The organism is Streptomyces sp. NPDC004788, from assembly GCF_053601115.1.
Genome location: NZ_JBSGBF010000013.1, coordinates 1 through 56,818, shown reverse-complemented (window position 1 = coordinate 56,818; position 56,818 = coordinate 1). Strand labels below are relative to the sequence as shown.

The following is a 56,818-nucleotide window of genomic DNA, read 5'->3' as shown; positions in this document are numbered from 1 at the left end:
TCCTCCCCGCAGACGGCTCCGCACAGGCTGTCTCGCAGATCGAGACGATCGCGTCCGAGGAGGGTCTGAACGTCCTCGGCTGGCGCGAGGTCCCCGTCGCCCCCGAGCTGCTCGGCGCTTCCGCCCGCGCCACCATGCCGGTCTTCCGCCAGCTCTTCGTCGCTGGGGGTACCTCCCAGGCCGAAGGCTCTGGGGGAGGCACGAGCAGCGGCATCGCGCTCGACCGCAAGGCGTTCGTCCTGCGCAAGCGCGCCGAGCGGGAGGCCGGGACGTACTTCCCGTCGCTCTCCGCCCGCACCATCGTCTACAAGGGCATGCTGACCACCGGCCAGCTGGAGCCCTTCTTCCCGGACCTGTCGGACCGCCGCTGCGCCACCGCCGTGGCCCTGGTCCACTCCCGGTTCTCCACGAACACCTTCCCGAGCTGGCCGCTCGCCCACCCGTACCGCTTCGTCGCCCACAACGGCGAGATCAACACGGTCAAGGGCAACCGCAACTGGATGACGGCCCGCGAGGCCCAGCTCGCCGGCGACGTCTTCGGCACCGCCGCCGACGGCCGGGGCATCGAGCGGATCTTCCCGGTCTGCACCCCCGACGCATCCGACTCCGCCTCCTTCGACGAGGTCCTGGAGCTGCTCCACCTCGGCGGCCGCTCGCTGCCGCACAGCGTGCTGATGATGATCCCCGAGGCGTGGGAGAACCACACCTCCATGGACCCGGCCCGCAAGGCCTTCTACCAGTACCACTCCACCCTGATGGAGCCCTGGGACGGCCCGGCCTGCGTCACCTTCACCGACGGCGTCCAGGTCGGCGCGGTCCTCGACCGCAACGGTCTGCGCCCCGGCCGCTACTGGGTCACCGACGAGGGCCTCGTCGTGCTCTCCTCCGAGGTCGGCGTCCTCGACATCGACCCCGCCAAGGTCGTCCGCAAGGGCCGGCTGCAGCCGGGCAAGATGTTCCTCGTCGACACCGCCGAGCACCGCATCGTCGAGGACGACGAGATCAAGGCCGCCCTCGCCGCCGAGCACCCGTACGCGGAGTGGCTGGAGACCGGCGAGATCGAGCTCTCCGACCTCCCCGAGCGCGAGCACATCGTGCACACCCACGCCTCGGTCACCCGCCGCCAGCAGACCTTCGGCTACACCGAGGAAGAGCTCCGCGTCATCCTCGCCCCGATGGCCCGCACCGGCGCCGAGCCGATCGGCTCCATGGGCACGGACTCGCCGATCGCCGCCCTGTCCGCGCGGCCCCGGCTGCTCTTCGACTACTTCACCCAGCTGTTCGCGCAGGTCACCAACCCGCCGCTGGACGCCATCCGCGAGGAGCTCGTCACCTCGCTGCTGTCCTCGCTCGGCCCCGGCAGCAACCTGCTCGACCCGACCGCGGCCTCCTGTCGCAGCGTCACGCTGCCCTTCCCGGTGATCGACAACGACGAGCTGGCCAAGCTCATCCACATCAACGCCGACGGCGACATGCCCGGCATGAAGGCCGTGACCCTCTCCGGCCTCTACCGGGTCTCCGGCGGCGGCGACGCGCTCGCCGCCCGCATCGAGGAGATCTGCGCCGAGGCCGACGCGGCGATCGAGGGCGGCGCCCGCCTGATCGTCCTGTCCGACCGGCACTCCGACGCCGAGCACGCGCCGATCCCGTCGCTGCTGCTCACCGCGGCCGTCCACCACCACCTCATCCGCACCAAGCAGCGCACCATGGTGGGGCTCCTTGTCGAGGCCGGTGACGTGCGCGAGGTCCACCACGTGGCCCTGCTCATCGGCTACGGCGCCGCCGCCGTCAACCCGTACCTGGCCATGGAGTCCGTCGAGGACCTGCTCCGCGCCGGCACCTTCCTGTCGGACATCGAGCCCGAGCAGGCCATCCGGAACCTGATCTACGCCCTCGGCAAGGGCGTCCTCAAGGTCATGTCCAAGATGGGCATCTCCACCGTCGCCTCCTACCGCGGCGCCCAGGTCTTCGAGGCCGTCGGCCTCGACACCGCCTTCGTCGAGAAGTACTTCAACGGCACCGCCACCAAGATTGGCGGCGCCGGCCTCGACGTCATCGCCAAGGAGGTCGCCGCCCGGCACGCCAAGGCGTACCCGGCCACCGGCATCGCCTCGGCGCACCGCGCCCTGGACATCGGCGGCGAGTACCAGTGGCGCCGCGAGGGCGAGCCGCACCTCTTCGACCCGGAGACGGTCTTCCGCCTGCAGCACGCCACGCGCTCCAAGCGGTACGACATCTTCAAGAAGTACACGGAGCGGGTGAACGAGCAGTCCGAGCGCCTGATGACGCTCCGCGGTCTGTTCGGTTTCGCCGCCGAGGGCCGTACGCCCATCTCGATCGACGAGGTCGAGCCGGTCTCCGAGATCGTCAAGCGCTTCTCCACCGGCGCCATGTCGTACGGCTCCATCTCCCGCGAGGCCCACGAGACCCTCGCCATCGCCATGAACCAGCTGGGCGGCAAGTCCAACACCGGTGAGGGCGGCGAGGACCCGGACCGCCTCTACGACCCGGCGCGCCGCTCCGCGATCAAGCAGGTCGCCTCCGGCCGCTTCGGCGTCACCTCCGAGTACCTGGTCAACGCGGACGACATCCAGATCAAGATGGCCCAGGGCGCCAAGCCCGGCGAGGGCGGCCAGCTGCCCGGCCACAAGGTCTACCCGTGGGTCGCCAAGACCCGGCACTCGACGCCCGGCGTCGGCCTGATCTCCCCGCCGCCGCACCACGACATCTACTCCATCGAGGATCTGGCCCAGCTGATCCACGACCTCAAGAACGCCAACCCGGCCGCCCGCATCCACGTGAAGCTGGTGTCGGAGGTCGGTGTCGGCACGGTCGCCGCGGGTGTCTCCAAGGCCCACGCCGACGTCGTGCTCATCTCCGGCCACGACGGCGGTACGGGCGCCTCGCCGCTCACCTCGCTGAAGCACGCGGGCGGCCCCTGGGAGCTCGGCCTCGCCGAGACCCAGCAGACGCTGCTGCTCAACGGCCTGCGCGACCGGATCGTCGTGCAGACCGACGGCCAGCTCAAGACCGGCCGTGACGTCGTCATCGCCGCGCTGCTCGGCGCCGAGGAGTTCGGCTTCGCCACCGCGCCGCTCGTCGTCTCCGGCTGCGTCATGATGCGCGTCTGCCACCTGGACACCTGCCCGGTCGGCATCGCCACCCAGAACCCGGTCCTGCGCGACCGCTTCTCCGGCAAGGCCGAGTACGTCGTCAACTTCTTCGAGTTCATCGCTCAGGAGGTGCGCGAGCTCCTCGCCGAGCTGGGCTTCCGCTCCATCGAGGAGGCCGTCGGCCACGCCGAGCTGCTCGACACCAGCCGCGCCGTCTCCCACTGGAAGGCGCAGGGCCTGGACCTGGAGCCGCTGTTCCACGTGCCCGAGCTGCCCGCCGGCGCGGTCCGCCACGCCCTGGTCGAGCAGGACCACGGCCTGGAGAAGGCCCTCGACAACGAGCTGATCGAGCTCGCCGCCGAGGCGCTGAACGCCGAGTCCGCGGAGGCCGCCCAGCCGGTCCGCGCCCAGGTCGCGATCCGGAACATCAACCGGACCGTCGGCACCATGCTCGGCCACCACGTGACGAAGAAGTTCGGTGGCGCGGGCCTGCCGGCCGACACCATCGACATCACCTTCACGGGCTCCGCCGGCCAGTCCTTCGGCGCCTTCCTGCCGGCCGGTGTCACCCTGCGCCTGGAGGGCGACGCCAACGACTACGTCGGCAAGGGCCTCTCCGGCGGCCGCGTGATCGTCCGCCCGGACCGGGGCGCCGACCACCTGGCCGAGTACTCCACCATCGCGGGCAACACCATCGGCTACGGAGCCACCGGCGGCGAGCTGTTCCTGCGCGGCCGCACCGGCGAGCGCTTCTGCGTCCGCAACTCCGGCGCCCTGGTCGTCTCCGAGGGCGTGGGCGACCACGGCTGCGAGTACATGACCGGCGGCACGGCGGTCGTCCTCGGCGAGACCGGCCGCAACTTCGCGGCCGGCATGTCCGGCGGCGTCGCCTACGTGATCGACCTGGACCGGAACAACGTCAACTCCGGCAACCTGGGTGCGATCGAGGCCCTCTCGGACTCCGACAAGACGTGGCTGCACGACGTCGTGCGCCGCCACCACGAGGAGACCGGCTCCACGGTCGCCGAGAAGCTGCTCGGCGACTGGGACGCGGCCGCGGCCCGCTTCAGCAAGATCATCCCCACCACGTACAAGGCAGTGCTCGCCGCCAAGGACGCCGCTGAGCTCGCCGGTCTCTCCGAGGCCGAGACCACCGAGAAGATGATGGAGGCGGCGACCCATGGCTGACCCCAAGGGCTTCCTGACCACCGGGCGCGAGGTCGCCAAGACCCGGCCGGTGAGCGAGCGCGTCAAGGACTGGAACGAGGTCTACGTCCCCGGCTCCCTGCTGCCGATCATCAGCAAGCAGGCCGGCCGCTGCATGGACTGCGGCATCCCGTTCTGCCACAACGGCTGTCCGCTGGGGAACCTCATCCCCGAGTGGAACGACTACGCCTACCGCGAGGACTGGTCGGCGGCGTCGGAGCGGCTGCACGCGACCAACAACTTCCCGGAGTTCACCGGCCGCCTGTGCCCGGCTCCGTGCGAGGCGGCCTGTGTGCTCGGCATCAACCAGCCGGCCGTCACCATCAAGAACGTCGAGGTCTCGATCATCGACAAGGCGTGGGACGGCGGTGACGTCCGGCCGCAGGTGCCCGAGCGCCTCTCCGGCAAGACCGTCGCCGTCATCGGCTCGGGCCCGGCGGGTCTCGCCGCCGCCCAGCAGCTGACCCGGGCCGGCCACACCGTGGTCGTGTACGAGCGGGCCGACCGCATCGGCGGTCTGCTGCGCTACGGCATCCCCGAGTTCAAGATGGAGAAGCGGCACATCAACCGGCGCATCGAGCAGATGCGCGCGGAGGGTACGAAGTTCCGCACCGGCGTCGAGGTCGGCCGCGACATCACCGCCACCGACCTGCGCAAGCGGTTCGACGCGGTCGTCGTCGCCGCCGGCGCCACCACGGCCCGCGACCTGCCCGTGCCGGGCCGCGAGCTGAAGGGCATCCACCAGGCGATGGAGTACCTGCCGCTCGCCAACAAGGTGCAGGAGGGCGACTTCGTCACCCCGCCGATCACCGCCGAGGGCAAGCACGTCGTCGTCATCGGCGGCGGCGACACCGGCGCGGACTGCGTCGGCACGGCGCACCGGCAGGGCGCGGCCTCGGTCACCCAGCTGGAGATCATGCCGAAGCCGGGCGAGGAGCGGAACGCGGGCCAGCCCTGGCCGACCTTCCCCATGCTCTACAAGGTCACCTCGGCCCACGAGGAGGGCGGCGAGCGGGTCTACTCCGTCTCCACCACCCACTTCGAGGGCGACGAGGACGGCAACGTGCAGTTCCTGCACCTCGTCGAGGTCGAGTTCGTCGACGGCAAGCTGACCCAGAAGCCGGGCACCGAGCGCAAGATCCCCGCCCAGCTGGTCACGCTCGCGATGGGCTTCACCGGCACGGACGTGGAGAACGGGCTGGTCGCGCAATTTGGTCTAGACCTCGATGAGCGGGGTAACATCGCGCGTGACGCGGACTTCGCCACCAACGTCGATGGCGTCTTCGTCGCCGGTGACGCCGGCCGTGGCCAGTCGCTGATCGTCTGGGCCATCGCCGAGGGCCGCTCGGCCGCCCGCGGCGTCGACCGCCACCTCACGGGCGCCAGCTCCCTGCCGGCCCCGATCCGCCCGACGGACCGTTCCCTGACGGTCTGACCCTCGGGCCCCTTCAAGGACGTCCCGTACAACGACGTACGGAACTGAGCGCGGCGCTTGCCCCACTGTCCCCGACCTGGACGACTGGGCGAGCGCCGCGGCGCGTTGTGAGCGCCCGCGAAGGTCTGCTGCGGCTGATGCGGTGCCCGAGCGCCCCGCGTACGGTTGCGCTCGGCGATCCGGTGCGGACCGGTGGGGGCCGACGATTCTCGGTGGTTCGGCTACTCGGCTACGTCCCTCAGCCAGGCGGCCGCCGCGGCCAGGGCCCCGTCCGCCTCCGGAAGCAGGCCGAGGCCGCCCAGGAAGCCGTGGAACACGCCCGTGTGGAGCTGGACGTGGACCGGGACGCCGGACGCCGAGAGGCGGCGGGCGTAGGCGAGGCCCTCGTCGCGCAGGGGGTCGCAGTCGGCGAGGACGATCAGCGTCGGCGGCAGGTCGGAGACGTCGTCCGCCAGGCCGGGGGAGGCCGCGACCGGGTCGGTGTCCGGGTCCAGGTACTGCTGCCAGTACCAGCGCATGTGGGCCGTGGTGTGGAAGAAGCCCTCCGCGTACGTGTCGGCCGACTCGCCGGCCAGGCGGTGGTCCAGGACCGGGTAGATCAGGAGCTGGCCCGCGAGCGCCGGGCCGCGGTGGTCGCGGGCGCGCAGGGCGCAGGCCGCGGCGAGGTTGCCGCCGCTGGAGTCGCCGGCCAGGACGAGCGGCCGGCCGGGGTGGCGGGCCGCCGCCCACTCCAGGGCCGCGTACACGTCGTCCTCGGCGGCCGGGAAGCGGTGCTCGGGGGCCCGGCGGTAGTCGACCGAGACGACCGTCGCGCCGGTACGGGCGGCCAGCGCCCGGCACAGCCGGTCGTGGGTGTCGAGGTCGCACAGGACCCAGCCGCCGCCGTGCGCGAAGACGACGACCGGGCCGGCCCCGCCCTCGTACACCCGGACGGGCACATCCCTCGCGTACGTGTCGGTGGCGCCCGGCGGGATCTCCGCCAGGTGCGCCCGCGCCGCCGCCCGCAGCGCCGCCGCGCCCGCCCCGGGGCGCGGGAAGCCCGCCGACATCGCGTCGCACAGGGCACGGGCCGCGGGAGTGAGCGGATCCGTGGTCATGCGGTGAGCCCTCCGTCCACCGTGAACTCCGCGCCCGTCACGTACGAGGCCGCGTCCGACAGCAGGAAGGCGACGAGCTCGCCGACCTCCCGCGGCCGGCCCATCCGGCCCAGCGGCACGTGCGACCAGTCCTTCTCCGCGACCGCCGCCGTCATGGGCGTGTCGACGGCGCCCGGATGGACCGTGTTGACGCGGATGCCGTACGGCGCGAGGTCGCGGGCCGCCGAGCGGCTCAGCCCGCGCAGCCCGAACTTGCCCGCCCCGTACGCCGCGTGGCCCGGCACGCCGACCAGGCCGGCCGTCGACGAGACGTTCACGACCGAGCCCCCGCCCGCCTCGCGCAGCGCCGGCAGCACCGCCTGCATGCCGAGGAACGGCCCCAACAGGTTGACTCGCAAGAGGAGTTCGAAGTTCTCGTAGGTCTCCGACTCCACGGGCGCGGTCCGCCACAGAGCCGCGTTGTTGACCAGGCCGTCGAGGCGTCCGTACGAGGCGATGGCCGTGTCCACGACCGTCGCCCAGCCGTCCGGCGACGTCACGTCGTGCCGTACGAACACGGCCTGGTCCGCGCCGAGTTCGGCCGCGACCGCCCGGCCCTCCTCCTCCCGTACGTCGGTGAGGACGACCCGCGCCCCGGCCGCCGCCAGGAGCCGCGCCTCCGCGGCACCCTGCCCCCGGGCCGCGCCGGTGACGGCGACGACCCTGCCGTCGAGCGCACGCAGCCCGGCGCTCACGCGGCGGCCTCAAGGGCGCGGAAGTGCGGGATGACCTTCTCGCCCCACTGCCGGACGGTCTCCAGGCACACCTCCTGCGGCACCGTGCCCATCTGGATCAGGCACATCACCTCGTCGACGCCGATCTGCCGCAGCCGCTCCACGTACGCGACGGCCGTGTCGGCGTCCCCGTAGGCGTGGTCGGCGTTGTACGTGCCGGTGTCGACCGGGCGGGCCGGGATGTTCGCCTCGTGCAGCCGGGCCACCAGCTCCTCCCGCTCCCGGGCGAGCGCGGCGACGTGGTCCTCGTCCTCGGCGTAGCCGGTGGGCGCGGGCGCGTTGCCGTACCAGTGGGCGATGGACTCGGCGAAGAAGCGCTGGCCGCGGGTGCCGAGCCGGAGCGCGCGGGCCGCGTCGTCCAGGACGATCGTCGGGCAGAGCGCCGAGAAGTGGTCGTTGACCTCGGTGGAGACGAGCCGGGAGCCGTCGCGTACGGCGATGGCCTCGTCGTACACCTTGCGCATCGCGCGCACGTCGTCGGCGCCGGCGAAGCCCATCACGAGCGCGCCGATGCCGAGTTCGGCGGCCAGCTTGAGCGTGTCGTGCTTGGAGCAGGCCATGAAGAGCGGCGGGTGCGGGTCCTGCACGGGCCGGGGCAGGATCGCGCCGGGGCCGATGTCGAGCGAGCCGTGCCACTCGAACTCCTCCTCGCGCCAGGCCGAGGCGAAGATCCGCAGTGCCTCCTCCATCTGTGGATACGTGTCGTCGGGGCGCACCCCGAACATGCGCATCTCCTGCTTGGTCGCCCCGCGTCCGGCGCCGATGTCGACGCGGCCGCCGGAGAGCACGTCGAGCATGGCGGCCCGCTCGGCGACCCGGACCGGGTGCTGGTAGCCGAAGGGCATGGTGACCACGCCGTGGCCGATGCGGATGTTCTTCGTGCGGGCGGCGACCCAGGTCAGGAAGATCTCGGACGCGCTCATGTGGGCGTACTGGGTGAGGGAGTGGTGCTCGACCGCCCAGATCCGGTCGAAGCCCATCTCCTCGGCGAGGACGGCCTGTTCGACGCAGTCGTGGAGGACCTGGCGTTCGCGGGCGGGGGTGGGGTCGACGAGTTGGGCCTCGAAGATCATCGAGAACTTCACGCTGAGCTCTCCTTCGCTCCGGGTTCCTCGAACCACGGGAAGCTATTTCGAATAGGAATACTTCTAGCAGGCATACGTGGACCCCGGAAGGTGGTCGTAGACTTCGGTCCGTGGCGGACGACAAGGACGACAAGGCGCAGGAACCGGCGGAGCTGCCCGGGCTGCCCGCGACCAGCTGGGCGGTGCTCGGGCTGCTCTCCTTCGGGCGGGAGCTGTCCGGCTACGACCTGAAGAAGTGGTCGGACTGGTCGCTGCGCTTCTTCTACTGGAGCCCGTCGTTCAGCCAGATCTACAGCGAGCTCAAGCGGCTGGAGAAGGCCGGCTTCGCCACCTCACGGCTCGTCGCCCCCGAGGTCGGCACGCGGGACAAGCGGGTCTACCGCATCACCGACGAGGGCCTGGCCGCCGTGCGCACCTGGGCCCGCACCGCGCCGTTCGACCCGCCGGTGCTCAAGCACGGGCCGATGCTGCGGCTCTGGCTCGGCCACCTCCTCGAACCCGAGCAGATGCGCGAGATCCTGGCCGGGCACCGGGAGTTCGCCGAGACGATGCGGCAGCGCGCCGAGGCGGACGTCGAGGGTGCCAAGGCGGACGAGGCGTGGGCGTACCCGACGCTGACCCTGAAGTGGGCCGAGCGGTACTACGCCTCCGAGCGCGACCTCGCCGACGCCATGCTCGCCGACATCGAGGAGCTGGAGTCGGAGCGGGAGCGGCGGCGCGGCAAGCGCCCGTAACCGCGCCGGAAGCAGAGCAGGGGGCCGGCGCCGGAGCGGTGCGCGGTCAGGGCCGTGACCCGGCCGAGGGCGATGGCGTGGTCGCCGCCGTCCAGGACGCTCTCGGCGCCGTCACCGCGGGCGCCGTCCTCGTCCCCGTCAACACCCGCAAGAAGCCCGCCGAGGCCGCCGACATCCTGCGCCGCAGCGGCGCCACGGTCCTCTTCACCAACACGACTTCCTCGGCACCGATTACGCCGCCCGCCTGCACGCCTCCGGCGAGGACCTCGGCGACCTGCGCCCCCGCGACCGCTACCTCCTCGTCAACCCCTTCTTCCACACCTTCGGCTACAAGGCCGGTGTCCTCGCCTGCCTCCTGAACGGCGTGACGATGCTCCCCGAGGCCGTCTACGACGCCGACCGCGTCCTCGCCCGCATGGCGGCCGAGCGCGTCAGCTGCCTCATGGGCCCGCCCACCGTCTTCCACGGCCTGCTCCACCACCCGGGCCGCGCCGCCCACGACCACCTCAAACGCGCCCACGCCGCCGCCCGTCTGCTCGGCGCCCCCGCCGTACACCGCGGCCGGATCGCCGCCGGAATCGGCCTCGCCCAAACGGTTGGTCAGGGGCGCCGGAGGTGAGCGAACATGACCGCATGACCTCTCTCGTGCGACACGTCACCATCGACTGCTCCGACGCCTACGCCCTGGCCTCCTTCTGGGCCCAGGTGCTCGACGGCCGCCTCGCCGACGACGACAACCCCGGCGACCCCGAGGCGACCGTCGAGTCGGCCGGCGCGAGCCTGCTCTTCGTCCGGGTCCCGGAGAAGAAGTCGGTCAAGAACCGCGTCCATCTCGACCTCCAGCCGCAGGACCGCACGCGCGACGAGGAGGTCGAGCGCGTGATCGGGCTCGGCGCGACCCTCGTCGACGACCGGCGCAGGCCGGACGGCACCGGGTGGGCCACCATGGCCGACCCCGAGGGGAACGAGTTCTGCGTCGAGCGCAGCAAGGCCGAGCGCGCGGCGACCGAGCGCGCCCAGGCGTAGTCCGGAGCAATCCAGACAGAAGGTGTCGGGTTTCCGGTGTTCCCTGGAGACATGGGAGACAACGGAAACACCCCGACCGCCACGTGGGCGGCCTTCGAGGCCGCCGAACCCGGCCTCGCGGCCACCGTCCGCGAGCGCTTCGGCCAGTACACCCACCACGCCCTCGCCACCCTCCGCAGGGACGGCTCGCCGCGGCTGAGCGGGATCGAGGCGGAGTTCCGGGAGGGCGAGCTGTGGCTCGGGATGATGCCGAACTCGCTCAAGGCCCGGGACGTCCGCCGCGACCCGCGCTTCTCGCTGCTCGCCAACCCGGGCGAGGGCACGGGCATGGGCGGCGGCGACGTCCGGGTCTCCGGGCGCGCGGTCGAGGTCACGGACCCGGCGACCCTGGACTGGTACGCGAAGGTGGCGGGCGCGCCGCAGCCCTTCCACCTCTTCCGGGTCGAGCTGACGGAGGTCGTGCGGACCGCGGTCGAGGGCGAGGAGCTCGTCTTCCGGACGTGGGCGCCGGGGCGGGCGGTGCGCACGATCCGGCGTGGGAACGACGACTCCCCGCCCCGCGAGGACACCCCCTAGCGCTCCGCGAGCACCCGGGCCCGGCACCAGGACGGGCCGCCCCAGGCGTCCCGCAGCGGCCGGGCCCTGCGCAGCCACAGGGAGAGGTCGAGCTCCTCGGTGTAGCCGATGGCGCCGTGGACCTGGAGAGCGGTGGCGGCGGCCGCGTGGGCGGCCTCACCGGCCGTCACCTTCGCCGCCGCGAGATCACCGCGCTCGAAGGTGAGCGCCGCTCCGAAGAGCAGCGGCCGGGCGAACTCCAGGCCGATCAGGGTGTCCGCGAGCCGGTGCTTGACCGCCTGGAACGAGCCGATCGGCACCCCGAACTGGGTGCGCTGCCTCGCGTACGCCACCGTCCGGTCGAGCAGCGCGAGCCCGAGCCCGAGCGCCTGCGCCGCCGTCGCGAGCAGCGCCCAGTCCCGGGCCCGCCCGGCCGCCGCCACGACCTCCGGCCCGACCGCGAGCAGCTCCCCGCCGGGCGCGGGCCGGGCGAGCCGCCGTACCGGATCGGCCGAGACCCGGACCTCCTCGTGCCCGGGCGCGATCCGCAGTTCCTCGCCCCGGACGACGAGGACGAGATCCGCGGCGTCCGCGTCCAGGGCGTACGGCGACACGTCGTCCAGGGCCAGCGTCGCCACCGTCCCGCCCGTCACGAGCCCCGGCAGCAGCCGCTTCGCCGGTCCCGGCTCGCCTCGCTCGGCGAGCTCCGCGAGCAGCGCCGTCGCCGCGACCGTCTCCACGGCCGGCCCCGGGACGGCATGGCGGCCCAACTCGACGAACGCGTGGGCGAGTTCGACGGGCAGCGGTCCCATCCCCTCGTACGCCTCGGGCGCGGCGAGCGCGAACACGCCCGCCGCGCAGAGCCGGGCCCACAGCGCTCGCCCGGGCCCGGGATCGCCCGCGGCCCAGGCGCGTATCGCCGTCGGGGTGTCGGCGGCGGTCAGCATCGCGTCGAGCGAGCGCGCGAAGTCGCGCTGTTCGTCGGTCGGCAGGAAACGCATCAGCGGCGGCCCTTCGGGAGGCCGAGCAGGCGCTCGGCGATGATGTCGCGCTGGATCTCGTTGGTGCCCGCGTAGATCGGTCCCGCGAGCGAGAAGACATGGCCCTCGGCCCATTCGGTGTCCGACAGCTCGCCCTCCGCGCCCAGGAGATCGAGCGCCGTCTCGTGCAGGGCGATGTCGTACGTCGACCAGAAGACCTTGTTGAGGCTCGACTCGGCGCCGACGGTCGCCCCCGCCGTGAAGCGCGAGGCGCCGGCCGCGGTGAACAGCTGATAGGCCCGCGCGCCGATCACCGCGTCCGCGACCCGGTCGCGCAGCGCGGTGTCGCCGGGGTCCGCCCGGTCCTGCCAGAGCCGTACGAGACGGTCGGCGGCGGCCAGGAAGCGGCCGGGGGAGCGGAGGGTGAGGCCGCGCTCGTTGCCGGTGGTGGACATGGCGATCCGCCAGCCCTGGCCGGGCTCGCCGATGACGTCCTCGTCCGGCACGAACACCTCGTCCAGGAACAGCTCGGCGAAGGCCGGCTTGCCGTCGAGTCGCCCGATCGGCCGCACGGTCACGCCCGGGGCCCGCAGGTCGAACATCAGATACGTCAGGCCCCGGTGCGGCCGGCCCTCCGCCGCCGGGCCCGGGTCGGTGCGGAAGATCCCGAACGCCCGGTCCGCGAACGCCGCCCGCGACGACCAGGTCTTCTGCCCGGACAGCAGCCAGCCGCCCGCCGTCCGCACCGCCCGCGAGGTGAGCGAGGCCAGGTCGGACCCGGCCTCCGGCTCCGACCACGCCTGCGCCCAGATCGTCTCGCCGGTCGCCATGGACGGCAGGATCCGGGCCCGCTGCTCCTCGGTGGCGTGGTCGAAGAGGGTGGGGGCGAGGAGGCTGATGCCGTTCTGCGAGACCCGGCCGGGCGCCCCGGCCGCGTAGTACTCCTCCTCGAAGGCCAGCCAGCGGAAGATGTCGGCGCCCCGGCCGCCGTACCGCTCGGGCCAGGAGACCACCGACCAGCGGCCGGCGGCGAGTTCGGCCTCCCAGGCGCGGTGGGCGGCGAAGCCCTCCGCCGTCTCCAGGGACGGCAGCGGCTCGGCGGGCACATGCGCGCGCAGCCAGGCCCGGGCCTCGGCCCGGAACTCCTCTTCCTCGGCGGTGTACGAGAGGTCCATCAGCGCGCCGCCTCCTTCGCCGCTTCCTTCATCCCCGCGACGTCCATCCCGCCGAGCGGGTCCGCCGCCGTCTCCGCGTTGTGCGCGTGGGCCAGGTGGTGCAGGCCGAAGACCGAGTCGAGGCCGGAGTGCAGGCCCTGGAGGTCCTCGGCCTGGTTCACCGCGCGCTTGGTCAGCGCGAGCCCGAACTGCGGCATCTCCGCGACGCGCAGTGCCAGCCGTTCGGTGGTGGCGTCCAGTTCGTGGCGCGGCACGACCCGGTTGACCATGCCGAGCTCGTACGCCCGCCCGGCCGGCATCCGGTCGCCCGTGTAGAGGAACTCCTTGGCGATCCGCGGCGGCATCACCCACGGGTGCGCGAAGTACTCGACGCCCGGGATCCCCATCCGCACCACCGGGTCCGCGAAGAAGGCGTCCTCGCTCGCCACGATCAGGTCGCAGACCCAGGCGAGCATCAGGCCGCCCGCCACACAGGCCCCCTGGACCGAGGCGATCACCGGCTTCGGCAGCTCGCGCCAGCGCCGGCACATGCCCAGGTACACCTCCGACTCGCGGGCGAAGCGCGACTCGCCGCCCCGCCGCTCCGAGTGGTCCCACCACAGCCCGGCGCGCCGCTCGAAGGGCAGGTGCGCGTCGCGCTCGGGGGTGCCGATGTCATGCCCGGCGGAGAAGTGGTCGCCCGCCCCGGCGAGCACGACGACCTTCACCTCGGGGTCCTCGGCGGCCCGGTAGAAGGCGGCGTCGAGGGCGTAGGTCATGGCCGAGTTCTGGGCGTTGCGGTAGCGGGGGCGGTTCATCGTCACGTACGCGACCGGGCCGCGCCGCTCGTACAGGACAGGGGTGCCAGACAATGTCTCATCCTTCCCTAACAAGTGTTTGGTAGGTTACCGTGCAGCCATGAGTAGCGCCACGAGTAGCGCCACGAGTAGCGCCGTGAACAGCGCCGGGAGCAGCGCCGCGAGCGGCGTCGAGGAGTTTCGCACCGAGATCCGCGACTGGCTCAGCGACCGGCTGGGCGGAGAGTTCGCCGCGCTGAAGGGCCTCGGCGGCCCTGGCCGGGAGCACGAGGCCTTCGCCGAACGGCTCGCCTGGGAACGGCACATGGCCGCCCACGGCTGGACCTGCGTCGGCTGGCCGAAGGAGTACGGCGGGCGCGGCGCGAGCATCGAGGAGCAGATCGCCTTCCACGAGGAGTACGCCCTCGCCGACGCCCCCGCCCGCGTCAACCACATCGGCGAACAGCTCCTCGGCCCCACCCTCATCGACCACGGCACCGAGGAGCAGAAAGCCCGCTTCCTGCCCGCCATCCGGTCCGTCGAGGAGCTGTGGTGCCAGGGCTACAGCGAACCCGACGCCGGCTCCGACCTCGCCGCCGTCCGCACCCGGGCCGTCCGCGAGGGCGACGAGTGGGTCGTGCACGGCCAGAAGACCTGGACCTCGCTCGCCCACGAGTCCCAGTGGTGCTTCGTCCTCGCCCGGACCGAGCCGCGCGCCCCCGGCGCACGACCGCACGCCGGCCTCTCCTACCTCCTCGTCCCGCTCGACCAGCCCGGAGTCGAGATCCGGCCCATCGTGCAGCTCACCGGCACCAGCGAGTTCAACGAGGTCTTCTTCGACGGCGCCCGCACCCCCGCCGGGCACGTGGTCGGCGCCCCCGGCGACGGCTGGCGGATCGCCATGGCCACCCTCGGCTACGAGCGCGGCGTCTCCACCCTCGGCCAGCAGGTCGGCTTCCGCCGCGAGTTCGAGGCGCTCGTCGACCTCGCCCGCACCAACGGCGCCGCCACCGACCCGCTCATCCGCGACCGGCTCGTCCGCGCTTGGATCGGCCTGCGCACCATGCGCGCCAACGCCCTGTACGGCGCCGACCCCTCCATGGCCAAGCTCTACTGGTCCCACTGGCACCGCGACCTCGGCGAACTCGCCATGGACGTCCGCGGCGCCGCCGGCACCCTCGCCGCCGGAGCACCGTACGAACTCGACGACTGGCAGCGCCTGTTCCTCTTCTCCCGCGCCGACACCATCTACGCCGGGTCGAGCGAGATCCAGCGGAACATCATCGCCGAGCGGGTGCTCGGCCTCCCGAAGGAGCCCCGCGCATGAGCCCCCGTACCCCGCCGCCGCCCTACGTCGCGGGCCACGGTCTGCTCGCCGGGCGCACCGCCCTCGTCACCGCCGCCGCCGGCGCCGGCATCGGCGGGGCCACCGCCCGCCGCCTCCTGGAGGAGGGCGCCCGCGTGCTGATCAGCGACGCCCACGCCCGCCGCCTCAAGGAGACCGAGACCGCGCTCGCCGCCGAGTTCGGCGCCGACCAGGTCGCCGCCCTGCCGTGCGACGTCACCGACGAGAGCCAGGTCCAGGCCCTGTACGACACGGCCGTACGGCTCCACGGCGGCCTCGACGTCCTCGTCCACAACGCCGGCCTCGGCGGCACCGCCGAGCTCGCCGACATGACCGACGACCAGTGGCACCGGGTCGTCGACGTCACCCTGAACGGCACCTTCCGCTGCACCCGGGCCGCCCTGCGCCACTTCCGCGACACCGGGCGCCAGGGCGTCATCGTCAACAACGCGTCCGTCATCGGCTGGCGCGCCCAGGCCGGCCAGGCCCACTACGCCGCCGCCAAGGCCGGCGTCATGGCCCTCACCCGCTGCGCCGCTGTCGAGGCCGCCGCCCTCGGCGTCCGCGTCAACGCCGTCGCGCCCTCCCTCGCCATGCACCCGCACCTGGTCAAGGTCACCTCCGCCGAGCTGCTCGACGAGCTGACCGCGCGCGAGGCGTTCGGGCGGTACGCCGAGCCGTGGGAGGTCGCCAACGTCATCGTCTTCCTGGCCAGCGACTACTCCTCCTACATGACCGGCGAGACGGTCTCCGTCAGCAGCCGGCACCCGTAGGACAACAATGGACGCGTGCCAACGACCAAGCCTCCCGCCAAGAACCCGACGAACCCAACGAACCCGAAGAGCCCGAAGCGCCCCAAGAACCCGTCGGGCCAGAAGAAGAAGCCCCAGGTGACCGCCTCGCCCGAGCGCCGCCGCGAGCTGCTCGACATCGCCGCCGAGGTGTTCGCCGCCCAGGGGTACAACGCCACCACCGTCCGCAAGATCGCCGACGAGGCGGGCATGCTCGCCGGCAGCCTCTACTACCACTTCGATTCCAAGGAATCGATGCTCGACGAGATCCTCTCCACCTTCCTGAACGAGCTCTGGGACGGGTACGACACCGTGCTCGCCGCCGGACTCGGCCCCCGGGAGACCATCGAGGCCCTCGTCACCGAGTCCTTCCGGGAGATCGACCGGCACCGCGCCGCCGTCGCCATCTACCAGAAGGAGTCCCGCCACCTCGCCGACCAGCCGCGCTTCCACTACCTCGCCGACTCGCAGGTGAAGTTCGAGAAGGCGTGGCTCGGCACCCTGGAGCGCGGGGTCGGGACCGGCGCCTTCCGCGCCGACCTCGACATCCGCCTCACCTACCGCTTCGTGCGCGACACCGTCTGGGTCGCCGCGAGCTGGTACCGGCCGGGCGGCCGGCACAGCCCGGAGGAGATCGCCCGCCAGTACCTCTCGATGGTGCTCGACGGGATCGCCGTACGAACAGACTGACCACCACCCAGGAGGAAACGTCATGGCCGAGGCATACATCGTCGACGCGGTCCGCACCCCGGTGGGCCGCCGCAAGGGCGGGCTCGGCGCCGTCCATCCGGCGGACCTCGGCGCCCACGTCCTGAAGGCCCTCGTCGCGCGCACCGGCATCGACCCCGCGGCCGTCGAGGACGTGGTCTTCGGCTGCCTCGACACCGTCGGGCCGCAGGCCGGCGACATCGCCCGCACCTGCTGGCTCGCCGCCGGGCTGCCCGAGGAGGTCCCCGGCGTCACCGTCGACCGCCAGTGCGGCTCCTCCCAGCAGGCCGTCCACTTCGCCGCCCAGGGCGTCCTCTCCGGCACCCAGGACCTGGTGGTCGCGGGCGGCACCCAGAACATGACGATGATCCCGATCGCCTTCGCCTCCCGGCAGGCCGCCGAGCCGCTCGGCCTCACCCAGGGCCCGTACGCCGGTTCCGAGGGCTGGCGCGCCCGCTATGGCGACGCGCCGGTCAACCAGTTCCACGGCGCCGAGCTGATCGCCGCCAAGTGGGGCATCACCCGGCGCGACCAGGAGGAGTTCGCCCTGCGCTCGCACCAGCGGGCGCTGCGCGCCATCGACGAGGGCCGCTTCGCCCGCGAGACCGTGGCCTACGGGGACGTGACGGTCGACGAGGGCCCGCGCCGCGACACCAGCCTGGAGAAGATGGCCGGCCTCCGGCCGGTCGTCGAGGGCGGCACCATCACCGCCGCCTGCTCCTCCCAGGTCTCGGACGGCGCGGCCGCGATGCTGATCGCGAGCGAGCGCGCGGTGCGCGAGCACGGGCTCACGCCCCGGGCGCGTGTCCACCACCTGTCGGTACGCGGCGAGGACCCGATCCGGATGCTGTCCGCGCCGATACCGGCGACCGCGCACGCCCTGAAGAAGACCGGCCTGACCATCGACGACATCGACCTCGTCGAGATCAACGAGGCCTTCGCCCCGGTCGTCCTCGCCTGGCTCAAGGAGACCGGCGCCGACCCGGAACGCGTCAACGTCAACGGCGGGGCCATCGCCCTCGGCCACCCGCTGGGCGCGACCGGCGTGAAGCTGATGACGACGCTGCTGCACGAACTGGAGCGCACGGGCGGCCGGTACGGGCTGCAGACGATGTGCGAGGGCGGGGGCCAGGCGAACGTGACGATCATCGAGCGGCTCTGACCGAAGGCGGTGGCCCGCACCCCGGGTGGGGGTGCGGGCCATTCGCGTGCACGAGCACCGTCAGGCCACCAGCCGGTCCCGCAGCCCCGCCAGCGTCCGCAGGTCCAGGCCGAGGCCCTCCGTCACGTACCGGAACAGGCCGCCGTAGCCGGCGCGGACCTCGTCGAGGGCCGCGTCCAGGTACTCCTGGCGGACCTCCTGGAGCGGGACGATCAGGTCCGGGTTCTGCATCATGCCGCTCTGCCTGAGGCCCTCGCGCACCCGGGCGTCGTAGGCGGCGCGGAAGGTGTTGGAGGCCAGGTAGTCGTCCGTGGCGGCGCTCTCGGGCACGCCGAGCAGCTGGAGCAGCAGCCAGCTCTCCCAGCCGGTGCGGTCCTTGCCCGAGGTGCAGTGGTAGAGGACCGGGGCGGCGCCGGGCGCGGCCAGTTCGCGCAGGGTCGTGCCGAGGCGCTCGCGGTTGGCGGCGCTGGTGACGAACGTGCGGTAGACCTCGGTCATGAAGGCCGCGGCCCGGCCGCCGCCGAGCATCTCCTCCTGCCGCACCGGGTCGCGCGAACCGATGGCGGCGAGCAGCTGCCCGTACAGACCGTTGTCCGTGACGGACCGGGAGACCCCGCTGACCCCGGCCGGCAGCCGGTCGGCCCCGTCGTACTGCACTTCCAGCGGGATCCGGAAGTCGATCACCCGGCCGAGACCGAGGCCGGCGACGGTGCTCACGTCGGCGTCGGTCAGCTTGCCGAGGTGGTCGCCGCGGTAGACGAGCCCGTACCGGACCCGCTTGCCGTCGTACGTGCCGTATCCGCCCAGGTCACGGACGTTGACCGCGCCCTGGAGCGGGACCTGGCGGACCCCGGTCGTGGTCACGCGGACCCGTGGCCGGGCCAGGACGGGCGGGGCGGCGACCGCGAGGAGTGCGGTGGCGCCGGCGGTGCTCAGCAGTGCGCGTCTCGACAGTGCATGGCTCGACGGTGCGCGTCTCGCTCGTGCGTGTCTGGCCAGGGGCATGGCTGACTCCCTTACGAGGATGGAAGGGTACGGAGCACGTGCGTGGCCTCGGACATGACGCGGCTGACGAGTTCCGCGCAGCTGGGCAGGTCCTCGATCACCCCCGCGACCTGTCCGGAGGCCATCACGCCGAGGTCGGTGCGGCCCTCGACCATGGAGGCCTTCAGGAGCATGGGCGTGTTCGCGGCGAGCAGGACCTGGCTCCAGGACAGGTCCTTGCCGTGGCGCATCGCGAGGCCGTCGCGGACCATCGCCGTCCAGGACATCCCGCTGAGCTTGCGGAAGCCCGCCGCCCGGCGCACGGCCTGCGCCAGGGCCCTGACCCGGCCCGCCCGCTCCAGTGCGGCGACCATCTCGGTGCGCAGCATCCGGTGCGGCAGGCCGTCGACGGCGGTGGTGACGGTGATGTCCTTGACGCTCGCCGCCAGGTACTTCGCCTTGACCGCGTCGGGCACGGTCGAGTCGGAGGTGAGGAGGAAGCGGGTGCCCATCGCGACGCCGGCCGCGCCGTAGGCGAGCGCGGCGACCAGGCCGCGCCCGTCGTGGAAGCCGCCGGCCGCGATCACCGGGATGTCGACGGCGTCCACGACCTGCGGCAGGAGCACGGTCGTCGCCACCTCGCCGGTGTGCCCGCCGCCCTCGCCGCCCTGCACGACCACCGCGTCCGCGCCCCACCCGGCGACCTTCTCGGCGTGCCGGCGCGCCCCGATGGACGGGATGACGACGACACCGGCGTCCTTGAGCTCGGCGATCAGCTCGCGGGAGGGCGCGAGGGCGAAGGAGGCGACCCGGACGCCCTCGTCGACGATGATCCGGACCCGTTCGCGCGCGTCGCCCGCGTCGGCGCGCAGATTGACGCCGAAGGGCCGGTCGGTGCGGGACTTCACCTCCCGTACCGCCGACCGCAGTTCGTCCACGGTCATGGTCGCGGAGGCGAGGATGCCGAGCGCGCCGGCGTTCGCGGTGGCGGAGACGAGCCGCGGCCCGGCGACCCAGCCCATGCCGGTCTGGACGAGGGGGTGGCGGACGCCGACGAGCTTGGTGAGCGCGGTCTCCATGACGGGGGTCTCCATGAGGGGGGTCTCCGCGCCGCCTGTGTCCGTGCCGCCTGCGTCTGCGCCGCCTGTGTCCGCGCCGCGGATTTCCGTGCCGGGGGCGTCCGTGCCGGGGGTTTCCATCAGGGCCTGACCTCGCGGTTCCGGAGCCCGGCCGGGTCGATGACCTCGCGGACGAGCCGGAGCTCCTCGGCGCTCGGCTCGCGCGTGGTCGGCACATCGGTACCGATGACGAGCTCGAAGCCGGTGGCCGCCCTTACGTCGGCCACGCTCACGCCCGGGTGCACGGACGCGAGCCGCATCCGGTGGTCGGGCGTCGCGAAGTCGAGCACGGCGAGGTCGGTGACGACGCGGGGGAGGCGGTGGTACGGGCCGGTGGCGTGGTCGTAGCCGACGCCGCTGATCATGTCGACGCGTTCGACGAAGACCCGGGGCGAGTGCCTCGGGATCCAGTAACTCACCGGATTGTTGAGGGTGTTGACGGGCGCGCCGCGCACGCCGAGGAGCTGGCGGGTGGGCCGCTCCCAGTCGCCGATGCAGGAGATGTTCTGGTTGCCGTAGCGGTCGATCTGGCTGGCGCCCATCATCACGTGGCGCTTTCCGCCGGTGACCATGGTCAGGTGCCGGCGGTACGGCAGCCAGCCCTCGGGCCGCCCGTCGAGGCCGACCAGCATCGCCTCGCCGTCGGTGAGGAGCAGGTCGGGGGAGAAGGTCCGCTTGGCGAGGCGGGCGCCGAGGGCGGGGATCAGGCCCATGGGGCTGGCGAGGACCTCGCCGTTGTCGCGCCAGGCCTCGGCGCAGGCGATCACGCAGTACTCGGCGCGGGTGACGGCCGTCATCGTGAGTCGTCCTTTCGCTCGTCGTGCCAGGCGCGCACGGCGGCCTGGTAGTCGTCCTCGCTCTTGCCGGACAGGAAGCGCGCGGCGAACTCGGGCCAGGGGGTGGTCGCGTAGAGCTTCTGGAAGGGCTCGTCGCGGTCGTGGTCGGGGACGCAGGAGGTGAAGTGGGCGCCGTTCGGGGTCTCGACGACGCCGGTGACGCTGTGCCGGGAGACGAGCAGGCTCTGCGGCACGGTGTCCGGGCCGAAGCCGGTCTCGTCGTCGACGAGGCGTTCGCAGGAGACGTACGCGGTGTCGGCGGCCTCGCAGAAGAGGTCGTCGAAGTACGGGTCCGGGCCGAGGTACTGGGCGTTGCCGAGGCGGTCGGCGCGGTTGAGGTGGACGAGGGCGGCGTCCATGCGGAGCGCGGGCACGGCGACGAACTCCTCGCCGTCCTCGTACGGGGAGGTGACCGTCCGCAGGCCCGGGTTGACCCGCATGACGTCGGAGCCGAGGCCGGCCCGTACGGGCAGGAAGGGCAGCCGGTTGGCGGCCGCGTGCAGGCCCCACATGAACATGGCCTCGTCGAGTTCGGTGAGCTCGAACGCGGCGCGTTCGCGGGCGGCCCGGAAGTGCGGTTCGAGGGGGATGGAGTCGAGGGTCGCGAAGGGCGCGACGAGGTGGCGGACGCGGCCGGCGGCGGCGAGCAGGCCCACGTCGGGGCCGCCGTACGAGATCACGGTGAGATCGGTGATCTCGGACCGGAGCACCGCTCTGACCAGGGCCATCGGCTTGCGCCGGGAGCCCCAGCCGCCGATGCCGATCGTCATCCCGGAGCGCAGCCGCGCCACCACGTGCTCGGGCGTCATGGTCTTGTCGGTCACCGGTCCTGGCCGTCCTTTCCGAAGGAGTCGCGGACCCGGTCGGCGATGCCGCTGAGGCTGGCCTCGAAGGTGAAGCCCTGCTCGTAGCGGTAGCTGCGGCGCACGTCGACGGGGTCGATGCCGTTGATGGCCGCCTTGGCGAGCCGGATGAGGGTGCCGTCCTTCGCCGCGATCTCGGCCGCCAGCTCCAGGGCGGCGGCGCGGAGTTCCTCGCGCGGGACCACCTGCCACACCGAGCCGTGGGCGTGCAGCTCCCGCGCGGTGGCGGTGCGCGAGGTGTAGTACAGGGCGCGCATCAGATGCTGCGGCACGAGCCGGGCGAGATGGGTGGCGGCGCCGAGCGCGCCCCGGTCGAGCTCGGGCAGGCCGAAGACGGCGTCGTCGGAAGCGACGATCGCGTCCGCGTTGCCGACGAGCCCGATGCCCCCGCCCAGGCAGAAGCCGCCGACCTCGGCGACGACCGGCACCGCGCAGTCGTAGACCGCCGCGAACGCCTCCGCGCAGCCGTGGTTGACGGCGACGAGCGAGCCGTGGCCGGGGTCGCGCTGGAGCTCCTTGATGTCGACGCCCGCGTTGAAGCCGCGCCCCTCGGCGGCGAGCACGACGCAGCGGGTCTCCGGATCGCGCCCGGCGGCGCGGACGGCGTCGGCGAGCTCGTACCAGCCGCGCACGGGCAGGGCGTTGACGGGCGGGAAGTCGACGGTGACGAGTGCGATGCCCTTGTCCGGGCGTGAGGTGGAGACACCCATGAGCGGATCAGCTACCTTTCCACCAAACGTTTGTTAGGTGCAGTGGGAGGAAGGTAGCAGCCGATGGAGCTGGACGGGAGGGTCGCCGTCGTCACCGGCGGAACCCGCGGGGTCGGCGCGGGCATCGCCCGGGCCTTTCTGCGGGCCGGGGCCGAGGTCGTCGTCTGCGCCCGCAGACCCCCTGGCGAGCCGGTCGCGGACGGCGGCCGCGAGGCCGCGTTCCACGCCCTCGACCTGCGACGACCCGAGGAGGTGGCGGCGTTCTTCGCCCGCGTCGCCGAGCGGTACGGGCGGCTCGACACCCTCGTCAACAACGCGGGCGGCACCCCCTACCGGCTCCTGGGCGAAGGCCACGGCGAACAGCACGCGCGGGTCGTCGAGCTGAACCTCACCGCCCCGCTGGCCGTCTCGCTCGCCGCCTACGAGCTGCTGCGCGCGACCCGCGGTTCGGTCGTCATGATCGGCAGCGTCAGCGGCACCCGCCCCTCGCCCGGCACCGCCGCCTACGGCGCCGCCAAGGCCGGCCTGGAGAACCTGGCCCGCTCCATGGCCGTCGAATGGGCCCCCGAGGTCCGGGTCAACACCCTGGTCCTCGGCATGGTCAGCACGGAACTGTCCCACCTGCACTACGGCGACGCGGACGGCGTCGCCGCCGTCGGCCGCACCGTGCCGCTCGGCCGGCTCGCCGAACCGTCCGACGTCGGCGAGGCCGCGGTCTTCCTCGCCTCCGACCGCGCCGCCTATGTCTCCGGCGCCTCGCTGCTCGTGCACGGCGGCGGGGAGCGCCCCGCCTTTCTGGATGCCGCAACCGTCAACAAGTCGACTGCCGAGAAGGAGAGCTGACATGGGTCTGTGCGACGAACGAGTGGTGATCGTGACCGGTGCCGGCCGGGGTCTGGGGCGCGCCCACGCCCTGGCCTTCGCCGCCGAGGGCGCGAGGGTCGTCGTCAACGACCTCGGCGTCGGACTCGACGGCAGTCCCGGGGCCGGTGCGGCGGCGGACAGCCCGGCCGCCCGGGTCGTCGAGGAGATCCGGGCGGCCGGGGGAGAGGCCGTCGCGCACGGCGGCGACATCGCCACCGCGGAGGGCGCCGCCTCCCTCGTGCGGACCGCCCTGGAGGCGTACGGGCGGCTCGACACCCTCGTCAACAACGCCGGCTTCCTGCGCGACCGGATGCTCGTCAACCTCGGCGAGGACGACTTCGACGCCGTGATGCGGGTCCATGTGAAGGGTCACTTCCTGCCCTTGAAGCACGCCGCCGCCTACTGGCGCACCGAGGCGAAGGCGGGCCACCCGGTCGCCGCCCGGGTCGTCAACACCACCTCCGGCGCCGGACTGCTCGGCAGCGTCGGGCAGGGCAACTACGCCGCCGCCAAGGCCGGGATCGTGGGGCTCACGCTGGTCGCGGCGGCCGAGATGGGACGGTACGGCGTCCAGGTCAACGCCATCGCGCCCGCCGCCCGGACCCGGATGACCGAGCAGACCTTCGCCGGGCTCGCCGCGCCGCCCGAGGACGTCTCACCGCTGGTCGTCTGGCTCGGCTCGGCCGCCTCGGCCGGGGTGACCGGCCGGGTCTTCGAGGCGGAGGGCGGCCGGCTCACCGTCATGGAGGGCTGGCGCCCCGGCCCCACCGCCGACAAGGGCGCCCGCTGGACCCCGGCGGAGGCGGGCGAGGCCGCCCTCAAGCTGCTCGCGGAGGCGGAGCCGCCGCAACCCGTCTACGGCGCCGGCGACTGAGACGGCGGCCTCCGCCCCGGGAGTCCTCCTATCGCTTGTCGCCGCCGCAGCCCCTGCCGCCGCCGCAGCCCTTCCCGCCGCCGCAACCGCAGCCCCCGCCGCCGCCCCCGCCCTCGTGCGGGCGCGGACGCGGGTGGTCCTGCTCGTCGTCCGGGCGGTGCGGGTCGTGCGGGTGGTCGTCGCAGGGGTGGTGGGGCGGGCGGGCGAGACAGCGGCACAGGGTGCGCAGCAGCCCGCGCAGACAGTCGCAGGCGTCGCCGCCTCCCGGGGCCAGCGGGGTGCCCGGGATCAGGACCGGCGGGCGGTCGGGCTGGGAGACGATGACCCCGGGCGCGCCCGGGGTGCCGGCGACCCAGGTGACGGGGACGGTGTAGCTCCCGTCGCCGTTGTCCCGCACCGGCCCGGTGATCGTGGTGCCGGGGGCGGGGCTGACTGGGAGGGCGTCGGAGCGGCCGGGGCCGAGCTGGTTGCCGTACCGGTCGCGGGGCACCAGGGTGAGCGTCCCGCCGTCGGGGCCGCCGGTGACCGTGACGCCGGTCCGGCCCGGGTCCACGGAGACGTCGACGTGGACCGTCCACTGCGCCTCGCGGCTGGAGGCGCAGCCCTCCCCGTACACCGCCCGCGCGTGGAACGTGTAGTCGCCCTCCACGGTGAGCAGTTCCGACAGCGGGTTGCCGAACAGGCCGGCCGCCTCGAAGGCGCCGTCCGTGTGCGCCGCGTCGTCGAAGAGCGGGAAGGTGTCGGTCGCGTACGAGAACAGCGGCTTCCCGGCCGCCTTCTCCAGCGCGCGCAGCGTCGCCTGGCGCGGCGGGATCGTGTCGCCGCCCACGCTCGCCGGCGCGCCGAGGCCGGCCTGGGCGAGCAGGTTGCCCGCGCCGGTCGTGGGCCGGCTGACCGTGACGTCGACGCGTCCGCCGGGCGGGCTGCCGCCCTCCCCGTAGTGCAGGAACACCTTCGGGTTGACGACGTCGCCGGTGTAGAGGCGCACCGGCCCCCGCACCGGGTCGAGCCGTGGCCCGCCCGAGGCCACCACCTGCACGAAGTACCGCAGGTCCACGCCCGGCGGCGGGATCTCGCCGCCGCCCGGCCGGTACACCTGCACCGTCCACTGGCCGTCGCGCTGCTCCCCGTACGGCAGCGGTACCCGCACGAAGCACCAGGTGAGGCCGGAGGTGGCCGAGGCGGAGACGTAGTCCCCGGCCGGGGTGCGCAGGGAGATCAGGAGGTCGCCCTCCGGGTTGTCCCAGCCGACGATCACGGTCAGCGCCTCCTCCCCGCACACATGGAACGGGATCGGGTCGCTGCGCCGGATCGCGGCCGGCATGTCGGCCTCGGGGTCCATCAGCGCGCCCGCCTCGAAGATGTTGCCGAAGGCGAGTCCGAAGAACTTCTTCAGCGCGAGCCCGTTCCCCGCCCGCGTGTAGAGCCCGTCGTGGTCCTGCGTGAGCCGGGTGAGCAGCGCGCCGTCGAGACTGGTCTCGGTGCCGAAGCCGACCGCGTTGACGTCGATGCCGGCCAGGGAGCCCTCCACGTCCGCGATCATCGGCGGGGTGTTCTGCAGGCCGTCGGTGAGCAGCAGGACCGAGCGCGGATTGGTCCCGGGCGCCGGGAACTGGCCCTGCGCGGCGCCGAGTCCGCCGCCGATCGTGGTCGCCCCGCCCGGCGTGAGCCCGCCGACCACCCCGCTCGTGAAGGGCGCCGGGCCGGTGAGCGTGTTCTTGGTGGTGTCGGTGACCGGGGCGAGGGCGAAGTCCACGGGCGAGCTCGCGGTCGTGGAGAACGACACCAGGCCGAGCCGGTTCCCGGTCCCCGCGCGCACCAGCCGCACGAAGAGCGAGGCCGCGTCCCTGGCCTCCTCGATCTTGGTGCGGTCGCGGCCGGTACCGGACTTCTCCTGCATGCTGCCGGAGCGGTCGACGACCACCATCACGTCGCGGTTCACCCGTGGCCCCGGCGGGTTGGCGAGCTGACCCAGCATGCTGGACGTCGGGTAGTAGTGCAGCAGACAGGCTCCGCCGTTGGAGAGGATGCCGACGATCCGCCCGGAGGAGTCGAAGAGCCCGGAGCCCGAACTGCCGCCCGACACGTCGAAGTCGACGTCGAGGGCACGCGTCGAACTCGCCAGGACCCCGCCGAACGAGGCGTGCGGCGGCGACAGCTTCTTCACCGCCCCGTTGGGGTGGTGCACGCCGAAGACGGCCTCGCCGACCCCCGGCCGGTCCGGGCGGATCTGGACCGGCGTGATGCCGAGGCCCGCCGCAGGCACCTTCAGCTGCAGCAGGCAGTAGTCCACCCCGGTGCCCGGGTCGAAGGTGTGGGCGAGCACCTTCACGACCTTGTGGAAGCGCGCCGCGTACCCCGGCGGGCGGTTGCCCGCGCAGTCCGTCGCGTAGTCGAAGGTGACCGACGCCGAGGCGGCCTCCGCCGCGACGTCCTCCAGGCAGTGACCGGCCGTCAGCACCACGTTCGGCTCGATCAGCGTCACCGAGCACGTCGACACCTCGGCCCCGATCATCAGGATCATCCCGACGCTCTTCGCGACCCGGGCGCGCACGTCCGCCGCGGGCGTCGCGCACGCCGCGTTCTCCCAGTTCGGCGGCGTGTGGCAGAACCAGAACGGGTCGTACTTCGGCTCCGTGTAGACCGCCTCGCCCAAGAACGGGTCGCTGTTGGAGAACGCCGTCGGGTCCTGCTTGCCCGCGTGCCGCTCCCCGCGGGCGTACCTGTCGATCGTCGCGCCGCCCGTGGTCGCGCCGTCCGTCACGTAACGGATCGGCACCCGGCCCGCCGGGAACGCGTACACGTTCACCGGGCGGCTCCAGAACTCCGGCCCGTCGGCGGAGGTGAACACGTCCTTCCCGTAACCGAGATCGACCTCCAGGCGGTTGTTCGCCGGCAGGCTCACCCCGCTGAAATGCAGCACGACCAGCTTGGTGCCGGAGGGCGCGGGCACCCACGGGAAGTCGTACGCCCAGGTGCCCGGGGTGGTCGGCGGGGCTCCCGACGCGGGCCCCACGGTGACCGGGGGCGACAGCGTCTGCACCGTACCGGTGATGTGCGACATGGCCTCTCCTGAGGTGGTGGCGGCTGCCCGCCGGTTGCCGAGAGCGGACACAACGAAACGTACCCCTGTCACTACTCTCTGTAATCACCCCTGGTGGGGGCGTGAAGGCGCACGGGAAGCACCCGCGGAGCACACCGCGCCGCTTTCCCGGCCAGTGGGAACACGCGCTCCCCCCGCACCACACGCCCGGCCTACCGTCGGCGCTCACCCGGCACCGCCCCGAAACCTCCCGTCGCGCGCCTCACCGAGACCTTCCCGGAGCTCGGCGCCGCCGACGCCTACCGCGTCCAGCTCCTCAACATCCACGACCGCCTCGCCGCGGGCGCGCGGATCGTCGGCCACAAGGTCGGCCTCTCCTCACCCGTGATGCAGCGGATGATGGGCGTCGACGAGCCCGACTACGGCCATCTCCTCGACGACATGCGCCTCGACCCCGCCACGCCCGTCGACACCGCCGCCTACTGCGCGCCCCGCGTCGAGGTCGAGGTCGGCTTCGTCCTCGGCGCCGACCTCCCGGGCGCCGGCTGCACCACCGCCGACGTGCTGCACGCCACCGAACAGGTCGTCCCCGCCCTGGAGCTGATCGACAGCCGCATCGCCGACTGGCGCATCGGCATCGCCGACACGATCGCCGACAACGCCTCCTCCGCCGGTTTCGTCACCGGCCCCGGCCCCGGCACCGACCCCCGCACCCTCGACCTCGCCGCGGTCGACGCCCGGCTCCACGAGGACGGAGAGCTCGTCACGGAGGGCCGCAGCGACGCCGTGCTCGGCGACCCGGCCGCCGCCGTCGCCTGGCTGGCAGCCCTTCCCGAGGAGCTGGGACGGCTTCGTGCGCACGGCTCCGACCGGCAGCGAGCCGTCCCCCGCGATCGGCGCGCCCCGGCTCCCGGAAACCGTCGCCCGCTTCAACGGCTTCGCCGAGCGCGGTGTCGACGAGGACTTCCACCGCGGCGACTCCGTCTACGACCGCTACTACGGCGACCCCACCCTCCCCCCACCCCAACCTGGCCCCGCTCGACAAGGGCCCCTTCCACGCGATCCCCGTCCACCCCGGCGACATCGGCACCAAGGGCGGCCTCGTCACCGACGCCGACGCCCGCGTCCTGCGCGAGGACGGCAGCCCGGTCCCCGGCCTGTACGCGGCGGGCAACTGCTCCGCCGCCGTGATGGGCGAGACCTATCCGGGCCCGGGTGCCACCATCGGCCCCGCGATGGCCTTCGCCTGGGCGGCCGTCAACGACATGGCAGCGGCCGGCGGCATCACGGGCGCCGGCACCACCAGCAGCTGCTCCCCAGGCGCCGGCCCCACCGGCAGCGGCCCCACCGCCACCGGCCCTACCGGCCCCACCGTCACCGGCCCTACCGGCACCGGGGCGCGGTCCACTCCAGCCGGGTCCTGATCCGCGGATCCGATACGTGCTCCAGGGCGGCCAGCGCCGTCTCGCGCGCCGCGCCCTCCGGGTCGCCGTCGGCGAGGATTCCCGCCAGCGCCTCGACGGCCCGCGGGTCCTGACGGATCGCCAGACCACGGGCGGCCTCGGCGGCGGTCTCCGGGTCCGGGTCGGCGAGCCGCGCCGCCAGCGCCTCCCGTACCGCCGGCGTGTCGTCGGGCAGCTCGCCGAGCGCGAGCGTCGCCCAGTCCCGCACCCGCGGCTCGGGGTCCCGGCTCAGGCCCACGAGGACCCCGACGGCCTCCGCGTGTCCGGCGGGCACGAGGCCGGCGAGCGCCGCGGCCACCTGCCGCCGCACCTCCGGGTCCGGGTGCCCGGCGAGGGCGAGCAGCTCCGGTACGGCGCTGCCGTCCCCGCACGCCCCGAGCGCGGCCACGACGGACCGCGCGGGCTCCCGCTCCGTGGAGGTCTCCTCCGCTGCCAGCCGGCGCAGCACCGGCACCGCGCTCGCCGCGTAGCCGGGCAGCGCGGCGAGGACCTGCGCGCCCAGGGCGCGGCGCAGCGGGTCCGGGCCCGTGCACCAGGCGGCGGCGGTGACGAAGGCGGTCTCGCCGGGGCGGGCCGCGAGGGCGGTGACAGCCGTGGTCCAGTCGTCGCGGTCGGGGGCGCCGCAGCGCAGGGCGCGTTCGGCCAGTTCCTCTGCCCGGGCGGGCGCGCCGAGGGCGCCCTCCAGGAGGGTGGCGATCGCGGCGTGGGAGGTCTGGCGTTCGTCGCCGTGGCTCGGCGCGCCGTCCTCCCGCAGCAGCTCGACGACCACGGTGATCCCGCCGTCCTCGGGCACCCGCCGCACCACCGCCTCGTACGTGTCCGCCGTGCCCCGGCTCTCCACGAGCCCGCGCCGCAGCACCGCCGCCATGTCGGCGCCGATCCACCGCCGGGCCTCGGCCAGGGCCCTTTCCACGGACGCCCGGTCGCGGCCCGCGCCGTGTTCGAGCAGGGCCCGGACCAGGGACGCCGAGCCGCGCCGGGCGGCGGCGGTCAGCGGGTCGAGCCCGTCCGGACCCGGCCGCGCCGGGTCGGCGCCGGCGTCGAGCAGGGCCCGCGCGGCCCCGGTGTGCCCGAGGCGTACGGCCCAGGCGAGCGCGGTGTACGCGTACGCCTCCTCCTGGTCCGGGTCCGCGCCGGCCGCGAGCAGCGCCCGTACGACCTCGGTGTGGCCGCCGCACGCGGCCCCGCACAGCGGCAGGTCCGCGCCGTCCGCGCCGCTCGGCCGGCCCGGATCGGCCCCGGCGGCGAGCAGCACACGGACGGCGACCGGCTGGTTTCCGACGGCCGCGCGGTACAGCGGGGTCTCGCCGTCGGCGTCCCGCTCCTCCGGGTCGGCGCCCTCCCGCAGGGCCCGCACCACCCCGTCGTCGTCCCCGTTCCACAGCGCGTCGAACAACTTGCTCATGCGCCGACCCTCACCCGAACCCCCCGAACGGCGCAAATGCCCATCGCTCCCGGGGATTACGGCGCGCACTCCAGGACCGTCCGGCACACCCCGCAGCGTGCCTTCACCCGCCGGGCCCCGGTCACCCGCAGCCGCTGCCCGCACACCGGGCACGGGAAGACGCCGTCACCGCCGGCCCGGGCGAGCCGCCGGGCGGCCCAGCCCGCGCCGGCGAGCGGCGGGCGGCGCCAGTCGCGGGCGGCCTCCGCCCGCCCCTTTTCCCACGCCTCGTACGCCACCGTGCTGGTGAACCACGGCGAGGGGTCCTCGTGGAACACCTCGGCCCGCTTGGCGAGCACGTAGCCGAACTCGTCCGGCGTGAGATAGCCGAGCTTCTGCCCGGACAGCCGGTCCTGCCGGAAGGCGTCGAGGAGCAGCCAGCCCGCGCCGAGGTAGGTGGTGACGACGTCGGTGAGGATCTCGTTCTCGGCCGTCGTGGGGAGGGACAGGCCGAGGCGGTGCAGCAGGACGTGGGTGATTTCGTGGGCGAGGACGGCGCCGATGTCCTGGCGGTGGACGCGAAAGCGGTCGTTGAGCTCGACGAAGTACTCCGGCCCCGCGGACAGTTCGACGCTGCCCGCGTGCTCCATCGGGCGGAAGCTCACCACCATCCGGGCGTCGGGCAGCCCGAGGTGCCGGACCAGGGCGCGGGCGGCCCGCTGGGCGCCGAGGTGCAGGCCGTCCCCGGGCGGGCCGAGGGCGTCGACGGCGACGTCGGAGGCCGGGACGCTCAGCTCGTAGCGGCGGACGCCGTCGGGGGAGAGGCGCCGGTAGAGCGCGGTGATCGACGCGCGGACCGTGTCGAGGTGCGGGAACCCGCGGACGACGCGGGAGACTGCATCGCTGTGCGGCACGTACGGCATGCCGGACCACCCCCTGTCGCCAAGGGTACGACCGGGTGCTCCGTGTCCTCCATCCCCCCATCTGGCCGAAAAGGCCTTCTTGTGACGTCTGTTGGGCGCTCTCCATAATCCGGAACGTCTTGACGGGCTCATGCCATCAAGATCAACCCCCCATGAAAGAAGGCAGTCGTATGCAGAAGAAGAACCGGCTGGTCCGCGCCCTGCAGAAACTCGCCGCGGCCGGCGCGGTCGCCCTCGCCGCGCTCAGCCTCCAGCCCACCGACACCGCGTCCGCCGCGCCCGCACCGGTCGTCGGCGGCACCCGCGCCGCCCAGGGCGAGTTCCCCTGGATGGTCAGGCTCTCCATGGGCTGCGGCGGCTCCCTGATCACCCCTCAGGTCGTCCTCACCGCGGCGCACTGCGTCAGCGGCTCCGGCGCCAACACCGGCATCACCGCCACCGCCGGCGTCGTCGACCTCCAGTCCAGCAGCGCCATCAAGGTCCGCTCGACCAAGGTCTACCAGGCCCCCGGCTACAGTGGGCAGGGCAAGGACTGGGCCCTCATCAAGCTCGCCTCGCCCATCACCAGCCTGCCGAACCTCACCATCGCCGACACCACCGCCTACAACAACGGCACCTTCACCGTCGCCGGCTGGGGCGCCACCCGCGAGGGCGGCGGCCAGCAGCGCTACCTGCGCAAGGCGACCGTCCCCTTCGTCTCCGACGCCGACTGCCAGTCCGCGTACGGCAGCTCCCTCGTCCCCGGCGACGAGATCTGCGCCGGCTACAACGAGGGCGGCGTCGACACCTGCCAGGGCGACTCCGGCGGCCCGATGTTCCGCAAGGACAACAACGGCGCCTGGATCCAGGTCGGCATCGTGAGCTGGGGCGAGGGCTGCGCCCGGCCCGGCTACCCCGGCGTGTACTCCGAGGTGTCCACGTTCGCCAAGGACATCAAGGCCGCGGCCGCAGCCCTTTAGGAGCTCGGTTCGCTGCAGCGCGCGCCGGCCGCACTTCCGCGGGCCCGGGATCGTCGCATCCCGGGCCCGTCCCGCGTCACGCCAGCTCCACCGCGCCTCCGGCCCCGTCTCGCGTCACGCCAGCTCCACCGCGCCCCCGGCCCCGCCCCGCGTCACGCCAGCTCCACCGCGCCCCCGGCCCCGCCCTCCAGCTCCAGGACCCACACCTCGTTCACGCCCTCCCGCAGCACCGGGCCCGGCACGAACAGCGCCTCCTGCGGGCCCGCGTTCCAGTAGCGGCCCAGGCAGAAGCCGTTCACCCAGACGAAGCCGCGCGACCAGCCGGGGAGGCGGAGGTACGCGTCGCCGGGGGCCGGCACCGAGAGCCCACCCGCGTACAGACCGGGCCCGGAGCCCTCCGGCACCCCACCGAACGCCACCTTCGCCACCGCCGCCGGCTCGAACGCGTCGAGCCGCAGGCCCCGCGCCCGTACCCCGTGCAGATACTGCCGCTCGTGCCGCACCCCGCCCGTGATCCCCTTCGGCTCCGCGAGCCGCGGCCCGTAGTTGACCCGGCCCAGGGACTCCACCCACAGGTCCACCACCGCCGGCCCCGCGACCGGCTCCGGCAGCTCCGCGTCCTCCTGGTCCAGGACCCCGGCCCGCACCCCGTCCACGTACACCGTCGCCCGGTCCCGCAGCCCCGTCACGCCCAGCGGATACGGCTGCCGCGGCCCCGGCACCACCACCCGGTAGCGGACCAGGCCCCGGTCCACGCCCAGCTCCTCGAAGGTCGGCGGCACCGGCGACTCGGTCTCCTCGTCGCCGAGGACCTCCAGGACCTCGGCCAGCGGCGCCCAGCCGGTCACCGCGCCCGCCGCGGGCGCCCCGATCCGCACCGGCGGCTCCGGCACCTGGGGCAGCGGCCCCTCCGCGTACTTCGCGAACACCTCGCGGAAGCGCCAGAACTTCTCCGTCGGCAGCCCCGCCTCGTCGACCGGCGCGTCGTAGTCGTACGACGTGACCGTCGGCCGCAGCGCGCCCCGGTGCAGCCCGCCCGCCCGGTTCGCCCCGGCCCAGCCGGCGAAGCTCGTACCGCCGTGCGCCATGTAGACGTTGACCGAGGCCCCGCATTCCAGGATCTCGCGCAGCGCCGCCGCCGCGTCCGCCGCGTCCCGGCCCACGTGGTCCCTGCCCCAGTGGTCGAACCAGCCGCACCAGAACTCCATGCACATCAGCGGACCGGACGGCCGGTGCCGCCGCAGCGTCGCGAACGCCTCACGCGCCCCCGAGCCGAAGTTCGCCGTCGCCAGCACCCCCGGCACCGAACCGCCCGTCAGCATGTGGTCCTCCGGGCCGTCCGAGGTGAACAGCGGCACCTCCACCCCGCACGCCACGAGCAGCTCCGCCACCCACCGCAGATACCCGGCGTCCGTGCCGTAGCTGCCGTACTCGTTCTCCACCTGCACCATGAGCACCGGCCCGCCCCGACCGATCTGCCGCTCCACCACCTGGGGCAGCAGCCGCCGGAACCAGCGCTCGACCTGGCCCAGGTACTCCGGGTCGGCCGTCCGCACCCGCCGCCCGAGCGGCCCCGTCAGCCAGTGCGGCAGCCCGCCGTTCTCCCACTCGGCGCAGACGTACGGGCCCGGGCGCACGATCGCCCACAGCCCGGCCCGCGCCACCGCGTCCAGGAAGCGGCCGAGCGCCGCCACGTCCCCGTACCGGCCCGGCTCCGGCTCGTACAGGTTCCACGGCACGTACGTCTCGACACAGTTGAGGCCCATCGCGCGCAGCATCCCGAGCCGGTGCTCCCACTGCGCCTCGTGCACCCGGAAGTAGTGCAGCGCGCCCGAGAGCAGCCGCACCGGCCGCCCGTCGAGCAGAAAGTCCTCGTCACCCACCGCGAACCGGCGGGACCCGCTCATGTGCCTCTCGCTCATGTGGCTCACCTTCACCTCTGGCGGCGGACCGGTCCATGGACAAAGATCGTCGCAGTTTGGACCTTCGGATCGGGGTCGGGGAGGCGGACGCGCGATGTACCACACCTGGATGCGCTACTTCACGCCCGGACCCGTCCACCACCGCCTCGGCCTCGTCTGCCTCGGCGTCGGACTCCAGCACGGCGCCCTGCCCACCGTCGGCCCGCGCACCCTCGACCACCACGTCGCCGTCGTCGTCGGCTCCGGCAGCGGCTGGTACCAGGGCCCCGACGGGCGCCGCACCACCGTCACCGCCCCCGCCCTGATCTGGCTCACCCCCGGCGTGCCCCACCACTACTCCGCCGACCCCGGCACCGGCTGGGACGAGTCCTTCGTCGACTTCTCCGGCCCCGCCACCGCCACCTACACCGAACTCGGCTACATCGAACCCGACCGGCCCGTCGTCCCCCTCGCCGACGCCGCCCCCGCCCGCGCCGTCGTCAGCCGCATCGCCCGCGCCGCCCGCCCCGGCAACCCGCTCCTGGAGGTCGAGACCGGCGCCGCCGTCCACGAACTCCTCGTCGCCCTGCGCCGGGCCCGCGCCGACACCAACGCCGACGGCGACCCCGTCCTCGCCGCCCTCGCCCGCGACGCCTTCGCCCGGCTCTCGGTCGCCGAGCACGCCGCCCGGCACGGCATGACCCCCGCCGAGCTGCGCACCGCCGTCCGCCGCGCCGCCGGATGCAGCCCCAAGGACTACCTGCTCACCGTCCGGCTCGGCCGCGCCAAGGAACTGCTCGCCGGCACCGACCTGCCCGTCGCCGCCGTCGCCCGCCGGGTCGGCTACGACGATCCGGCCTACTTCTCCCGGCTCTTCACCCGCCGCGTCGGCACCGCGCCCGTCCGTTTCCGCGAGCAGCAGGGCAGAAACGTTCCCGGGGGCTGGTCCACCACCGTTCCGGATTCCGAACACCCGCCCACCATCCTCACCGGATCCGGATAGGCTCGCCCCTCATGAGCGACATCGACGAGTCCGTACGGACCGAGCTGACCCGACTGCGCGAGAGCATCGACAACATCGACGCGGCGGTCGTCCACATGCTCGCCGAGCGCTTCAAGTGCACCCAGCAGGTGGGCGTCCTCAAGGCGCGGCACAACCTGCCGCCCGCCGACCCGGCCCGCGAGGCCCGCCAGATCGCCCGGCTGCGGGAACTGGCCGAGAGCGCGAAACTGGACCCGGCGTTCGCGGAGAAGCTGCTGAACTTCATCATCGCGGAGGTCATCCGCCACCACGAGACGATCGCCGACGAAGCACGCTGACACAGCACGCCGACGAGGCAGGCCGAACGAAGCCCGCCGACGAGGCACGCCGCACGAAGCAACCCGACGAAGCAGGCTGAGGAACGGGGAAACCGGCATGAGGCGCGTCACCGTATTCACCCTCGGGGGCACCATCTCCGCGCGGGGCGGTGACCAGGCCCGGATGAGCGGCGCCGAGGTGCTCGCCGAGCTCGGCGTGGCCCCCGCCGGCGTGGACGTGACCCTGACCGACTTCCGGCGGGTGCCCAGCTCCTCCCTCGGCTTCGAGGACCTCACCGCCCTCGCCGACGAGGTCGGCAAGGCCGTCGCCGCCGGCTCAGGCGTGGTCGTCGTCCAGGGCACCGACACCCTGGAGGAGACCGCCTTCCTCCTCGACCTGCTCTGCACCACCGAGGAGCCCGTCGTCGTCACCGGCGCCATGCGCCGCCCCGACCTGCCCGGCGCCGACGGCCCCGCCAACCTGGCCGCCGCCCTCGCCGTCGCCGCCGACCCCGGCTGCCGCGACCTCGGCGTGCTCGTCGTCCTCGCCGACGAGATCCACGCCGCCCGCTTCGCCCACAAGGCCCACACCATCTCGGTCGCCACCTTCCGCTCGGCCGGCGCGGGCCCGCTCGGCGCCGTCGTGGAGGGCGAGCCGCGGATCTGGCTGCGGCCCGCCGTACCCAGCCGGATCTGCCCGCTCCGCATCGACCCGGACCTCCGGGTCGCCCTGCTCACCCTCTCCCTCGGCGACCGGGGCGAGCTCCTGGAGGCGGTCGCCGACCGGTTCGACGGCCTCGTGGTCGCCGCCTTCGGCGCCGGCCACGTCCCCGCCCGGCTCGTCGAACCGCTCGCCGAGCTCACCACCCGCATGCCCGTCGTCCTCGCCTCCCGCACCGGCACCGGCGCCACCCTCTCGCACACCTACCGCAGCCCCGGCTCCGAGTACGACCTGCTGCACCGCGGCCTCATCCCCGCCGGTCCGCTCGCCCCCGCCAAGGCCCGGCTGCTCCTGCACGCCCTGCTCTCCAGCGGCGCCAAGGGGCCCGCCGGCTACGACCGGCCGCGGATCACCGCCGCCTTCGCGCACCTGGACGGCGCCGGACTCGCCTGAGACCGTGCCGCGCGGCCGGACGGAAACCGGGCCTGAGCTGTCGGTGAACTCCCCTCCCCCTGGGAGGTGACCATCAGGCAGCATGGGCCCCATGTCCGTACTGACGCGCGACGAAGCGCAGACCCGTGCCCAGCTCCTCGACGTCCACCACTACGCCGTGGACCTCGACCTCACCACCGGCGACGAGACCTTCGAGTCCACCAGCCTCATCCGGTTCACCGCCCGCGCCGCCGGGGACACCTTCGTCGAACTCAAGCCGGAAACCCTGCACTCCGCCGTCCTCGACGGCGAGCCGCTCGACACCGCCCGCCTGGACGGCAACCGGCTCCCGCTCACCCTCACCGAGGGCGAGCACACCCTGCGGATCGCCACCACCATGCGCTACTCGCGCACCGGCGAGGGCATGCACCGCTTCACCGACCCCACGGACGGCGAGGCGTACGTCTACACCCAGCTGTTCATGGAGGACGTCCAGCGCGTCTTCGCCGCCTTCGACCAGCCCGACCTCAAGGCCGTCTTCGACGTCTCCGTCACCGCCCCCGAGGGCTGGACCGTCCTCGCCAACGGCATCACCGAGCAGCGGGCCGACGGGACCTGGCAGGCCGCCACCACCCCGCTGCTCTCCACCTACTTCGTCTGCGTCGCCGCCGGCCCCTGGCACTCCGTGCGCACCGAGCACGCCGGACTGCCCTTCGCCATCCACTGCCGCCGCTCCCTCGCGCCGCACCTCGACGCCGACGCCGACGAGATCCTCGACGTCACCAAGGCGTGCTTCGACCGCTTCCACGAGAAGTTCGACGAGCCCTACCCCTTCGACTCGTACGACCAGGCGTTCGTGCCCGAGTTCAACGCCGGCGCCATGGAGAACCCCGGACTCGTCACCTTCCGCGACGAGTTCGTCTTCCGCTCCGCCGTCACCGACACCGAGCGGATGACCCGCGCCATGGTCATCGCCCACGAGATGGCGCACATGTGGTTCGGTGACCTCGTCACCCTGCGCTGGTGGGACGACATCTGGCTGAACGAGTCCTTCGCCGAGTACATGGGCTACCAGACCGTCAACGAGGCCTGCGCCGACCGCTTCGCCGACACCTGGATCGACTTCGGCGTCACCCGCAAGTCCTGGGGCTACGAGGCCGACCAGCGGCCCTCCACCCACCCCGTCGCCCCGGACCCGGACGCCGTCCCCGACACCGCCTCCGCACTGCTCAACTTCGACGGCATCTCCTACGCCAAGGGCGCCTCCGCGCTGCGGCAGCTCGTCGCCTGGCTCGGCGAGAAGGACTTCCTCGCCGGCATCAACATCCACTTCAAGCGCCACAGGTTCGGCAACGCCACCCTCGCCGACTTCATCGACAACCTCGCCGCCGCCACCGACCGCGACGTGCACGGCTGGGCCGACCAGTGGCTGCGCACCACCGGCGTCGACGTCCTCACCCCGCGCCTGGAGGGCGAGGGACAGCAGTGGCGGCTCACCGTCGACCGCGAGGGCAGCCGGCCGCACCGCGTGTCGGTCGGCGTCTACGACCGCGACGCCGCCGGCGACCTCGTCCTCCGCGAGCGCACCTGGGCCGACGTGCCGCAGACCGCCCCGCTCGACCTGACCGGCCCCCGACCCGCGCTCGTGGTCCTCAACGAGGACGACCTCACCTACGCCAAGATGCGCTTCGACGAGGTGTCCGAGGAGACCGCGCTGCGCTCCCTCTCCCGGATCCCCGGCGCCCTCACCCGCGCGGTCGTCTGGAACGCGCTGCGCGACATGGTCCGCGACGGGCAGCTCGCACCGCTCGACTACCTGGAGACCGCCGCCGCCCACCTGCCCGAGGAGACCGAACTCGCCGTCGTCCAGGGCGTGCTCGGCTTCGCCCGTACGCAGATCGCCGACCGTTACGTCGCCGAGGCCGACCGTCCCGCCGCCCTCGCCACCCTCTGCGGCATCGCCCGCGACCTGCTGCGCCGCACCGAGGACGGCGAGGCCCCCGGCCTGCGCCTCACCGCCGTCCGCACGTACATCGACAGCGCCACCACCCCGGACAAGATCGCCTCCTGGCTGGAGGAGGGCACCGTCCACGGCGGCCCCGAGCTCGACCCCGAGCTGCGCTGGCGCATCCTCGCCCGGCTCGCCGTCCTCGGTGCCACCGACGAGGCCGCCATCGCCGCCGAGCTGGAGCGCGACCCCAGCGCCACCGGCCAGGAGGGCGCGGCCCGCTGCCGTGCCGCACTGCCGACGCCGGAGGCGAAGGAGGCCGCCTGGGCCGCCATGTTCGACACCGACGACCTGTCGAACTACCTGTTCACGGCCACCGCCTCGGGCTTCTGGAAGCCCGAGCAGGCCGAGCTCACCCGGGACTACGTGGCCCGGTACTACCCGGCGGCCGTCGCCATGGCCGGCCGCCGCGGCCCCGCCATGGCCGAGGCCGCCGGCCGCTCGGCCTTCCCGCACTACGCCGTCGACGCCGACTCCCTCGCCCTCGGCGAGCGGCACCTCGCCGAGGACGACATGATCCCGGCGCTGCGCCGCAAGCTCGTCGACCAGCTCGACGACCTGCGCAGGGCGCTGCGGGTCCGCGGCTGATTCCCGTCCGGGCCGGCCGGACCGGCCCGGCTAGACCGGCCCGGCCGCCCAGTCCCAGCCGGTGAGCGTGGCGTGCAGCAGGCGCGCCGCGCTCGTCGGCCGGGTGGTGGCGCCGCGGAGCAGGGTGAGCGTGCGCAGACAGTCCGGGCTGTCGACGCGCAGCCAGGCGACCGGGGCGCGGGCGGCGCTGCGGCGGGCCATGTCCGGGATGAGGGCGATGCCGAGCCCGGCGGCCACCAGGATCGCGGTGGCGCTCGGCTCGTCGCCCTCGCACACGATCCGCGGGGCGGGCAGGCCGTGCCCCGAGAACAGCCGGTCCAGGAGACGGCGCTGCCAGTGGCCCGCGCGGGTGGTGACGAAGGGCTCGTCGGCGAGATCGGCGACGGCGACCGGGCCGCGCTCCGCGAGCGGCGCGAGGTGATGGTCGAGCGGGGTGATCACCCACACCGGCTCGTCGAGCAGCCGCACCGCCTCCAGCCCCTCCGTGGGCACCGGCTGCGAGGCCACGCACAGGTCCACCTCCTGCGCGCGCAGCCGGCGGGCCATGTCCTCGGCCTCCAGCTGGTGCAGCTCGACCTCGACGGACGGATGGGCCCGCTTGAAGGCCGCCAGCGGACCCGTCAGGGTCAGGAACGTCTCCGACGCGAGCCGTACGGTGCCGAAGCCCTCGCCCGCCCGCTCGGCGAGCGCCCGCCGCCCCGCGTCGAGCTCGCCGAGAGCGCGCTCGACATGACCGAGGAAGAGCCGCCCGGCGTCGTTCAGCCGCAGCCGCCCGGCCCGGTCGAACAGCGGCGTGCCGAGCTCGTGCTCCAGACGCGCGATCGTACGGCTCAACGAGGGCTGCGCGACCCGGAGTTCCTCGGCGGCGCGGCTCAGGTGCTCCAGGCGCGCGACGACGGCGAACTGGCGGAGTGCGTGGAGATCCATCATCCCCCCGGGGCATATCGCCGCAGCAATATTGATCTTGGACAGGATATCGCCCGGCTCATAGCGTCGAGGAGTCCGGAGGGATGCGCACAAGAGGGAGCGACTCAGGGTCCGGGGTGTCCCCGCCCATAGGGCGGGAGCGGACGTCAACTCTTCCACCGCCACGACCCGGAACACGAGGACATGGGCATGATGGCGAACCCGGAGGTGACCTGACCCCACTCCGGGAGGCAACTCGCCCGTCCCTCGTTCGGGTAACACCGCCCCACTCCCCGGACACACGGCCCGTGGCCACGGCACCCTGTCGTCCATGCGTGCCGAACCCCTCGCCGGAGGCGCCCCCGGGCCCGACGCCCTCCGTCCCCTCCTGCTCACCGTCCTCGACGCCCTCCGCGACGGAGCCGAGGCCCGCAGCGGACCGCTTCCCGCAGGGGGGCCCGACACGGTAGCCCACCAGATGCGGGAGACCCTCGGCGCCGTGCTCCCCGACACCGGCACCGGCGCCGAAGAAGCCCTCCGCACCCTCGTCCACGCCCTGGCCGCCGGCGCCGCCGACCCCGCGCACCCCCTGTGCGCCGCGCACCTGCACACCCCGCCGCTCGCCCTCTCCGCCGCCGCCGACCTCGCCGCCTCCGCGCTCAACCCCTCCATGGACTCGTGGGACCAGGCCCCCGCGGCCTCCGCCCTCGAAGCGCTCGTGACGGCGACACTCGCCACCGAGGCCTACCCGGACGCGCCCGCGCCCGACGCGCTCGTCACCACCGGCGGCACCGAGTCCAACCAGCTCGCCCTGCTCCTCGCGCGCGAGCGCCACGCCCACCACGGCACCGTGCAGACCCTCGTCGGCGCCAACGCCCACCACTCCTTCCACCGCGCCGCCTGGCTGCTCGGCCTCCCCGAACCCGTCGTCGTCCCCGCCCCGGGCGGCGTCATGGACCCGGTCGCCCTCGACGAGGCACTCACCGACCTCCCCGGCCCCCTCCTCGTCGCCGCGACCGCCGGCACCACCGACGCCGGACTGATCGACCCGCTCCCGGAGATCGCCGACCTCTGCGCCGCGCACGGCAACGCGGACCTCCACGTCGACGCGGCCTACGGCGGCCCCCTCCTCTTCAGCGACACCCACCGCCGCCTCCTCGCCGGCCTCGACCGGGCCCGCACCGTCACGATCGACCTGCACAAACTGGGCTGGCAGCCGGCCGCCGCAGGACTGCTCGCCGTACGCGACGGCGCCGACCTCGCCGTACTCACCCACACCGCCGACTACCTCAACGCGGACGACGACACCGACGCCGGCCTCCCCGACCTCCTCGGCCGCTCGCTGCGCACCACCCGCCGCCCCGACGTCCTGAAGACCGCCGTCACCCTGCGCGCCCTCGGCCGCGAAGGGCTCGGCGGACTCGTCGACGCCTGCATGGACCTCGCCGCACACCTCGCCGACCTGGTCGAGAAGGCCCCGGGCCTGGAGCTCTACGCCCGCCCCACCCTCACGACCGTCCTCTTCCGCCCGTACGACGCACCCGACACCGCCGTCGCCGGAATCCGCCGCACCCTGCTCACCCAGGGCCGCGCCGTCCTCGGCCGGGCCGCCGCCGACGGACGACTGTGGCTGAAGGCCACCCTGCTCAACCCCCACGCCACCCCCGACGACCTGGCAGAGATCATCACCCTCGTGGAAGGCAGCACCGACCGATGACGGGCAGCACCGGCAGCACCGGCCCCACCGAAGGCCACACCACCGTCCCCCAGCGCGACCTCGACCGCCCGTACGACCTGGTGGGCGTCGGCATCGGCCCGTTCAACCTCTCCCTCGCCGCCCTCGCCGACGGCATCCCCGGCGGCCTCGCCACCGCCTTCTACGAGCAGCGCCCCGCCTTCCACTGGCACCCCGGCCTCCTCATCGAGGGCGCCACCCTCCAAGTCCCCTTCCTCGCCGACCTGGTGACCCTCGCCGACCCCGCCAGCCCCTGGAGCTTCCTCAACTACCTCCGCTCCCGAGACCGGCTCTTCCCCTTCTACTTCGCCGAGAAGTTCCACATCCAGCGTGCCGAGTACGACGCCTACTGCCGCTGGGTCAGCGAACTCGTCCCCGGCCTCCACTTCGGCCACCAGGTCGACTCGGTCCGCTGGAACCCCGAACGGCGCCTGTTCGAAGTCGACTTCACCCAGCTCGACGCCGACGGCGAGGCCGCCGCCCTCGGCCGCTCGTACACCCGTAACGTCGTCCTCGGCGTCGGCACCGAACCCTACGTCCCCGAGCCGCTCCGCCCGCTCGCCGACGTCCCCGGCGTGCCGGTGATCCACTCCGCGGACTACCTCACGCACCGCGAGACGCTGCTCGCCGCCGAACACGTCACCGTCATCGGCTCCGGGCAGTCCGGCGCCGAGGTCTTCCTCGACCTGCTGCGCGCCCGCCCCGCCGGCAAGGAGCGGATCCACTGGCTGGCCCGCACCGAGGCGTTCGCCCCCATGGAGTACTCCAAACTCGGCCTGGAGCACTTCACCCCCGACTACACCCGCTACTTCCACGCCCTGCCCGAACACGTCCGCGGCGAACTCATGCCCCGCCAGTGGCAGCTGCACAAGGGCATCGACGCCGAGACGATGGCCGCCATCCACGACGAGCTCTACCGCCGCAGCCTGCACGGCGGCTGGCCCGACGCCGTCCTCACCCCCGGCGTGCGGGTCCGCACCGCGGGCCGGGTCGCCACCACACAGATCGAGCTGCACCTGGAGCACGTCCAGCAGTCCACCCGCTCCCGCCTGACCACCGACGCCGTCGTCCTCGCCACCGGCTACCGCGAGCGCCCGGTCGACCGGATGCTGGCCGGCCTCGACCCGTACATGCGCCACGACGCCGCCGGCCGGCCCCGCATCGACGCCCACTACAGACTGGTCCTCGACGACTCCGTCACCGGCGCCGTCCACGTCCAGAACGCCGAGCGCCACACCCACGGCGTCGGCGCCCCCGACCTGGGCCTCGCCGCCTGGCGCAGCGCGGTCATCCTCAACGCGGTCACCGGCAAGGAGCCCTACCCGCTGCCGCGCCGCACCGCCTTCACCAGCTTCGGCCTGAACGAGCACAACGCGCGAGAGGCGCCGAGCATCCCGGCCCAGGACCGGAAGCTGACGCCTCTCACACAGATCGTCTGAGGTCTAGAACACCGGCACGCCGTCCCGGGTCAGCTTCCAGTCCACCGACGCGAAGGCGGACGGGTCGATCGTCCCCTTCGCCTTCACCCAGCCGATGATCGTGTTGCGGATCTCGTCCGAGTTGGCCCACAGCTTCGGAGCGGAGGCGACGTGCGGGAACGCGCCGCCGCCGTTCGCCCGGTAGTTGTTGACGGCGAGCACGAACTGCGCCGCCGGGTCGAGCGGCTTGCCCTGGAAGGACAGGTTCGCGATCCGCGAGCCGGCCGGCTTCGCGATGTCGATCTCGTACGTCAGACCCGACACCGCGTCGTAGTTGTAGTCCGGGGTGTTGTCCGCGTTGGTCAGCTTCGCGGTGTCGACGGGCGCGCCCGCCGGAGTCTGGACGTAGTACCTCGCCGAGTACTCCAGGTAGTCCCTCAGCTGGGCGCCCGTCATCAGACGGGCCTCCAGGGTGTTCTCGAAGACGTAGAGCCCGGCGGCGTCCTTGATGGAGATCTCGCCGGCCGGAATGCGGGCGGTCCGCGAGAAGCACGACGCCTGCGAGACCACCGGCAGGTTCGCGTACTGGCCGCCCGCGAGGGCCGCCTTCACCGTCTCGGCCTGGACGACGTTGATCAGGTCGATGATCGGCTCGTCCTTCCACGGCGCGTCGGCCGTGGTCATGGCGGCGGTCGAGGTGCCGATGACCTGGTTGACGTACGCGACGACCTTCTTGTGCTCGTCGGCGAGCAGCCCGGTGATCTCCGGGTCCTCGGCCACCGTGTTGGAGTTGAGGACCTGGGCGCCGACCCGCTCGACGACCCAGCGGCCCTTCTCCCACACCAGGTCGAAGGAGAAGAGGGTGAGCCGCTGACCCCACTTGAGCGGCTCGGACAGCACGACGTCCTTGCCGGTCTCCTTGTTCGTGACCTTGTACTCGGGGATCTCGGTGTGCGCGTGACCCACCAGGATCGCGTCGATGCCGGGCACCTGCTCGGCGACGAGCGCGGCCGCGTTCTCGATGTACGGCAGCTGGTCACCGTACGAGGAGGTGCCGCTGGAACCGGAGTGGGCGGAGACGATCACCACGTCGGCACCCATCGAACGCAGCTTCGGCACCCACTTCGCCGCCTGCTCCTCCAGGCCGGGGAAGACCATCTTGCCGGTGACGTTGGCCTTGTCCCAGATCGCGATGCCGGGGTTGGTCAGACCGAGCACGGCGACCGTGACGTCCCGGCCGTGCGGCGTGCGCAGGCAGTGCAGGCTGTACGGCGGGAAGGCCGGCCGCAGCGTCTTCGCGTCGAGCGCGTTGGCGCCGAGCAGCGGGAAGTCGAGCTGCTCCTGGAACTTGCGGAGCACCGGGATGCCGTAGTTGAACTCGTGGTTGCCGAGCGCCGCGGCGTCGTAGCCGATGGCGTTCATGGCCTGGGCCATCGGGTGGACCGGGCCGCCGGCCTGGGTGATCGGGTCGACCTTGGCGTAGTAGTAGGACAGCTGGGTGCCCTGGATGGTGTCGCCGGCGTCGATGAGGAGCGTGTTCTCCTCGCCCTTCTCCGCGCGGACCTGGTTGACCAAGGTGGAGATCTTGGCGAGGCCGACGTCGTTGTGCGCCTTGTCGTCGAACTCCTTGTCGGTGAAGTAGTCCCAGTTGAACACGTTTCCGTGCAGGTCGGTGGTGCCCATCACGGTGAACGAGTACCGCTTCCGCGGGCGCGGACGGTCGAGGGCCGCGGTGCCCTCCTGGGCCTCGGCGGGGGCGGCGACCCCGGCGGTGAGAGCGACTCCGGCTCCGACGGCGGCGGAGGTCTCCAGAAAGGCCCGGCGGTTCAGCGGCATGTGTTTCTCCCCTTGGTTCGGCGCCTGCCATGGCGCACAACGCGCGTAGATTCTGGCTCAGACGGCACTGTCGCAACAGCCCTTTCGGGTTACGGAGTGGGAAAGTGTTCGGTATGACACAGCCGCACCCCACCCCCGAGGCGCCCCAGGTGACCGTCCGCGGCGAGGGCCGCCTGGAGGTCGACCCCGAGCTCGCCCGGATCGGCGTGGCGGTACGGGCCCGGGGCACCGACCGGACCGCGGTGCTCGCCGCCCTGACGAGCCGTAACGCCGACGCGATCGCCCTGATCAAGTCGTACGGGGACGCCGTCGCCAACCTGGAGACGGGCGCCCTCTCCGTCACCCCCGAACCGGCCCGGCACGGCCGCGGCGAACGCGTCCGCGGCTACCAGGGCTGGGTGCACCTCTCGGCCGAGCTCACCGACTTCACCGCACTCGGCGAGCTCACCACCCGCCTCGCCGACCTCGAGTGGACCCGCGTCGACGGCCCCTGGTGGGCGCTGCACCCGGACTCCCCGGCACACGCCGAGGCACGCCGGCAGGCGGTGAAGGAGGCGGTGCGCCGGGCCCGGGAGTACGCCGAGGCGCTCGGCTCCTCGCTCGTCGCCCTGCTCGAACTCTCCGACACGGGCCTCGCGCCCGGCATGCCGGCGCCGGTCGGCGGAATGCGGATGGCATTCGCGGCCGAGGCGGTGGAATCACCCGCTCCACTGGACCTCGAACCGCAGCGACAGACGGTCACGGCGGAGGTCGCGGCGCGCTTCGTGATGTCCCCACCCGCGCTCTGACCGAAGTCCGAGACGAACTGCTTTTCGGCCCGTAACCCGCTCATCGGAGCAATAGCCCGCACACATTCAAGTCTTGTCAACAACCTTTCACGGAAAGGTTGTTGAGTCGTCATGCCGGGCCCCTTCGCTACCCGCCGGTAAGCCCTAGTCTCGCCTTATGCGCCGAGCGAAAATCGTTTGTACCCTTGGGCCCGCCACCGAAACATACGACCAGATCAAGGCGTTGATCGAGGCCGGAATGGACGTGGCCCGCCTCAACCTCAGCCACGGCGGCTACGCCGACCACGAGGAGCGCTACCGGCACGTCCGCAAAGCCGCCGAGGAAACCGGCCGGAGCGTCGGCGTCCTCGCCGACCTTCAAGGCCCGAAGATCCGCCTCGGCCGCTTCCGCGAAGGCCCCGTACTCCTTGAACGCGGCGACGAGTTCACCATCACCGTCGAGCCCATGCAAGGCGACCAGCACTGCTGCGGCACCACCTACACCGGACTCGCCGCCGACGTCACCACCGGCGAACGCATCCTCGTCGACGACGGCCGCGTCACCCTCGAAGTCACCGGCGTCGAAGGCCCCCGCGTCCACACCCTCGTCATCGAAGGCGGCCTCGTCTCCGACAACAAGGGCCTCAACCTGCCCGGCGTCGCCGTCTCCGTCCCCGCCCTCTCCGAAAAGGACGTCGAAGACCTCCGCTGGGCCCTGCGCACCGGCGCCGACGTCATCGCCCTCTCCTTCGTCCGCAGCGCCCGGGACGTCGAGGACGTCCACCGGATCATGGACGAGGAAGGCCGCCGCATCCCGGTCATCGCCAAGATCGAGAAGCCGCAGGCCGTCGAGAACATCGACGAGATCGTCGCCGCCTTCGACGGCATCATGGTCGCCCGCGGCGACCTCGGCGTCGAGATGCCCCTCGAACAGGTGCCGATCGTCCAGAAGCGGGCCGTCAAACTCGCCAAGCGGAACGCCAAGCCGGTCATCGTCGCCACCCAGATGCTCGACTCGATGATCGACAACTCCCGCCCCACCCGCGCCGAAGCCAGCGACGTCGCCAACGCCGTCATCGACGGCACCGACGCCGTGATGCTCTCCGGCGAGACCAGCGTCGGCAAGTACCCCATCGAGACCGTGCGCACCATGAGCCGCATCGTCGAAGCGGCCGAGGAGGACATCCTCGCCAAGGGCCTGCCCCCACTGACCGACCGCAACAAGCCCCGCACCCAGGGCGGCGCCGTGGCCCGGGCCGCCGCCGAGATCGGCGACTTCCTCGGCGCCAAGTTCCTCGTCGCCTTCACCCAGTCCGGCGACACGGTCAAGCGCCTCTCCCGCTACCGCTCCCCGATCCCCCTGCTCGCCTTCACCCCCGACCCGGCCACCCGCTCCCAGCTCAACCTCACCTGGGGCGTCGAGACCTTCCTCGGTCCGCACGTCGACTCGACCGACGCGATGGTCGCCCAGGTGGACGAGGAACTGCTGCGACTCGGCCGCTGCCGGAAGGGCGACATCGTGGTAATCACGGCGGGCTCCCCGCCCGGCGTGCCGGGCTCGACGAACCTGGTGCGGGTCCACCACATCGGGGACCCGGTGACGAGCTGACGGCGGTCAGTACTTGGGGCCGACGTGGGCGTCCATGAGGGCGACGGAGGCTTTGCGGGCGACGGACACGGTGTAAGCGTTGGAACGCTTCCATTCGATGCCGACTGTGTTCAGCGCTTTCGTGAAAAGTCGCCGGATGTCGTCGGACTTGTTGGTGAAGAAGTACCGGGGGTATTCGTAGCGCTTGCGCTCACCGCCGATGATCCGGGTTGTCCAGTTAGTGATCCGGCAGCCGTCGGAGTGGATGAGCCCCCGGATGAAGTCCCATGGGTGCGCGTCGACGATCTCCTGCTGCCAGGCGTCGAGGAAGATGCGCCGCTCATGCTTCTTGCCGGGCCCGTGCTGTGGGAAGAGGCATTTCCAGTGCCGACCGTAGCTGGTGACGGCGACGCACCCCTGCTTCTTGAGAATGCAGACGCTTCCTTCAGGCCGTACGGTCAGCATCGCCTCGCGGCATGCATCGATCAGCCCAGGCCAGGCATCGGCGCAGGCGATCCGGAGATGGTGGCCGCCTCGGGGATGGTCACTGATGCAGCCATCGCCGAGGTAGAGGCCGAGCAGGTAGGCGTAGGTGGCCATGTTCTCCGGCACCCCCGGCTCCGGACGGCATCGCGGGCAGGGTCGGGACTGCCCGTTGATGCGGGGAAGCGGCTCGAGTCGTGTTCGCCATCCCCGTAACGCAGCTCGAGAGATACCAGTCTGCTTGCTCACCGAGTTGAGGCTGTGCCCTTGGGCGACGAGAGCCAGCGCCCGCTGGCGCGTTCCAATGTCGTACACGCGGTCGAGAATGACTGGTTCGGCTCGGCGACGGGGTGTGGGTCGGCGGAGTTCACGCGTGTGAGTGACGGCCGTGCAATGTCGCCCGACCTTGGAATCGAAGGAAAAGTGCCCCGGGTCGGACTCGAACCGACACTGTGTGGGTTTTGAATCCACTGCCTGCTGCCAATTGGGCTACCGGGGCCCACGGAATCGAAGGTTTCCCCTCACCCTGCGCGCGTCCACCTTACCGCAGCTAGGTAGGCTCATGGGGAGCAGTAGCTGCCCCGCAACGAGGAGCCATCCGTGACCGCCCCCGAGTCGCCCCAGCCCGCCGCCGACGTAGACGCCGCGTCCCACGTCCCGCCGCTGACGACCCGTGTCGTCATCGCCGAGGACGAGGCCCTCATCCGCCTCGATCTCAAGGAGATGCTGGAGGAGGAGGGCTACACGGTCGTCGGCGAGGCCGGTGACGGGCAGCGGGCCGTGGAGCTGGCCCGGGAGCACCGGCCCGACCTCGTCATCCTCGACGTGAAGATGCCGGTCCTCGACGGCATCTCGGCGGCCGAGCAGATCGCCGCCGAGTCCATCGCCCCGGTCCTCATGCTGACCGCCTTCTCCCAGCGCGAGCTCGTCGAGCGTGCCCGTGACGCCGGCGCCATGGCGTACCTGGTCAAGCCGTTCAGCAAGAGCGACGTGGTGCCGGCCATCGAGATGGCCGTGTCGCGCTTCGCCGAGCTGCGGGCCCTGGAGAAGGAGGTCGCCGACCTCAGCCAGCGCCTGGAGACCCGCAAGCTGGTCGACCGCGCGAAGTCGATCCTGCAGACGCAGTACGGGCTGACCGAGCCGGCCGCGTTCCGCTGGATCCAGAAGACGTCGATGGACCGGCGCCTGTCGATGCAGCAGGTCGCGGAGGCGGTCATCGAGGACGCCGAGGAGAAGAAGGCCGCGAAGGCCAAGGAGCAGTAGGCCGTCAGGTCGCTTCCGTACGTACGAGAAGGCCCGCCCCACGTCGTCGTGGGGCGGGCCTTCGTTCGTGGCGGACGCGCCTACTCCTCGCCGAGGTACGTCTTGCGCACGTCGTCGTTCACGAGCAGGTCCTGGCCGGTGCCGTCCAGCTTGATCTTGCCGACCTCGAGCACGTAGCCGTGGTCCGCGAGGGACAGGGCGGCCTGCGCGTTCTGCTCGATGAGCAGGATCGTCATGCCCTCGGACTTCAGCGTGGCGATCGTCTCCATGATCTTCTGCATCATGATCGGGGAGAGGCCCATCGACGGCTCGTCGAGCATCAGCAGCTTGGGCTGGGACATCAGCGCCCGGCCCATCGCCAGCATCTGCTGCTCACCGCCGGACAGGGTGCCCGCCGCCTGCTTGCGACGCTCGCCCAGGATCGGGAAGAGGTCGTAGGCGCGCTGTACGTCCCGCTCGATGCCGTCCTTGTCGCTGCGCAGGAAGGCGCCCAGCTGGAGGTTCTCGGCGATGGTGAGCCGGGGGAAGATGTGCCGGCCCTCGGGGGAGTGGGCGAGGCCCCGGGCGACCACCTTGTGGGCGGGGACGTCGTTGATGACCTCGCCGTCGAAGGTGATCTTGCCCGCGGTGGGCTTGATGAGTCCGGACAGGGTCCGCAGGGTGGTGGTCTTGCCGGCGCCGTTGGTGCCGATCAGGGCGACGACCTGGCCGGCCTCGACCGAGAAGGAGATGCCCTTGACGGCCTCGATCTTGCCGTAGGCGACCCTGAGGTCCTCGACTTCGAGGAGTGCGGTCACTTGGAGTCTCCTTCGGGGGTGGTGCTGTCCGCGGTGTCGGCGTCGGCGGCCGGGGCCGCGTCGGCGTCGTCCGCGTCGTCCGCGGGGGTGTCGTCCGCTTCGTCCGCCGGGGCGTCGTCGGACGCGTCGGCCTCGGTGGCGGCTTCGGCCTCCTCGGCGTCCGCGGTCTCGGCCTCCTCGGCCCCGGTGACGGCTTCGGCCTCCTCGGCCTCCGCCTCCTCGGCCTCCGCGTGCTCCGCGGCCGCGTGGGCCTCCGCCGCCTCGACCTCGGCGACCTCGGCCGCGCCGGGCGCGTCCTCGTACGGCGTGCCCAGGTAGGCGGCCACGACGCGCTCGTCGCCCTGGACGACCTCGGCGGTGCCCTCGACGAGCTTCTCGCCCTGGACGAGGACGGCCACCCGGTCGCACAGCTTGAAGATGAACTTCATGTCGTGCTCGATGACCAGGACGGCGATGCCGAGGTCGCGGATCGCGAAGACGAGCTCCTCGGTGGTGCGGGTCTCGGCCTGGTTCATGCCGGCGGTCGGCTCGTCGAGCAGCAGCAGGCCGGGGTCGCTGGCGAGCGCGCGGGCGATCTCCAGTTTGCGCTGCTCGCCGTACGGCAGGTTGCGTGCCAGGTGCTCCGCCTTGTTGGCGAGGCCGACGAACTCCAGGAGTTCCATGGCCCGTTCGCGGGAGGCGGCCTCCGCGCGCTTGAAGCCGGGGCCGCGCAGGAGCGCGGACCACAGGCCTTCCTTGGTCCGGGTGTGGCGTCCGACGAGGACGTTCTCCAGGACGGTCATGTTGGAGAAGAGGCGGATGTTCTGGAAGGTGCGGGCGATGCCGGCCTGGGTGACCAGGTGCGGCTTGGGCGGGAGCACCGTGCCCTTGTAGGTGACCTGGCCCTCGGTGGGTACGTACAGGCCGGTCAGGCAGTTGAAGAAGGTCGTCTTGCCGGCGCCGTTGGGGCCGATCAGACCGACGATCTCGCCTTCGCGGACGGTCAGGTCCACTCCGCGTACGGCGGTGAGGCCGCCGAAGCGCATGGTGACACCGCTGGCGTTGAGGACGGTGGCCGCCGTGGCGGTCTCGGTGCCGCCGGTCTCGGTGGTGGTGGTCGTCGTCATGCCGTTCACGCCCCTGCCTTCGCCGTACCGGCGGCCGCTGCGTCCGCTTCGGCGGAGTGCCGCTGCTCCGGTACGTCGGGCTGTTCGTCGTTCTCGTGGAATTCCAGCCGCGCCCGCTTGTTGGCGATGAGGCCCTCGGGGCGGAAGCGCATCAGCAGGATCAGTGCGATGCCGAAGCCGAGCAGCTGGTAGTCCTGGAGGAACGACAGCTTGGCCGGGATGAGGAAGAGGAGTGCGGAGCCGACGATGGGACCGGTGATCGTGCCCATGCCGCCGAGGATGACGGCCGCGAGCAGGAACGCGGAGTTCGGCGGGACGGGGCCGGCGAACACGTAGTTCTCGGGGACCACGGTGGTGTTGACGTGTGCCTGTACCGTGCCGGCGAGGCCGGCCAGGGACGCGCCGAGGGCGAAGGCGACGAGCTTCACCCGGAAGCCGTTGATGCCCATGGCGGTGGCGGCGGTCTCGTCCTCGCGGATGGCGACCCAGGCGCGGCCGATGCGGCTGTTGCCGGCACGGGAGAAGACGATCACGACCAGCGCCATGATGAGGATCATGAGCAGGTAGTAGTTGGCGTAGGCGCCGAGTTCGATGCCGAACACGGTGTGGGATTCGCCGAAGTTGTATCCGAAGAACTCCAGCTGCGGGATGTTCGGGATGCCGTTCGGGCCGTTGGTGATCTGCGGGCCCGAGGTGCCGTCGAGGTTGCCCATGGCGATGCGGAAGATCTCACCGAAGCCGAGGGTCACGATGGCGAGGTAGTCGCCGCGCAGTCGCAGGGTGGGGGCGCCGATGACGACGCCGAAGACCAGCGAGGCGGCCATGCCGGTGAGGGCGGAGGCCCAGAAGGGGAACTGGACGCCGAAGGCGGAGGAGGTGGCTCCGGAGACCAGGGCCGCGGTGTAGGCGCCGACGCCGAGGAAGGCGACGTAACCGAGGTCGAGCAGGCCCGCGAGGCCGACGACGATGTTCAGGCCGAGGGCGACGGTCGCGAAGATCAGGATGTTGACCGCGATCAGCGTGTAGGTGTCGCCGCTCTGCTGGAGGAACGGGAAGGCGATCGCCATGACGAGGCTGGCGGTGATCGTGACCTGGCGGTTGCGCGCGGTGATCTGCGAGAGGCGGGTGGTGAGCCCGGACTTGACGAGCGCCGTGGCGGAGAAGCCGACGAGGATCAGGTACGCGACGAAGAGCTGCGGCTCGTTGTCGTCGGTGTCGATGCCGAAGGTGACGACGAGGAGGCCGATGGTGAAGACGCCGACGATGATCAGGATCTCGGCCCAGGACGGCAGCTGCTTGGCGGGGGCCGCCTTGTGGGTGTCGTCGGCGAGCTTGAAGGCGGCGATCGCCGGGACGGCGGCGGCCACGACGGCGACGACGGCACCGGGCTCCAGGTCCACCAGGTGGCCCAGCTCCACGATGATCGCGATCGCGGTGAAGAGGGTGGTGGCGAAGGTGCCGAGGGCGAGGATCCACAGCGGCTTGCGGGTGCCCGTGGGGGTCAGCCAGCCGAGGCCCTTGATGCCCAGTGCGGAGAGCGCGTGCAGGCCGGTGAGGACGGCTCCGACGAGCGTGAGCAGCTGGAGTGGGGCGGGGTTGCCGTAGATCGTGAGGTCGCCGGGGAACTCGGCGGTCCAGGTCCAGGCGAGGAAGGCGGAGGCGACGGTCGCGACGGAGCCGGCGACGATCGTCCAGAGCAGGCCGGTGGCCTTGGCCGGGGCTTCGGCCACGGGTGCGGTGATGTTCTCGGTCGTCATGTTGCTCACGCCCTGTCCGCGACACGCTCGCCGAGCAGACCCTGGGGCCGCACGAGGAGGACGACGATGAGGAGGACGAAGGCCCACACGTTGGACCAGGCGCCGCCGCCGAGCTGGTGCATGCCGGGTATGTCCTCGATGTAGGCGATCGAGAGGGATTCGGCTATGCCGAGGACCACGCCGCCGACCATGGCGCCGTAGATGTTGCCGATGCCGCCGAGGACGGCCGCGGTGAAGGCCTTGAGGCCGAGGATGAAGCCCATCTCGAAGTTGATCTGGCCCTTGTCGAGGCCGTAGGCGACGGCGGCGACGGCGGCGAACGCGGCACCGATGGCGAAGGCCATGACGATGATGCGGTCGGTGTTGATGCCCATCAGCTTCGCGGTGTCCGGGTCCTGCGCGGTGGCCTGCATGGCGCGGCCGCTGCGGCTCTTGGAGACGAAGAGGCCGAGGGCGAGCATGCACAGCGGGGCGAGGATCAGGACGAAGAGGTCGGCGCGCTGGATCGAGAGGTTCTTGGTGATCTCGAAGGCCTCGCCCGGGAACTCGGGGAAGGAGACGGCCTTCTTGGCGTCCGGGTAGAACTGCCAGACCAGCTGCTGCAGCGCGATGGACAGGCCGATCGCGGTGATGAGCGGGGCGAGCCGGGGCGCGTTGCGCAGCGGCCGGTAGGCGAACCGTTCGGCGGCGGTGGCGACGGCCACGGAGGCGATGGCGCCACCGACGATCATGAGCGGGATCGCCACCAGCAGGGACGTTCCGCTCGGCAGAACGGAGTAGGTGGTGAGGGCGCCGAAGCCCCCGATCATGAAGATCTCGCCGTGGGCGAAGTTGATGAGCTGGACGATGCCGTAGACCATGGTGTACCCGATGGCGATGAGGCCATAAAGGGCACCGAGGGCCAGACCGTTGGCCAGCTGTTGCGGCAGTTCGTTCACCGCGGGCCTCCGATGAGCTTGTCGGATATGACACCGCGCGAGGGCGCTGTTTGCGCCCTCGCGCGGGCTGGTTCAGGTGTTGCGGTCGTGCGGGGTTTCCGGCGGGGCTGCCGGGGCGGTGCTTACTGGTTGAAGGTGTCGCTCTTGACGTCGACCCACTTGCCGCCCTCGACCTTGTAGACCGTGAGCTGCTTGTTGGTGGTGTCGCCGTACTCGTCGAAGGAGACCTTGCCGGTCACACCGTCGAAGGAGACCTTGCCCATGGCCTCGGTGACCTTGGCGCGGATGTCGGTCGGGACCTTGCCGCCGTTGGCGGCGACGACGGTCTTGACGGCCTGGATGAGGGCCCAGCCGGCGTCGTAGGAGTAGCCGCCGTAGGCCGCGTACGGGTCCTTGTAGCCGGCCGCCTTGTAGTCCTCGATGAACTTCTTGGCGGTCGGGAGCTTCTCGACCGGGTAGCCGATCGAGGTGGCCAGGTCACCGTCGTTGGCCTCGCCCGAGGCGGTGATGAAGGCCGGGTCGTAGATGCCGTCGCCACCCATGGTGGGGATCTTGGCGCCGGTCTTCTTGATCTGGTCGGAGAGCAGACCGCCCTCGGGGTACTGGCCGCCGAAGTAGACGGAGTCGGCGCCGGAGGCCTTGACCTTGTCGGCGGTGGAGGAGAAGTCGGTCTCCTTCACGGTGACGTGGTCGGTGCCGACGACCTGGCCGCCGAGGCGCTTGAACTCGTCGGAGAAGATCGTGGCGAGGCCGGCGCCGTAGGTCTGCTTGTCGTCGACGACGAAGACCTTCTTCTTGCCCGCGTCCTTGAAGAGGTACTGGGCGGCGAACTTGCCCTGGACCACGTCGGTGGCGGCGGTGCGGAAGTAGGTCTTGAAGGGGCGCTTGAAGTCGCCCTTGCCCCAGTTGTCGCCCTGGGAGAGCGACGGGTTGGTGTTGGCGGGGGAGACCTGGGCCAGGTTGGCGGCCGCGAAGACGCCCTGCATCTGCTGGGAGACGCCGGAGTTCAGCGGGCCGACGACACCGGCGACGTCCTTGTTGCCGACCAGCTTGGTGGCGTTGGCCTGGCCGGAGGCCGGGACGGCCTGGTCGTCGAGGGCCTCGATCTTGAAGGTGACGCCCGGGACTTCCTTGTTCTTGTTGGCGGTCTGGACCGCCAGGTCCACGGAGTTCTTGATGCCCTGGCCCAGCGCGGAGAGCGAACCGGTGAGCGGGGCGTCCACACCGATGACGACGGTGGTCGTGCCGCCGGCGTTGTCGCCGCCGCCCTTGCCCTCGTCGCGCGAACCGCAGGCGGTGAGGGTGAGCGCTCCCGTGGTGAGCACGCTGGTGAGGATGAGCAAAGAACGGTGTCGCACGAAAAATCCTTTCCCTGGCGCGGCCCCCTCAGCTGAGGCGGTGCCGTGAAGCTGTGAAGCGAGAGGTGCCGTTTTCGATGCCGGGCCGTACTGGGTCGAGCAGGGCCGTGCAGTGGAAGCGCCCGGCGGCGCGGTGACTGGCCGTGACTCTAGGCGCAGGTGGGGAAGGACTGGGAGCGCGGACGTCAGGATGTGACTGTCTTGTTATGCCGACGGGCAGAGACGGTGTGCAGGCCATGGGCAAATCCGGGCATAGCGGTCGGTAGTGCGGTGTTCACATAGTGAGAACGCGCAGTTCCGCTAAGGGGCTTGAGTGGATCACGGTCCTGACCGGCCCGCTGTGAGGGTGTCCGGTTATCGGACAGTGGCTCATTCACCAGCGGACGGAAACGTTGACCGGAACGTTCCGTTCCGGAGTGCGTCCCCGCACGTGAAAATGTCACGCTGAGTTACGTCGGCGATGGCCGGGAACCGCCGCTCGGATGCCCGGTCGGTTGTGTGGAGGTGCCCCCGGACGGAGTCTTCGGGAGGGTCTTCTGCTCACCCGGCGGACGCCAGTTCTCCGAGCTGCCCGTCGCCCCCCTTGCCTCCTCGCAGCGCCGCCGCGTCTCCCGGTCCGTGTACGCGAAGGCCGCCTCGCGACCGGCCCGCGCCTCCTCCGCCCGCGCCGCGACCAGGACCGCGTCATGGATCTCGTACTGCTCGTTCGACATCCCCTTCTGCTCCCAGTCGAGCCCGGCCCACTTGCTGCCCTTGAGGGCCTCCTTCACCCAGTACGACACCAGGTTGGTGCACACGTCGGCGGGCGAACTCGTCTGCGCCTCAGGAGAACTCGTCTGCGGGGAAGGGGACTTGGGGGCCTGCTCGCAGCCGGCGGAGAGGACCAGCGCACAGCCGGTCAGGGCCGCGACGAGCGCGGCCCTGACCGGGGCGATCGGCCTGCGGATCACGGGAGGCGGACGTACGGCTTCAGGAAGTCGCGGGCGCCCGGAGTGTCCAGGCGGTACACCACGTTGGTGGCGTAGCAGGGCGTGTCACCGGTGATCGTGGTGGCCACCAGGGTGCGCCGGCCGTCGAGCGTCGCGAAGTTCGGGCCGCCCGAATCCCCGTAGCAGGCACCGCCGTTGCCCTGCGGCGCCGTCATCCCGAGCCGGATCCAGGCGTTGTTGAGGGCGTCGAACGTCACCGGCGCCTTCATCCGCACGCCACCGCCGGGGTGGGTCTGGCCGCCGGGGCCGCGGAGCGCCTCCTGGGTGCCGTATCCGGCGACGAGGAAGTCGGTGCTGTTCAGCCCCTGCGGTCCCAGCGCGTCGAGCGCGCCCGCCGTCGGCAGGCTCGCGGGCGTGAAGCTCCAGCGCTCCTTGACCTTCGCCGCCGGCAGCTCGATCACCGAGATGTCGTGCGGGTCGGACGCCGGTCCCGGGTACAGGGGGTGACTGTGCGCGGTCCCCTCGACGGCGACGGCCCGCGCCACGGCGGCCGGGTCGCCCGGGTGCTCGGCGGCGGCCCGGTCCAGGCCGGACTGCACGTCCTGGTCGAGGGAGACGTAGAAACGCACGTTCTCCGGCCAGTCCGTCGTGCAGTGCGAGGCGGTCAGGAAGGTGTCCGCGTCGATCATGGTGCCGGAGCAGACCCAGTCCACCCGGTCCGGGGTGCTCGGGTCGCCGTCGTCGTCCCAGGTCGCCACCAGGGCGCCCACCTCGGTGCGCTCGGGGGCGGGGGTGGCGTTGTACGAGTTGATCGCCGCGGACGGGATCGCGGTGGCGAGCACGGCGGCGCAGACGGCGGCGGTCACGGCGGTCGCCACGGTGGTGGTGCGTATCGCGGTCAAGGAAGTCCCCTCGGTGTGTGAGTGGACCGCCAGTGAAGCCGCTGCCCTCCGGCCGGGACAAGAGCCCGTGGGGAAAAGGGAGTTCAAGAACGCCGCGGCCCCGGCACGGCGACGGGGGCGGGAACGGCCCGCACCGACGCATGGCTCACCCAGCGGATTCTGAC

General features: G+C 72.4%; 48 protein-coding genes, 1 tRNA gene and 1 pseudogene (1 of these 50 cut by a window edge). 23 read left to right on the top strand and 27 right to left on the bottom strand.

Annotated features, from left to right (window positions below; all coding sequences use genetic code 11):
• Positions 1-4,301, top strand: partial view of a glutamate synthase large subunit gene (gltB, locus tag ACWEJX_RS08930; RefSeq protein ID WP_451606835.1) — the 3' portion only. 304 nt of this gene lie to the left of the window's left edge; the window shows 4,301 of its 4,605 coding nt (coding positions 305-4,605); its start codon lies beyond the left edge, outside the window; it ends in the stop codon at positions 4,299-4,301.
• Positions 4,294-5,754: a glutamate synthase subunit beta gene (locus ACWEJX_RS08925; protein ID WP_451606834.1), complete on the top strand. Its 1,461-nt coding sequence runs from the start codon at positions 4,294-4,296 to the stop codon at positions 5,752-5,754. The genes gltB and ACWEJX_RS08925 overlap by 8 nt, the downstream gene beginning before the upstream one ends.
• A gap of 221 nt (positions 5,755-5,975) precedes the next feature.
• Here ACWEJX_RS08925 and ACWEJX_RS08920 read toward each other — a convergent pair whose 3' ends face one another.
• The 3 genes from ACWEJX_RS08920 to ACWEJX_RS08910 are packed head-to-tail and all read right to left on the bottom strand — an operon-like array spanning position 5,976 to position 8,709.
• Positions 5,976-6,851, bottom strand: a complete 876-nt coding sequence (locus ACWEJX_RS08920) for an alpha/beta hydrolase (RefSeq protein ID WP_451606833.1) — start codon at positions 6,849-6,851, stop codon at positions 5,976-5,978.
• Positions 6,848-7,585, bottom strand: coding sequence for a glucose 1-dehydrogenase (locus ACWEJX_RS08915; RefSeq protein ID WP_451606832.1), 738 nt, complete (start codon positions 7,583-7,585; stop codon positions 6,848-6,850). The genes ACWEJX_RS08920 and ACWEJX_RS08915 overlap by 4 nt, the downstream gene beginning before the upstream one ends.
• Positions 7,582-8,709 carry an LLM class flavin-dependent oxidoreductase gene (locus ACWEJX_RS08910; RefSeq protein ID WP_451606831.1) on the bottom strand — a complete coding sequence of 376 codons (1,128 nt, stop codon included), beginning with the start codon at positions 8,707-8,709 and terminating at the stop codon, positions 7,582-7,584. The genes ACWEJX_RS08915 and ACWEJX_RS08910 overlap by 4 nt, the downstream gene beginning before the upstream one ends.
• A 110-nt stretch (positions 8,710-8,819) precedes the next feature.
• On the opposite strand from ACWEJX_RS08910, the gene ACWEJX_RS08905 reads away from it, so the two are divergent.
• The 4 genes and pseudogenes from ACWEJX_RS08905 (at position 8,820) to ACWEJX_RS08890 (ending at position 11,045) form a co-directional block, all read left to right on the top strand.
• Entirely contained in the window at positions 8,820-9,443 is a 624-nt protein-coding gene (locus ACWEJX_RS08905; protein WP_451606830.1) for a helix-turn-helix transcriptional regulator, read from the top strand.
• 89 nt (positions 9,444-9,532) lie between these two features.
• Positions 9,533-9,945 (top strand): annotated as a pseudogene (locus tag ACWEJX_RS08900) (AMP-binding protein); the annotation flags it as partial.
• Between the two features lie 131 nt (positions 9,946-10,076).
• On the top strand, positions 10,077-10,469 hold the full coding sequence (locus ACWEJX_RS08895; protein WP_451606829.1) for a VOC family protein: 393 nt from the start codon (positions 10,077-10,079) through the stop codon (positions 10,467-10,469).
• Positions 10,470-10,520: 51 nt separating this feature from the next.
• A complete protein-coding gene (locus ACWEJX_RS08890) occupies positions 10,521-11,045 on the top strand; it encodes a pyridoxamine 5'-phosphate oxidase family protein (protein ID WP_451606828.1) in 525 nt (174 codons plus the stop codon).
• Here the strand turns inward: ACWEJX_RS08890 and ACWEJX_RS08885 are convergent.
• The 3 genes from ACWEJX_RS08885 to ACWEJX_RS08875 are packed head-to-tail and all read right to left on the bottom strand — an operon-like array spanning position 11,042 to position 14,030.
• A complete protein-coding gene (locus tag ACWEJX_RS08885; RefSeq protein WP_451606827.1) occupies positions 11,042-12,025 on the bottom strand; it encodes an acyl-CoA dehydrogenase family protein in 984 nt (327 codons plus the stop codon). The genes ACWEJX_RS08890 and ACWEJX_RS08885 overlap by 4 nt on opposite strands.
• Complete coding sequence (locus ACWEJX_RS08880; protein ID WP_451606826.1) at positions 12,025-13,179, bottom strand: acyl-CoA dehydrogenase family protein; 1,155 nt, start codon at positions 13,177-13,179, stop codon at positions 12,025-12,027. The genes ACWEJX_RS08885 and ACWEJX_RS08880 overlap by 1 nt, the downstream gene beginning before the upstream one ends.
• On the bottom strand, positions 13,179-14,030 hold the full coding sequence (locus tag ACWEJX_RS08875) for an enoyl-CoA hydratase (RefSeq protein WP_451606825.1): 852 nt from the start codon (positions 14,028-14,030) through the stop codon (positions 13,179-13,181). The genes ACWEJX_RS08880 and ACWEJX_RS08875 overlap by 1 nt, the downstream gene beginning before the upstream one ends.
• Before the next feature lie 46 nt (positions 14,031-14,076).
• Between ACWEJX_RS08875 and ACWEJX_RS08870 the strand changes: the two genes are divergently transcribed.
• The 4 genes from ACWEJX_RS08870 to ACWEJX_RS08855 all read left to right on the top strand — a co-directional run bounded on the left by ACWEJX_RS08870 (position 14,077) and on the right by ACWEJX_RS08855 (position 17,961).
• Positions 14,077-15,282 (top strand): acyl-CoA dehydrogenase family protein, encoded by a 1,206-nt coding sequence (locus tag ACWEJX_RS08870; protein WP_451606824.1) that lies wholly within the window; start codon positions 14,077-14,079, stop codon positions 15,280-15,282.
• The gene (locus ACWEJX_RS08865) at positions 15,279-16,073 is read left to right on the top strand and encodes an SDR family oxidoreductase (protein WP_451606823.1); all 795 of its coding nucleotides are present in this window, start codon (positions 15,279-15,281) and stop codon (positions 16,071-16,073) included. The genes ACWEJX_RS08870 and ACWEJX_RS08865 overlap by 4 nt, the downstream gene beginning before the upstream one ends.
• 117 nt (positions 16,074-16,190) lie before the next feature.
• Positions 16,191-16,781 carry a TetR/AcrR family transcriptional regulator gene (locus tag ACWEJX_RS08860; RefSeq protein ID WP_451606880.1) on the top strand — a complete coding sequence of 197 codons (591 nt, stop codon included), beginning with the start codon at positions 16,191-16,193 and terminating at the stop codon, positions 16,779-16,781.
• Positions 16,782-16,803: 22 nt separating this feature from the next.
• On the top strand, positions 16,804-17,961 hold the full coding sequence (locus tag ACWEJX_RS08855; RefSeq protein WP_451606822.1) for an acetyl-CoA C-acetyltransferase: 1,158 nt from the start codon (positions 16,804-16,806) through the stop codon (positions 17,959-17,961).
• Between the two features lie 60 nt (positions 17,962-18,021).
• Here ACWEJX_RS08855 and ACWEJX_RS08850 read toward each other — a convergent pair whose 3' ends face one another.
• From ACWEJX_RS08850 to ACWEJX_RS08830, 5 genes are all read right to left on the bottom strand, one after another.
• The gene (locus ACWEJX_RS08850; RefSeq protein ID WP_451606821.1) at positions 18,022-18,966 is read right to left on the bottom strand and encodes a tyrosine-protein phosphatase; all 945 of its coding nucleotides are present in this window, start codon (positions 18,964-18,966) and stop codon (positions 18,022-18,024) included.
• An 11-nt stretch (positions 18,967-18,977) separates the two neighbouring features.
• Positions 18,978-20,024: an NAD(P)H-dependent flavin oxidoreductase gene (locus ACWEJX_RS08845; protein WP_451606879.1), complete on the bottom strand. Its 1,047-nt coding sequence runs from the start codon at positions 20,022-20,024 to the stop codon at positions 18,978-18,980.
• A 119-nt stretch (positions 20,025-20,143) separates the two neighbouring features.
• Positions 20,144-20,860: a CoA-transferase subunit beta gene (locus ACWEJX_RS08840; protein WP_451606820.1), complete on the bottom strand. Its 717-nt coding sequence runs from the start codon at positions 20,858-20,860 to the stop codon at positions 20,144-20,146.
• Positions 20,857-21,723 carry a CoA transferase subunit A gene (locus ACWEJX_RS08835; RefSeq protein ID WP_451606819.1) on the bottom strand — a complete coding sequence of 289 codons (867 nt, stop codon included), beginning with the start codon at positions 21,721-21,723 and terminating at the stop codon, positions 20,857-20,859. Before ACWEJX_RS08835 ends, ACWEJX_RS08840 begins: the two co-directional genes overlap by 4 nt.
• Positions 21,720-22,472: an enoyl-CoA hydratase family protein gene (locus ACWEJX_RS08830; protein ID WP_451606818.1), complete on the bottom strand. Its 753-nt coding sequence runs from the start codon at positions 22,470-22,472 to the stop codon at positions 21,720-21,722. Before ACWEJX_RS08830 ends, ACWEJX_RS08835 begins: the two co-directional genes overlap by 4 nt.
• A 63-nt stretch (positions 22,473-22,535) precedes the next feature.
• Here ACWEJX_RS08830 and ACWEJX_RS08825 point away from each other — a divergent pair, with 63 nt between their 5' ends.
• Both ACWEJX_RS08825 and ACWEJX_RS08820 read left to right on the top strand, forming a co-directional pair.
• A complete protein-coding gene (locus tag ACWEJX_RS08825; protein WP_451606817.1) occupies positions 22,536-23,315 on the top strand; it encodes an SDR family oxidoreductase in 780 nt (259 codons plus the stop codon).
• Position 23,316: 1 nt separating this feature from the next.
• Entirely contained in the window at positions 23,317-24,210 is an 894-nt protein-coding gene (locus ACWEJX_RS08820) for an SDR family oxidoreductase (protein WP_451606816.1), read from the top strand.
• Positions 24,211-24,238: 28 nt separating this feature from the next.
• On the opposite strand, the gene ACWEJX_RS08815 is transcribed toward ACWEJX_RS08820, so the two are convergent.
• Both ACWEJX_RS08815 and ACWEJX_RS08810 read right to left on the bottom strand, forming a co-directional pair.
• Positions 24,239-27,274, bottom strand: a complete 3,036-nt coding sequence (locus ACWEJX_RS08815; RefSeq protein ID WP_451606815.1) for a trypsin-like peptidase domain-containing protein — start codon at positions 27,272-27,274, stop codon at positions 24,239-24,241.
• 357 nt (positions 27,275-27,631) lie between these two features.
• The gene (locus ACWEJX_RS08810; protein ID WP_451606814.1) at positions 27,632-28,114 is read right to left on the bottom strand and encodes a hypothetical protein; all 483 of its coding nucleotides are present in this window, start codon (positions 28,112-28,114) and stop codon (positions 27,632-27,634) included.
• An 89-nt stretch (positions 28,115-28,203) separates the two neighbouring features.
• On the opposite strand from ACWEJX_RS08810, the gene ACWEJX_RS08805 reads away from it, so the two are divergent.
• Entirely contained in the window at positions 28,204-28,677 is a 474-nt protein-coding gene (locus ACWEJX_RS08805) for an FAD-binding protein (RefSeq protein ID WP_451606813.1), read from the top strand.
• On the opposite strand, the gene ACWEJX_RS08800 is transcribed toward ACWEJX_RS08805, so the two are convergent.
• The gene (locus ACWEJX_RS08800) at positions 28,637-30,121 is read right to left on the bottom strand and encodes an ankyrin repeat domain-containing protein (RefSeq protein ID WP_451606812.1); all 1,485 of its coding nucleotides are present in this window, start codon (positions 30,119-30,121) and stop codon (positions 28,637-28,639) included. The genes ACWEJX_RS08805 and ACWEJX_RS08800 overlap by 41 nt on opposite strands.
• A gap of 56 nt (positions 30,122-30,177) precedes the next feature.
• Positions 30,178-31,023, bottom strand: coding sequence for a hypothetical protein (locus tag ACWEJX_RS08795; RefSeq protein WP_451606811.1), 846 nt, complete (start codon positions 31,021-31,023; stop codon positions 30,178-30,180).
• Between the two features lie 170 nt (positions 31,024-31,193).
• Here ACWEJX_RS08795 and ACWEJX_RS08790 point away from each other — a divergent pair, with 170 nt between their 5' ends.
• Entirely contained in the window at positions 31,194-31,982 is a 789-nt protein-coding gene (locus tag ACWEJX_RS08790) for a S1 family peptidase (protein WP_451606810.1), read from the top strand.
• A gap of 152 nt (positions 31,983-32,134) precedes the next feature.
• On the opposite strand, the gene ACWEJX_RS08785 is transcribed toward ACWEJX_RS08790, so the two are convergent.
• A complete protein-coding gene (locus tag ACWEJX_RS08785; protein ID WP_451606809.1) occupies positions 32,135-33,904 on the bottom strand; it encodes a glycoside hydrolase family 35 protein in 1,770 nt (589 codons plus the stop codon).
• Between the two features lie 94 nt (positions 33,905-33,998).
• On the opposite strand from ACWEJX_RS08785, the gene ACWEJX_RS08780 reads away from it, so the two are divergent.
• The 4 genes from ACWEJX_RS08780 (at position 33,999) to pepN (ending at position 38,871) form a co-directional block, all read left to right on the top strand.
• Entirely contained in the window at positions 33,999-34,886 is an 888-nt protein-coding gene (locus tag ACWEJX_RS08780) for a helix-turn-helix domain-containing protein (RefSeq protein WP_451606808.1), read from the top strand.
• A gap of 11 nt (positions 34,887-34,897) precedes the next feature.
• Positions 34,898-35,203, top strand: a complete 306-nt coding sequence (locus ACWEJX_RS08775) for a chorismate mutase (RefSeq protein ID WP_403798072.1) — start codon at positions 34,898-34,900, stop codon at positions 35,201-35,203.
• A gap of 97 nt (positions 35,204-35,300) precedes the next feature.
• Positions 35,301-36,296 carry an asparaginase gene (locus tag ACWEJX_RS08770; protein WP_451606807.1) on the top strand — a complete coding sequence of 332 codons (996 nt, stop codon included), beginning with the start codon at positions 35,301-35,303 and terminating at the stop codon, positions 36,294-36,296.
• 91 nt (positions 36,297-36,387) lie between these two features.
• Entirely contained in the window at positions 36,388-38,871 is a 2,484-nt protein-coding gene (gene pepN, locus ACWEJX_RS08765; protein ID WP_451606806.1) for an aminopeptidase N, read from the top strand.
• A gap of 30 nt (positions 38,872-38,901) precedes the next feature.
• On the opposite strand, the gene ACWEJX_RS08760 is transcribed toward pepN, so the two are convergent.
• The gene (locus ACWEJX_RS08760) at positions 38,902-39,801 is read right to left on the bottom strand and encodes a LysR family transcriptional regulator (RefSeq protein WP_451606805.1); all 900 of its coding nucleotides are present in this window, start codon (positions 39,799-39,801) and stop codon (positions 38,902-38,904) included.
• 307 nt (positions 39,802-40,108) lie between these two features.
• Here ACWEJX_RS08760 and ACWEJX_RS08755 point away from each other — a divergent pair, with 307 nt between their 5' ends.
• Entirely contained in the window at positions 40,109-41,494 is a 1,386-nt protein-coding gene (locus ACWEJX_RS08755; RefSeq protein WP_451606804.1) for a pyridoxal phosphate-dependent decarboxylase family protein, read from the top strand.
• Complete coding sequence (locus ACWEJX_RS08750; protein ID WP_451606803.1) at positions 41,491-42,951, top strand: lysine N(6)-hydroxylase/L-ornithine N(5)-oxygenase family protein; 1,461 nt, start codon at positions 41,491-41,493, stop codon at positions 42,949-42,951. Before ACWEJX_RS08755 ends, ACWEJX_RS08750 begins: the two co-directional genes overlap by 4 nt.
• 3 nt (positions 42,952-42,954) lie before the next feature.
• On the opposite strand, the gene ACWEJX_RS08745 is transcribed toward ACWEJX_RS08750, so the two are convergent.
• A complete protein-coding gene (locus ACWEJX_RS08745) occupies positions 42,955-44,766 on the bottom strand; it encodes a 5'-nucleotidase C-terminal domain-containing protein (RefSeq protein WP_451606802.1) in 1,812 nt (603 codons plus the stop codon).
• 113 nt (positions 44,767-44,879) lie between these two features.
• Between ACWEJX_RS08745 and ACWEJX_RS08740 the strand changes: the two genes are divergently transcribed.
• Together ACWEJX_RS08740 and pyk are read left to right on the top strand one after the other, a co-directional pair.
• Positions 44,880-45,554: an SIMPL domain-containing protein gene (locus ACWEJX_RS08740; RefSeq protein ID WP_451606801.1), complete on the top strand. Its 675-nt coding sequence runs from the start codon at positions 44,880-44,882 to the stop codon at positions 45,552-45,554.
• Between the two features lie 157 nt (positions 45,555-45,711).
• Positions 45,712-47,142 carry a pyruvate kinase gene (gene pyk / locus ACWEJX_RS08735; RefSeq protein WP_451606800.1) on the top strand — a complete coding sequence of 477 codons (1,431 nt, stop codon included), beginning with the start codon at positions 45,712-45,714 and terminating at the stop codon, positions 47,140-47,142.
• Between the two features lie 6 nt (positions 47,143-47,148).
• Here pyk and ACWEJX_RS08730 read toward each other — a convergent pair whose 3' ends face one another.
• Positions 47,149-47,919 carry a transcriptional regulator gene (locus tag ACWEJX_RS08730; RefSeq protein ID WP_451606799.1) on the bottom strand — a complete coding sequence of 257 codons (771 nt, stop codon included), beginning with the start codon at positions 47,917-47,919 and terminating at the stop codon, positions 47,149-47,151.
• 109 nt (positions 47,920-48,028) lie between these two features.
• Positions 48,029-48,103, bottom strand: a tRNA-Leu gene (locus tag ACWEJX_RS08725).
• 101 nt (positions 48,104-48,204) lie between these two features.
• Between ACWEJX_RS08725 and ACWEJX_RS08720 the strand changes: the two genes are divergently transcribed.
• Positions 48,205-48,867: an ANTAR domain-containing response regulator gene (locus tag ACWEJX_RS08720; protein ID WP_451606798.1), complete on the top strand. Its 663-nt coding sequence runs from the start codon at positions 48,205-48,207 to the stop codon at positions 48,865-48,867.
• Positions 48,868-48,947: 80 nt separating this feature from the next.
• Here ACWEJX_RS08720 and ACWEJX_RS08715 read toward each other — a convergent pair whose 3' ends face one another.
• From ACWEJX_RS08715 to ACWEJX_RS08685, 7 genes are all read right to left on the bottom strand, one after another.
• Positions 48,948-49,664: an ABC transporter ATP-binding protein gene (locus tag ACWEJX_RS08715; protein WP_451606797.1), complete on the bottom strand. Its 717-nt coding sequence runs from the start codon at positions 49,662-49,664 to the stop codon at positions 48,948-48,950.
• Positions 49,661-50,770: an ABC transporter ATP-binding protein gene (locus ACWEJX_RS08710; RefSeq protein WP_451606796.1), complete on the bottom strand. Its 1,110-nt coding sequence runs from the start codon at positions 50,768-50,770 to the stop codon at positions 49,661-49,663. The genes ACWEJX_RS08715 and ACWEJX_RS08710 overlap by 4 nt, the downstream gene beginning before the upstream one ends.
• Before the next feature lie 5 nt (positions 50,771-50,775).
• Positions 50,776-52,527, bottom strand: a complete 1,752-nt coding sequence (locus ACWEJX_RS08705; protein ID WP_451606878.1) for a branched-chain amino acid ABC transporter permease — start codon at positions 52,525-52,527, stop codon at positions 50,776-50,778.
• A 5-nt stretch (positions 52,528-52,532) separates the two neighbouring features.
• On the bottom strand, positions 52,533-53,465 hold the full coding sequence (locus ACWEJX_RS08700) for a branched-chain amino acid ABC transporter permease (protein WP_451606795.1): 933 nt from the start codon (positions 53,463-53,465) through the stop codon (positions 52,533-52,535).
• 122 nt (positions 53,466-53,587) lie between these two features.
• A complete protein-coding gene (locus tag ACWEJX_RS08695) occupies positions 53,588-54,823 on the bottom strand; it encodes a branched-chain amino acid ABC transporter substrate-binding protein (RefSeq protein WP_451606794.1) in 1,236 nt (411 codons plus the stop codon).
• A gap of 449 nt (positions 54,824-55,272) precedes the next feature.
• Positions 55,273-55,773 (bottom strand): hypothetical protein, encoded by a 501-nt coding sequence (locus ACWEJX_RS08690; protein WP_451606793.1) that lies wholly within the window; start codon positions 55,771-55,773, stop codon positions 55,273-55,275.
• The gene (locus ACWEJX_RS08685; RefSeq protein ID WP_451606792.1) at positions 55,770-56,654 is read right to left on the bottom strand and encodes a trypsin-like serine protease; all 885 of its coding nucleotides are present in this window, start codon (positions 56,652-56,654) and stop codon (positions 55,770-55,772) included. The genes ACWEJX_RS08690 and ACWEJX_RS08685 overlap by 4 nt, the downstream gene beginning before the upstream one ends.
• Positions 56,655-56,818 lie beyond the last annotated feature (164 nt).

Coding starts and splice junctions, on each gene's coding strand:
- ACWEJX_RS08920 (WP_451606833.1), bottom strand. CDS start 6,851: ATGACCACGGATCCGCTCACTCCCGCGGCCCGTGCCCTGTGCGACGCG.
- ACWEJX_RS08780 (WP_451606808.1), top strand. CDS start 33,999: ATGTACCACACCTGGATGCGCTACTTCACGCCCGGACCCGTCCACCAC.
- ACWEJX_RS08755 (WP_451606804.1), top strand. CDS start 40,109: ATGCGTGCCGAACCCCTCGCCGGAGGCGCCCCCGGGCCCGACGCCCTC.
- ACWEJX_RS08760 (WP_451606805.1), bottom strand. CDS start 39,801: ATGATGGATCTCCACGCACTCCGCCAGTTCGCCGTCGTCGCGCGCCTG.
- ACWEJX_RS08785 (WP_451606809.1), bottom strand. CDS start 33,904: ATGAGCGAGAGGCACATGAGCGGGTCCCGCCGGTTCGCGGTGGGTGAC.
- pyk (WP_451606800.1), top strand. CDS start 45,712: ATGCGCCGAGCGAAAATCGTTTGTACCCTTGGGCCCGCCACCGAAACA.
- ACWEJX_RS08885 (WP_451606827.1), bottom strand. CDS start 12,025: ATGCGTTTCCTGCCGACCGACGAACAGCGCGACTTCGCGCGCTCGCTC.
- ACWEJX_RS08795 (WP_451606811.1), bottom strand. CDS start 31,023: ATGCCGTACGTGCCGCACAGCGATGCAGTCTCCCGCGTCGTCCGCGGG.
- ACWEJX_RS08815 (WP_451606815.1), bottom strand. CDS start 27,274: ATGTCGCACATCACCGGTACGGTGCAGACGCTGTCGCCCCCGGTCACC.
- ACWEJX_RS08710 (WP_451606796.1), bottom strand. CDS start 50,770: ATGACGACGACCACCACCACCGAGACCGGCGGCACCGAGACCGCCACG.
- ACWEJX_RS08840 (WP_451606820.1), bottom strand. CDS start 20,860: ATGACGGCCGTCACCCGCGCCGAGTACTGCGTGATCGCCTGCGCCGAG.
- ACWEJX_RS08775 (WP_403798072.1), top strand. CDS start 34,898: ATGAGCGACATCGACGAGTCCGTACGGACCGAGCTGACCCGACTGCGC.
- ACWEJX_RS08845 (WP_451606879.1), bottom strand. CDS start 20,024: ATGGAGACCGCGCTCACCAAGCTCGTCGGCGTCCGCCACCCCCTCGTC.
- ACWEJX_RS08705 (WP_451606878.1), bottom strand. CDS start 52,527: ATGACGACCGAGAACATCACCGCACCCGTGGCCGAAGCCCCGGCCAAG.
- ACWEJX_RS08790 (WP_451606810.1), top strand. CDS start 31,194: ATGCAGAAGAAGAACCGGCTGGTCCGCGCCCTGCAGAAACTCGCCGCG.
- ACWEJX_RS08865 (WP_451606823.1), top strand. CDS start 15,279: ATGAGCCCCCGTACCCCGCCGCCGCCCTACGTCGCGGGCCACGGTCTG.
- ACWEJX_RS08855 (WP_451606822.1), top strand. CDS start 16,804: ATGGCCGAGGCATACATCGTCGACGCGGTCCGCACCCCGGTGGGCCGC.
- ACWEJX_RS08820 (WP_451606816.1), top strand. CDS start 23,317: ATGGGTCTGTGCGACGAACGAGTGGTGATCGTGACCGGTGCCGGCCGG.
- pepN (WP_451606806.1), top strand. CDS start 36,388: ATGTCCGTACTGACGCGCGACGAAGCGCAGACCCGTGCCCAGCTCCTC.
- ACWEJX_RS08880 (WP_451606826.1), bottom strand. CDS start 13,179: ATGGACCTCTCGTACACCGCCGAGGAAGAGGAGTTCCGGGCCGAGGCC.
- ACWEJX_RS08870 (WP_451606824.1), top strand. CDS start 14,077: ATGAGTAGCGCCACGAGTAGCGCCACGAGTAGCGCCGTGAACAGCGCC.
- ACWEJX_RS08925 (WP_451606834.1), top strand. CDS start 4,294: ATGGCTGACCCCAAGGGCTTCCTGACCACCGGGCGCGAGGTCGCCAAG.
- ACWEJX_RS08800 (WP_451606812.1), bottom strand. CDS start 30,121: ATGAGCAAGTTGTTCGACGCGCTGTGGAACGGGGACGACGACGGGGTG.
- ACWEJX_RS08850 (WP_451606821.1), bottom strand. CDS start 18,966: ATGCCCCTGGCCAGACACGCACGAGCGAGACGCGCACCGTCGAGCCAT.
- ACWEJX_RS08750 (WP_451606803.1), top strand. CDS start 41,491: ATGACGGGCAGCACCGGCAGCACCGGCCCCACCGAAGGCCACACCACC.
- ACWEJX_RS08745 (WP_451606802.1), bottom strand. CDS start 44,766: ATGCCGCTGAACCGCCGGGCCTTTCTGGAGACCTCCGCCGCCGTCGGA.
- ACWEJX_RS08830 (WP_451606818.1), bottom strand. CDS start 22,472: ATGGGTGTCTCCACCTCACGCCCGGACAAGGGCATCGCACTCGTCACC.
- ACWEJX_RS08770 (WP_451606807.1), top strand. CDS start 35,301: ATGAGGCGCGTCACCGTATTCACCCTCGGGGGCACCATCTCCGCGCGG.
- ACWEJX_RS08890 (WP_451606828.1), top strand. CDS start 10,521: ATGGGAGACAACGGAAACACCCCGACCGCCACGTGGGCGGCCTTCGAG.
- ACWEJX_RS08740 (WP_451606801.1), top strand. CDS start 44,880: ATGACACAGCCGCACCCCACCCCCGAGGCGCCCCAGGTGACCGTCCGC.
- ACWEJX_RS08895 (WP_451606829.1), top strand. CDS start 10,077: ATGACCTCTCTCGTGCGACACGTCACCATCGACTGCTCCGACGCCTAC.
- ACWEJX_RS08825 (WP_451606817.1), top strand. CDS start 22,536: ATGGAGCTGGACGGGAGGGTCGCCGTCGTCACCGGCGGAACCCGCGGG.